The sequence below is a fragment of the Tsukamurella soli genome (genome assembly GCF_039541155.1).
Classification (GTDB): Bacteria; Actinomycetota; Actinomycetes; order Mycobacteriales; family Mycobacteriaceae; genus Tsukamurella; species Tsukamurella soli.
The window spans coordinates 1-42,069 of record NZ_BAABFR010000040.1; the positions used below are offsets into that span (position 1 = coordinate 1).

The following is a 42,069-nucleotide window of genomic DNA, read 5'->3' on the forward strand; positions in this document are numbered from 1 at the left end:
GCTCATCGAGACGGCAGAAAGTGGTCAAGTCCGGGCGAGCGAAGGTAGCGTCAGGCACGTCGAGGTCCTTCGGGGAAGAGCGTGTAGGAACCTCAATCCTGCGAGGACCTCGACCCTCACCCCGGCAGCGACGCGCCCACAGCCGCTACGGCATCTACACCCTCATCTGTGAAGAGCCCGTTCGCGAGCTCTACAGCTTGGTCGACGTTCGAGTAGGGCGTGACGATCACGGCGGGCCCGAAGATCTCCTCCCGCCAGATACGCATCTGCGGGGTGACATCGGTGATGACAGTCGACTCGTAGTAGGGCGGCTGCGCCCGTCCGCCGCAGTGCACCTTCGCGCCAGCGGCTTCAGACTCTTCGATGAGAGCAACGATCCGCTCGAGTTGGCGAGTGTTGATAATCGGACCATTGACGCAGTTCGGGTCACTGGGCAGCGTTGGAACGAAGGTCTTCGCGCGTGCGATGATCTTCTGGACGAATTCCTGGTACTGCTCCTGTGACACGAGGATGCGGTCGGCCGAAAGACAGATCTGCCCCTGATGTAAGAAGCCTGCGAACCCGACGATCTCCACGGCGCGGTCGATATCGGCGCCGGGAAGCACTATCACTGGATTCTTGCCGCCGAGTTCGAGTTTGATGCGCTTGAAGTTCTCCGCGCACGCGACTGCGAGTGTTCTTCCGACGGCGGATGATCCCGTGAAGCTCAGCACCGGGACCCGCTTATCGTCGGTGAGAAACTCCCCCACCATCGCGGCATTCTCCCGGGACGCCGTGATGACGTTGAGGATCCCCGGCGGCAGTCCAGCATCCGTGAACAGCTCCGCCAGCGCGAGGCCGCCGATCACGGGCGAGTCCTCGGCCGGCTTCAGGACGATCGCGTTGCCCAACGCCATCGCGTGGACGAAGCCGCGAATCGTGAGGTAGAGCGGGAAATTCCACGGCGTGATCACGCCGATGACCCCCACGGGGGTGCGCAGCGTGCGGTTGACCTTTCCAGGGATGTTGGAAGGCAGGATCTCGCCGAGGTCATGCGTGGTCAGGCCCGCAGCGTCCCGCAGAGCGAGCGGGACCAACGACGCCTCGTATGCGGCCTTACCGTATCCGGACCCGGTCTCCTCACAGAGCAGACCCACCAACTCGTCCTGCCGCTCGGCGAAGATGTCAGCCGCTCGGTAGAACACCTCGGATCGCTCCGCCGGGGTCAGCGCGGACCATCCCGGCTGAGCGGCGACGGCGGCCGCGACGGCCTGCTCGACATCCGCCACTCCCACGTCGGCGATCTGTGCAAGCTTACGCCCGGTAGCGGGCGAATGATCGGTGAAATAGCCGCCCGCGACAGGTTCTTTCCAGACACCGTCGATAAACAGCCTATGGGCTGGGGGTTCAGTTCCTTCTTCGGCGATCCATCGTATCAAGACGATTCTCCTGTTTGCGATTCCGCGAGGTCGGCAACGAACCAGAATGTGCCGGAAGCTCTTGACATCAACAGACTCGGTCGTGCGCACAGAGGAATGCCAGTGACGTTGCCGGATCTGCAACGAGCGGATGATGTTTTGACCTCGCCGTTACGCGACGTAACACAAGCTCGCCCAGGCGCTCTCGGCCATGACCTGATCGGGACTATAGCTCCCTAGTGGTGGTCGCCGACCGACGATCGAGCCCAGCGGCACGGGTGAGAGCCGCTGCCGCCTTGCAGCAGTCCCAGGCGATGTCTACTGTCTCACACCCCCTCTCCCCCTCTCCCGCTGCCGCTCCGTGTCACTAGCCTGGATGTCGTCCGGGGACTCCCACTTCGGGAGCTGCGAGACGACACCGAAAGGAACACCATGACCATCACGGAGGAGCGCGCGCCCTATGGATCCGGAGCGGCCCACCGCCCGGTAGCCACCAAGCGGGTACGCACGCATCACCTACTCGAGATGAAGCGTCGCGGCGAGCGGTTCACCATGCTCACCGCGTACGACATGTACACCGCGGCCGTGTTCGACGAGGCGGGCATCGACGTCCTGCTCGTCGGCGACTCGGCCGCCAACAACGTGTACGGCTACGAGACCTCGATCCCCGTCACCGTCGACGAGCTCATCCCGCTCGCCCGGGCGGTGGCATCGGCGGCGCACCGGTCGCTGGTGATCGCCGACCTGCCGTTCGGCTCCTACCAGGCCTCCCCCGAGCAGGCCTATCTGACAGCGGCGCGGTTCATGAAGGAGGCACGCGTCGCGGGCGTGAAGCTCGAGGGCGGTGCCGAGATGGCGCCGCAGATCGACCGCCTCACCAAGGGCGGCATCCCGGTCTGCGCCCACATCGGCTTCACCCCGCAGTCCGAGCACGCGCTCGGCGGTTACCGGGTCCAGGGCCGCGGCGACGCAGCGCAGCGACTGCTCGCGGACGCGCACGCCGTCGAGGAGGCCGGAGCGTTCGCCGTGGTCATGGAGATGGTGCCGGGGGACGTCGCCACCCGCATCACGGCTGAGCTGCAGATCCCCACCGTCGGCATCGGCGCAGGCAACGGCACCGACGGGCAGGTGCTGGTGTGGCAGGATGCCGTGGGCCTCAACACCGGACACACGCCGCGGTTCGTCAAGCGGTTCGCCGATGCGCACACCGTGTTGCTCGCCGCGGCGCGAGACTACGCGACCGAGGTCAAGGCCGGCACGTTCCCGGGACCCGAGCACACCTTCTGACCGGGCGGCGGGCGCCGTCGGGTCGGGCGCATCGTGCATCGCGCATGTGCCCTTAGGGTTGCAGCATGGCAACCCCCGCGCAGTGGCTCGAAGGCTCCCGCCCCCGCACGCTCCCCAACGCGATCGCCCCGGTGATCGCCGGCACCGGGGCAGCCGAGTTCGCCGGCGGGGCGGTGTGGTGGAAGGCCGTCCTCGCGATGCTGGTGGCCGTGGCACTCATCATCGGGGTGAACTTCGCCAACGACTACTCCGACGGCATCCGAGGCACCGACGACGACCGCGTCGGCCCCCTGCGGCTCGTGGGCTCCGGCGTCGCCTCGCCGAGCGCGGTGAAGCGCGCCGCCCTCACGTGCTTCGGGGTGGCCGGGGTCGCGGGGATCGTGCTGTCGCTGGCGTCGGCGTGGTGGCTGATCGTCGTCGGCATCGTCTGCGTAGCCGGCGCGTGGTTCTACACGGGCGGCAAGAAGCCCTACGGATACCTCGGGTTCGGCGAGATCGCCGTGTTCGTCTTCTTCGGGTTGGTCGCGGTGCTGGGTACGCAGTTCGTGCAGGCCGGGCGGGTCGACGGTGCCGGGTTGCTCGCGGCGTGCGCGGTGGGCTGCTACAGCTCGGGGGTCCTGGTCGCGAACAACCTGCGCGACATCCCGACCGACGCCGAGTCGGGCAAGATCACGCTCGCGGTGCGGCTGGGCGAGCGCCGCACGCGGCTGCTGTTCGCGGCCCTCGTCACCGTCCCGACGGTGCTCGGCCTCATCCTCGCCGTCGTCGCGACGCCGTGGGCGCTGTTGTCGCTGCTGTCGGTTCCCCTCGCATTGCGCGCAGCGCTGCCGGTGGTCCGCGGTGCGCACGGCCCGGGCCTGATCCCCGCCCTCGCGCAGACGGGGCTGGCGATGGTCGTGTGGGCGCTCGCCGCCACGGTCGGGCTGTTCATCCGGTAGAGACCCGCGACCCGGAGGGAGAGTGGGCACCGGGCCGCAGTCGGCACGTCCGCGAACTGATCATGTCGGGACAGGCCGAGCCGGCAGAGTTCCTGCGCACCGATATCCACGGAGGATCTACAGGCCCTGGCGACGATCCTTCTGGAGCATCGGGACGCGGAGCGCAGCGGCGCCACCGGCGAGCAACTGTTCGCGACCGCCCTGATGCACGATCACATGATGACCGACTCCGACGAGCTGATCGCCGCCCTCGAGGCAGCGGGTGTCTGGGACGTCGGCGGCGACTGACCAGGCCCGCACCCGATCGGGTCGCTACGCGCCCGCGACCACCGTGTACGTCACCAGCCCGTCGTGCCGCTCGGCGGCGAGACGGCCCTGCAGCCGCAGGACCTCGAGATGCGCACGGATCTCGCTGACGGCGATCATCTGGTGCTCGACCTCCAGGTCGGCGAGCGCCCTGCGCCGCCGGGTCCACGGCATCGCGGCGGCCACCGAGTAGGCGCTGACGGGCCCCGCCTGCGCCAGCTCGAGCACCTCGGCGAGCCGCTCGTCGTGGTGGGCGATCTGCTCCTTCACGCGGGCGTGGGTGCTCCCCCGCACCGGACCGTGCGCGGGCAGGAGGGCACCGTCGGGTACCGCCAGCATCAGGTCCAACGAGTGCAGGAACGACCGCAGGGGCGCCTCCTCCGGCGTCCACTCGAAGCCGATCGACGGCGTGATGAACGGCAGCACATGGTCACCCGTGAACAGCACCCCCGAGGTCGAGTGGCGGAACACGACATGCCCGCGCGTGTGTCCGGGCGTCGCGATCACCTCGAGCCGGCCGTCCGCGAGCGGCACCCGGTCACCGTCGGCGAGCCACCCGTCGGGCTCACCATGGGCGATCGCCAGCTCGGCGGGATCCGGGACACCCGCCGCGACCCGCGCCGCGAGGTCCGCGGCACCGTCCTCGACGAGTTGCGCCGCGTGCACCGGGAATCGCATCGCGGCATCGGGCGAGTAGCCGCGAATGCTGTGCCGCTCCTCCACACCGATGCGCACGTCCACACCGAGGGACTCCCGCCAGGCGTACGCCTGCGAGTAATGGTCGAGGTGGTTGTGCGTGACGACGCACATCCGGACATCACCCAGCCCGTACCCGAGCACGCGCAGCGCGTCGGTGAGCACGCCGACGCTCTCGTCCGAGCGCCAACCCGGGTCGACGAGGACCAGCCCGTCCGGCCCCGGCAGGGCGTAGCAGTTGACCGCCGTCAGGCCCACTATCGGCAGCGGAAGCGGGATCCGGTGCACCCCCGGCGCGACCTCATGAGGGCCCGGCTCGAGCCATGCGGTCCGTTCGTTCACCATGTCCGCCATCGAATCCCTCGCACTCCCGTCACGCCCGGACACCGTGCGCGTCGGCACTCGGCGCTGTTAGATCTCCGAATAACGACGATACGCCCGAAGCGTCACGCGGCCGGAGGCGGTCGAAACGGTGTCCGGATTGAAGGATCACAAGAACCGCCGCGCGATCCACCCGATCCGGACGGCCGATTACCGTACGAGTACGTGAAGCTCGAATATGCGTACGAGGAATCACTCCCGGCCGGTGTCGCGGCGGATCCGCTACCCGCGGCTACTCCACCCGACCCTGCAGCCGCTTCCGGAAGGCGTCGCGGCGACCCCGGCGTTGCGCGTCGAGCACGGCGACGCTGGCGTTGATCCGGCGGCGCAGCGAACGGGTGGTGACCATCGACACGGGGAGCGCGATGATCAGCGCGAAGAGGAGCGCGATGATCAGCGGCATACCGTGCGCCACCAGCCGTCCCACGACGTCGAGGATCGCCGCGATCACCGCCACCAGCACGACCCGGTAGCCGGTGTACAGGAGCAGGTCACGGGTCAGCGATCGGCGCGCCTCCCGCGCCTCGCCAGGGCTCACCGGAGCGTCTTTACCCAGCCCGTCGTGGGCCGTCGGATCGGCGCCGCGCTCGTTCCCCTCACCCGAGGCCGGGGCCCCATCGATGGGACGCCGGGGCTGCAGGCCGCCACCGGGGCGCTGTTCGTCTGTACTCACGTGACCAGCCTACTTCGCCGTCGAGTCCCACTATCGGCGCCCGAATCCGACATCACGACCGGCCCCATCCGCCCTTCGATCTCCGAATTGCACCCATCCGCCCACCTTTACGAATACTTGACAGACGCATGAGTGTTCGAGTACCCGGGCGTTTAGGGGCATACTGGTCACACAAGCCGTTCTCAGGGGTGACAAATCCGCCCCGCGACGCAGATCGACACCCGCTAGGAGTCCTCATGAACGCACCGCACAATCCTGGACAGCCCCTCGGCTACGCGCGTCCCACCGACCCGCGCACAGGGGCGGCACCTCGTCAGCCCGAGCGCCTCATGACCCCCGGCCAGGTCGCCGCTCTGTTCAACGTCAACCCCAAGACCGTGACCCGGTGGGCCGGCGCGGGCCTGCTCGGCGCCGTCCGCACTCCCGGTGGTCACCGTCGATTCCGCGCGTCCGAGGTCCTCGCGCTGCTCAATCAGAACTCGACCACCGCAACCCGCTGATCGGCGGACCAGCAGCCGCGCCGTCGGGCGCGGCGACCCGATCGTGTGCCCGGCGGCCGAGGCTGCCGGGCACCGTCCGTACTAGGAGCGCCCGGTGAGCCCCGTCCAGCGCCGCGAAGCCGTCGAGGCCACGCCGCGCGACCGGGGCACCGCCGAGGCGCGTCCGTTCGCCGATCTGCTCAACCAACTGTTCGAGACCGTGCTCGATGCGAACGGCCAGCCGTACACCGGCAAGCGGGTCTCCGCCGAGGCCAACGCACGCGGGTACACGCTGTCCGACGCCTACATCTCCCAGCTGCGGGCGGGCCGCGCCAAGTCACCGTCGTACCGCACCGTCGAGGCGCTGGCCTGCGCCTTCGACGTGTCCGTGACGCACTTCCTCGCAAACCCGAACATCGACGGCCCGCGCCGGGGTGCGCGGCGCCCCGGTGACGACGGCGGCGCGCACCTCACGCTCTCCCCCGACACCGCCCGGCGCATCACGGACCTGCACCGCGACCTGTCGGTGGACACCCTCGACGCCCTGATCGATCTCCTCCACGCGCTGCGCGCCGAGCAGTCGGGCTGACGCTCGTCCGGCCCGGCGCGCCTCGAGGCGACCCTGAGGGGGGCTATCCGCCCGCGTAGCTGTGCAGGCCGGAGACGACGTAGTTGATCACGAACAGGTTGAAGATCATCGTCGCGAACCCGGCCATGTTGATCCACGCCGCGCGGGAGTTGCGCCAGCCCGCGGTGGCACGGGCGTGCAGGTACGCCGCGTACACCACCCAGGCGATGAACGACACCGTCTCCTTCGGGTCCCAGCCCCAGAACCGCCCCCAGGCCGATTCGGCCCAGATCGCGCCGCAGATCACGCCGCCGCTGAACAGCGGGAACGCCACGATCACCGTGGTGTACGCCAGCCGGTCCAGCGCCTTGGACGACGGGAGCCGATCGATGATCCGGCCCAGCACACCGCCGGGCAGCTCACGGCCGTCGAACCGGCGCCGCACCAGGAACATCATGCTCGCGACGCCCGACACCAGGAAGATCCCGGAACCGATCGACACGATCGTCACGTGGATGGCCAGCCAGTACGACTTGAGGGCGGGGACCACGGGGCCCGCGTCGGTGTACAGCAGCTTCCCCGCGACGCCCAGCAGTATCAGCACCGGCAGCAGGATGAACACCAGCATCGGTCGCAGCTCGGACTTGCGCAGCGTGATCAGCCCCACCAGGACGGCGCCCGCGGTCGTGATGGTCACGAACTCGTACATGTTGCCCCATGGCAGGCGATGCGTCGCGAAGCCGCGCAGGACGATCGACGCCACCTGCACGAGCCACCCGGCTACCAGCACCGCGTAGCCCATGCGGCCGAGGCGCTCAGACCGGGAGCGCTTGGGCCCCGTCGGGACCACCAGGCCGGGGGTCCCGACGGTGGCGACCCGCACACCGCCTGCGGCTACCAGCTCGCGCTCGGCGTCGCGTGCCTCGAGCTTCTGCACGCGACTCGACCCGAGCTCGAACACCAGCAGGATCATGCACACCGCGTAGATGACGCACGCGCTGGCGAAGCAGTGGTCGCTGTAGTGCGACAACGTCATGTTGATATTCGAATAGATCATGGGGACGTTCATGGGCTAGTCCTTCCCGACGAGTCGGTCCGCGAGCTTGTCGAAGTCCTCGTTCCACCCGGCCTGATCGGTCCGGGCGAGCCCGGCCACCTCGATCAAGGTACGCCCGTCACCGTCAGGTGAGGGAAGCGAGGCACGAGCGGACGGAACCCCTGACGTATCGGCACCGTCAGGTGAGGGAAGCGAGGCACGAGCGGACGGAACCCCTGACGTATCGGCACCGTCCGGAAATGAGACGAGGCGGGCGAACACCCGGCGGCGCTTGATGGTCAGTGACACCAGCAGCCCCACGAGCATCGAGATGGCACACAGCAGCACCCAGTCCTGGGTGGGGTCGTGGCTCACCTGCAGTGCGGCGAACTGCTTCACGCCGTCGAACCGGATCTGGGTGCCGTCCTTCAGCGTGGTCGACTGGCCGACGTCCAGGTTCACACGCGCCTGCTTGACCAGCTGGCCGGTGTCGATCTGGTCGCGGCTGAGCGAGTACAGGTTCTGCGGCCGCCCGCTGTCGAGGCCGGTGTCGCCCTCGTAGATGTCGATGGCCACGGCCGGATCGCGCAGCGCGGGGAACGACGACGAGAGCAGCGTGCCGTCGAGTCGCTTGGTCGGCGCGAGCAGCCCCTCGAGGCCGATCTGATGCTTACGGCGCTCGTCGTCGGTGCGGTACAGCGACGACGGCGGGTCGAACCGCATCGCCCCCGACGAGAGGTAGTCGACGGAGTCCTGGGGCGCGAACTGCACGGTCTGCGTGCGGGTCTGACCGCCCGGGAAGGTGACGGTGAAGGTGGGCGCGTAGCCGTGCCCCAGCATGTAGACGCGCACCCCCTCCATGCGCAGCGGCTTGTTCACCTCGAGGCGATAGTGCTCCCACCGGCCCGTCTGCAGGTCCTGCCTGTTCTGGTACTGGAGCTCGGAGATGTACTCGTCCGGCTCCCCGTTCGGGTGATAGGTGGCCGAGACCGCGGTGGCCTTCAGACAGAACGGCGCGAGGCCGGTGCCGTCGACCAGCGAACCGGCGCGGAAGTTGTCGTAGTTCGAGGTGGTGTTGCAGAAGCCGTCGTCGCCCTCGACCACGATGCGCGAGCCCTCGTAGCCGTACACCTTGCCCAGCGCCAGCGCCACCAGGATGCCCAGCAGCGCGAAGTGGAACACCAGGTTGCCGAGCTCGCGCAGGTAGCCGCGCTCGGCCGAGATCTCGACGGTGACCACACCGTCGACGTCGCGGGTGCGCAGCACCTTGCGCCAGCCGCGCAAGTTGGCCACGATCCGGGCGCCCGCCTCCTCCGGCGTGCCGTCGACGGTGCGGGTGGTGCGTCGCGGCAGCCGGGCCAGGTTGCGCGGGACGGGTACGGGCGGGGTGCGCAGCGCGCGGTAGTGGTCGATGATGCGCGGCGTCAGGCAGCCGACCAGCGAGATGAACAGCAGCGCATAGATCGCGGTGAACCAGACGCTCTTGAACACCTCGAACAGCTGCAGGGTGTTCATCACCCGGCCCAGCCAGCCGTGGGCGGCGATGTACGCCTCGGTCTTCTGCTCGTTGAGCTCGCGCTGCGGCAGCAGCGCACCGGGCACCGCGGCCAGCGCGAGCAGGAACAGCAGCACCAGGGCGGTGCGCATCGCGGTCAGCGAGCGCCACATGTTGCGCACGGTCCCGACGGCCCGGCGGACCGGACTCGGGCGGCGGGGCGGTGAGGCGGGCGCCTCGGGGATCTTGGTGTCGGTCATCAGACCCCCGTTTCGGGCGCGAATGTCGTTGCTCGAGTCATCATCAGATCGGGCTCTCCGAGTTCGAGACGAACTGGTTGCGCAGGATGCCGATGAACTCATCCCAGTAGCCGGTCACCAGCGCGATACCGACCGCGATCAGCAGGATCCCGCCGGCCACCTGGATCCGCCGGGAGTTGCGCCGCAGCCAGCCGACGGCGCGCAGGGCGATCGTCGACCCCAGGGCGAGGATCACGAACGGGACGCCCAGGCCTGCGCAGTAGGCGCAGATCAGGACCACGCCGCGCATCGGGGCGGCGTCGGCACCCACCGAGACGGACAGGATCCCGGCCAGCGTCGGCCCGGTGCACGGGGTCCAGCCGAGCGCGAACACCGCGCCCAGCAGCGGCGCTCCGGCCACCGTCGTCCACTGGCGGGGGTGGAAGCGCGCGTCGCGCTGCAGCCACGGCACGAGGCCGATGAACGCGAGGCCCATGACGATGGTGACCACGCCGCCGATCCGCTCGAGCAGCGCGGTGTTGAGCCGGATCGACGTGGCGACACCGAACACCGTCATCGTCATCAGCAGGAACACGGCGGTGAATCCGGCCACGAACAGGGCCGCCGCACCCACGACTCGCCAGCGACCGGCCCGGGCCGCGGCCCTCACGGCGTGCGCCTCGGCCACCGTCGCCGGCGGGGCCTCTGCGCCGACGAGGCCGGACAGGTACGAGAGATAGCCGGGCACGAGCGGAACGATGCACGGCGACGCGAACGACACGAGCCCCGCGAGCGCGCACGCGCCGAGGGCGAGCAGGAGCGGGCCGGATGCGGCGGCGTGCTGGAATGCCTCGCCCATCAGGCCTGCTTCTCAGCGGCCAGCTCGAGCACCTCGGCCTGGAGCTGGTCGCGGGTCACCGTGGTGAGGAACACGGCAGCCACGCGGTGCTCGCGGTCGAGCACGATGGTGGACGGCACCACGGTGGTCGGGTAGTCGGCACTGATCGCGAGCAGCGTGCGGCCGGGCGGATCGTAGATCGAGGGGTAGGTGATGCCGCGGTCGTGGACGAAGTCCTGCGCGGGCTGATCGCCGCCGGTCTCACGGAAGTCGATGCCCAGGAACGCGACGCCCTTGGCCTGCGTCGCCTGATAGACGGATTCCAGGTCGCCGGCCTCGCCGCGGCACGGCCCACACCATTGGCCCCACACGTTGATCACGACCACCTTGCCGGGGAAGTCCGACACGGCGTCGGTCTTCGACGCGTCCAACAGGTCACGGCCCGACACGGGGCCGATCGTCCCGCGCTTGCTCGGCGGGTCGTAGGTCAGCACGGTCTTGCCGCCGGGCGACACGAACTGGAAGGTGCCGCCCTGGTCGACGGCGTCGTGTCCGGTCGCACATGCGCCGGTGGCCACCGCCACCACCGCCAGCGCCGCGAGGAACGGCCGGATCGTGGGCATCTAGGCTCCGGTCACGGTCGGGTCGGAGGCCCCGGCGGGCTCGGAATACACCAGGTCCACCAGGGCGTCGTCCTCGTAGACGAGGCTGGTGAGCGACGCGAGCGAGCACTGCCGGCGGCGCGGATCGTGCCACAGCCGCTTGCCCTCGAGGTAGCGGCGCAGCGTGACGACGGGCAACTGGTGGCTCACCAGCACCGCCTCGTGGCCCCGGGCCTTCTCGCGGGCGATGTCGACGACCCCGAGCATGCGGTGCGCGATCTGCAGGTACGGCTCGCCCCACGACGGGGTGAACGGGTCGCGCAGCTTGGCCCAGTGCTTGGGCTGCCGCAGCGCCCCGTCGCCCACGGACACCCGCAGCCCCTGGAAGTCGTTGCCAGCCTCGATCAGCTCCTCGTCGGTGATGATCGGCAGGCCGTGCGACGCCGCGACCGGGGTCGCGGTCTCCTGCGCCCGCTGCAGCGGGGAGGCGAACACGGCCGCGATATCGTGGTCGGCCAGGACGTCCGCCACCTGCCGAGCCTGCGCGCGGCCCCGCTCGGACAGCCGGAAGCCGGGCAGGCGCCCGTACAGGATGCCCTCGGGGTTGTACACCTCACCGTGGCGCATGACGTGGACGACGGTCTGGTCGGTCATGCCTGCTCCTCCGCCTGCGCGGCCGCGCGTGCCGCAGCGGGCAGTGCGTCGGCGATCCGAGCGAACGCCGCGTCGTCGAGGGCGGCCGAGACGAACCACGCCTCGAACGCGCTGGGCGGCGGGTAGACGCCGCGCTCGAGCAGCGCATGGAAGAAAGGCGCGAAGCGGTACGTCTGTGCGGCCTTGGCTTCGACGTAGTTCGTCACCGGCGCATCGCTGAACACCACGGAGACGAGGTTGCCCGCGTACTGCACGTGGTGCGCAACGCCGGCGTCGGTGAGGGCACCGTCGAACAGCTCGCCCAGCCGGTGCGCGTTGGCGTCGAGCGCGGCGTACACGTCGTCGGTGGCGTGGCGCAGCGTCGCGAGGCCCGCGGCGACGGCCACGGGGTTCCCGGACAGCGTCCCCGCCTGGTAGACGGGTCCGACGGGGGCGAGTCGCGCCATGACGTCGGCGCGGCCGCCGAACGCGGCGGCGGGCAGGCCGCCCGACATGACCTTGCCGAAGGTGTACAGGTCGCCGGCGACGGGGTCGAGGCCGTACCAGCCCGCGCGGCTGACGCGGAACCCCGTCATCACCTCGTCCATGATCAGCAGCGCGCCGTCGGCGGCGGTGATCTCGCGGAGCGCGGCGTTGAAGCCGGGCAGCGGGGCGACGGCACCCATGTTGCCGGCCGCGGCCTCGGTGATGACGGCGGCGATCTCACCCGGGTGCGCGGCGAACGCGGCACGCACGGCGTCGACGTCGTTGTACGGCAGCACGAGGGTGTCCCCCGCCTGGGCTCCGGTGACGCCGGGGCTGGTGGGCAGGCCCAGCGTCGCCACACCCGAGCCGGCGTCGGCGAGCAGGGCGTCGACATGGCCGTGGTAGCAGCCGGCGAACTTCACGATCTTGGCCCGACCGGTGAAGCCGCGCGCGAGCCGCACGGCGCTCATCGTGGCCTCGGTGCCGGAGTTGACCAGGCGTACCTGCTCGACGGGGGCGACGCGCGCGATGATCTCCTCGGCCAGCGCGATCTCACCTTCGGTGGGTGCGCCGAAGCTGAGGCCGGTCGACGCGGCCCGCTGCACGGCCTCGACGACCGCAGGGTGCGCGTGGCCCAGGATCATGGGTCCCCACGAGCTCACGAGGTCGACGTACTCGTTGCCGTCGGCGTCGGTCAGCGTGTAGCCCGAGGCCGAGCTGATGAACCGCGGCGTCCCGCCGACGGAGTTGAAAGCCCGCACCGGAGAGTTGACGCCCCCCGGGGTCGAGCGCGCCGCCCGCTCGAACAGCGCCGCCGAACGGACCGTTCGTCCGGGCGCCGACGGCGCCGCCGATCCGGCCGGCGACAGGGTGGGGGCGGCCGCTTCGGGGGCCGCGACCGCGGCGTGGGGATCCGTCACGCGCTCCAGTGTCCCAAAACAACCTGGGCGGTCAACGACAGGGTGTAGTGGACGCCGCCTATCACCAGATATCGCCCTCGGGTCCGCCCGAACCACCCGCTCACCCGGCCGTCCGTCCGTCTCTCGATCGTGTGTCCTCCTCGATCACATAGGACTTCCAGGACGCGCCCACGCCGAAATGCCGGAGCAGTCCGTCCCCGGAGTCCACTCCCCCAGAGCGAATGGAGAAGGCCGGTCGTCGCCTGCGCTGTCCGCGGCGGCGTTCAGCGCAGTGCAGCGTTGTGTCCCGCCAGTATCGGAGCCAGCACCGTCCGTCCCTGCGGCGAATCCAGGGCGTAGACCCTCCCGCTCGTGGCCAGGGCGACGATCGCGCCTGCACGAGCACAGAGCATCCACGCCAGTCGGTTGTCGTCGTGGCGCGGCCGGTAGCGGATACCGCGCAACGCGCCGTCCGACTCGAGTATGCGTACCGCCCACGCCCGCGTCTGCACGTAATCGTCCGGCCCGCAATGGGTGAGCCACGAACCCGCATTGATCTGCGCGGACCCACTACCCGTGATGTCGGCCACCACCAGATCGTCCTGTACCACCAGTTCCGACATGACCCGGTTCCGGATCCGCGCGGCCGGGATCAGGCGCGGGGACCGATCGATCGGCAGATCGCGGCATAGCGTCTCCGCTACGGCCCCCTCGGGACTGTCCGCGACATAGAGATAGGCGTAACGACCGTCGCTGCTGTCGAAGCGACCCCCGCTCCCCACGGCCGGCTGCGGCGTCGAGTTCGGGGCGTCCGCCCGCCTGGAGCCGTGGTGGATCCGCCACACCGGGGTACCCCGCTGCAGCGTCACCGTACGCACGGGCGGGAGCACTGCCGGCGGGTAGGGCACGTTCAACGATCAGTCCCCGTCGACCATATCCGCGACCATCGCACGCAGGAGGTCGTCGTGCGCCCCGTCGACGGCCAGCTCCGCCGGTGAGCGGCGATCGCGCACGTGTCCGGTCTCCGACAGCCACCACGACGCCACACCCCAGGGGTCGCCGCGAGCATCCAGCGCATGATTGATCTCGGCTACCAGGGGAAGTACCTCGCGTCGATCGGCATCGAACTGGAAGTCCGGGAACAGGTTCCTGCCGTTCACCGGGAGCGCCACTACCTTGCCGGAGCCGACGAGGCGACTCGCCGAGCTGCGGCTCTTCGCCGACCACCCGAGCACCCGTCCTACTCCGGCCGACGTCAGCATCGGGTGCGCCAGGACGGCGGTCTCGGCGTCACGGATGATCGCAGCACGGGCGGCGGCCGCCTCCGCCGAGGATGCCGCGCGGCGGAGCCGATCGTCAGTCATGTCGAACAGCGTGGGCGCCATGGTCAGCAGCACCGTGAGGTTGTCTTTCACCAGAGAGAACCTCTCCCGGCGTCGGATCTGGTCGGTGACGGCTGCGATCAGCTCCTCGTCGGACAGCTGGCTTACGGTGTCCCCGATACCGTCGTGCACGCTCACAGCACACCTCCTCCGCAACACAGTGTACCGCGTACCGTGCGTTCCATCATTGATGGATACCGCCGGTCACGGATTGCGCCATGAACCGACAGCGGCGGCCGGTACAGCGGTTCACCAGATCATCTGCCGGGCCACCTACCCGAGCCGCTGCGTCCCCACCACCGCGAGCAGGTCGAGCTTCTCCCGGCAGTCGGTGCCGGGGCGCGGGTGTAGCAGCACCAGCGTCGAACCGTCGACGCCGCTCGTCAGGTGTTCGCACAGCAGGTCCAGCAGGCCGACCTCCGGGTGTAGTAGCCGTTTCTCGTCGGAGCGGCGCACCGCCACCTGATGCTCGGCCCACAGCGCCGCGAACTCGTCGCTCGCGGCGAGCAGACCGCGCAGCAGCTCGGCGACCTCCGGGTCGGCGCCGCGGCGCCCGACGGTAGCGCGCAGGTCCGCGACGAACACGCGGGAATGGCTTTCCCGATCCTCCTGCGGCACATTATCTCTGGCGACAGGATCGGTGAACCAGCGCCACACGTGACTGCGCTCGCGGCCTGTCAGCCGCTCGCGATCGCCGGAGACCAGCTTGGACATGCGGTTCTGCAGCACCACCCGGCTCAGATCGTCGATCACGAACGCCGGGGTGTCGTCGAGCCGGTCCAGCAGGTACAGCACGCCGGGGCTGATGTGCGCGCCCACGGAGTGCCGCGGCGGCGGCGACTGGCCCGCGAGGTGGTAGAGGTGGTCGCGCTCGTCCGCCGTCATCCGCAGGGCACGCGCCAGCGCACTCAGCACGGCCGGCGACGGATGCGGCCCCCGCCGCTGCTCGAGGCGTGCGTAGTAGTCGGTGGAGATCGCCGCGAGCCCCGCGACCTCGTCGCGGCGCAGCCCCGGGGTACGCCGACGGTGCCCGGCGGGCAGGCCCACCTCGCCGGGATCGAGGCGTTCACGGCGGCTGCGCAATAGGTCGGCGATTCCGGCACGATCCATGTCTCCACCGTGCCTCACGGCGGCCGGGATATCCAGGGACCACGAGTCCCTCGGAGCGTCCGTGCCTCGCTGTGCCCACCTCGCACGGCAACCATGAAGGCATGACACCTACCACGAAGAAACTCGGCAGCACCGGCCCGCGGGTCGGCGCCATCGGCCTCGGCGCGATGGGGATGTCCGGCGCCTACGGGCGGTCCGACGATGCGGAGGCCGTCCGCACGGTGCACGCGGCGCTGGACGCGGGCGTCACCCTGATCGACACCGGCGACTTCTACGGCTTCGGTCACAATGAGCTGTTGCTCGGCCGCGCACTCCGGGGGCGTGACCGCGACGACTACGTGCTGAGCGTGAAGTTCGGCGGCATGCGCGATCCGGGAGGCGCCCTCGCCGGCGGATTCGACGCCCGCCCGGCCGCCGTCGCCAACTTCCTCGGCTATTCCCTGACCCGGCTCGGCGTCGACCACCTCGACATCTACCGGCCGGGACGGTTGGACCCGGATGTACCGATCGAGGACACCGTCGGTGCCATCGCCGGGTTGGTCGAGCGCGGATACGTCCGCTATATCGGCCTGTCGGAGGTGGGCCCGGAGACCCTCCGACGGGCGGCGGCCGTGCATCCGATCAGCGACCTGCAGATCGAGTACTCGGTGCTGAGCCGCGGCATCGAGGACGGCATCCTCGACACCTGCCGCGAGCTGGGCATCGGGATCACCGCGTACGGGGTGCTCTCCCGCGGCCTCATCGGGTCCACTCGGCGGGAGTTCGAGGCCGACGGTGACCGGCAGCAGGGCTCGCACTCGGCCTGGCCTCGCTTCCAGGGCAGCAACCTCGGCCACAACCTCGACCTCGTCTCCCGCCTGGACCCGATCGCGGCCCGGCACGGGTTGACGGTGGCCCAGCTCGCCATCGCGTGGGTCGCCGCGCAGGGCGACGACATCGCTGCGCTGGTGGGCATGAAGCGGGTGGCCCGGGTCGCGCCGGCGATCGACGCGGCCGCGGCCGCCTTCGGTCGCGCCGACCTGGCCGAGCTCGACGCCGCGGTGCCGGCGGACGCCGTCGCGGGCACGCGGTACCCGGAGGCGCTGATGTCCGCGCTCGACAGCGAGCGGTAGTCAGGCCGGGTGCTCGGCCGCGTGCTCCCTCGGGGCGGCGAGGACCGTCGCCGCCAGCGATACCAGCATCATGACGAACACGAACGCCAGGCCGAGTCCGGCACCCAGGTTCCAGTCGTGTTCCAGCGTCCGCCGAGACGCGTGCGGTCCGGAGCGGGTCCAGAAGCCGGTCGCGATCGCCAGTCCGATGCTCGCCGCCCAGTCGTTCTCGAGATGAGAGGCTTGCACGGTGCGGCTCGACTTTCCCGCCGCCTCCGCGACGATAATCAGTTGTCGGTCGATCGCGTCGCTACGGATCCGGCGTTGGACATCGGTGTCAGCCGGTGGCTCGGCAAGGTAGGTACGGATGCTCCGGGAAGTCTACGAGCAGATCGATGTCGCTGTCGGGGCCCGCAGTCCCGGCCGCGAGCGATCCGAACAGCCGCGCACGCACCGCGCCTCGCTTCGCCAGCAGCGCCTCCACCGCCGTCGCATGCTCGGCCAGGAGCGCGCGGAGGCGCCCCGAATCGGGCGACGGAGCAAGCGCGGTATCCGACACGGCAGCTCCCTTCCGATCTGCTCGTTCGCGTTCAGTCCAGCGAGGATCGACCGATATCCCCGACTCGCTGAACGCACCCGTCGGGCGTCTTGCCACCACCACCCGCCGCCGCCGGGTATGACTGTTGACATGGAACGACTGAGCGGGCTCGATGCGAGCTTCCTCTACCTCGAGTCGCGCACCCAGTTGATGAACGTGTGTGGGATCATCGAGCTCGACCCGTCGACGGTGGCGGGCGGCTACCGGTTCGAGGCCCTGCGCGACGAGCTCGCCCGGCGGGTGACGGCGATGCCCGCGTTCCGCCGGAAGCTCTACGAGACGGTGGTCAACGTGGATCACCCAGTCTGGGTCGAGGACACCGAGTTCGACATCGAGGCGCACGTGCACCGCGTCGCGCTCCCCGCCCCGGGCGGCGAGAAGGAACTCGCCGACCTGTGCGCGCATGTCGCGGGCCTGCCGCTCGACCGCGCGCGGCCGCTGTGGGAGATGTGGGTCATCGAGGGGCTCGCTGTACCGGGCGAGCGGAGCGACGGGGAATCGAGCACGGGCGAGCGGAGCGACGGGGAAACGGGCACGGGCGAGCGGAGCGACGGGGAAACGGGCACAGGCGAGCGGAGCGACGGGGAATCGGAAACGGGCCGGATCGGAGTGATGATCCGCATGCACCACGCCGGCGTCGACGGCGTGACCGGTGCGGGCCTGCTCGCGCAGTTGTGCTCGCTGACGCCCGAGCCGCCGGACCTCGACGAGGCCCTCGTCGAGAAGTCCACCGGCAGCGCACCCGTCCTCGAGCTGGCCGCCGAGGGCGTCGCCAACGTGCTCAAGCGCCCCCTGTCGCTGGTATCGCTGGTCCCCCGCACCGCCGCGGTTCCGCTCAGGTGGATCGCGCGCTCGCGCCGCGGCGAAGCGATGCCCGCGCCGTTCAGCGCCCCGCGTACGCCGTTCAACGGCACCGTCGGCCCGCACCGCGCCATCGCCTTCGACCAGATCCCGCTGGCCGACGTGAAGCGGATCAAGGAGCACTTCGCCGTCAAGGTCAACGACGTGGTCCTCGCCGCGTGCTCGGGCGCGCTGCGCGAGTTCCTCGCGGGCCAGGACGCGCTTCCCGACCAGCCGCTGGTCGCGATGATCCCGGTGTCGGTGCACGGGGCCGAGGTCGACGACAGCCTGGTGCAGGGCACCAACAAGGTGACCGGCATGTTCACGCGGTTGGCCACCGACGTCGCCGATCCGCAGGGCCGGCTCGAGGCCGTGCGCCGCCGGGCCGCGACGGCCAAGGAACACCACGGCGAGATCGACGCCAACATCCTGCGGTCGTGGGCGCAGTTCGCGCCGGCGATGCTGATGAGCGCCGCCGCCAAGGTGTATGGCGAGCGCAACCTCGCCGAGCTGCACCCCGTGCTCTACAACCTGGTGGTCTCCAACGTTCCGGGCCCGGACTTCCCGCTGTATTTCCTTGGTGCGCAGATCAAGTCGATGTACCCGCTGGGTCCGGTGTTCCACGGTACAGGACTCAACATCACGGTGTTCTCCGCCGACGGGCAGCTCAACGTGGGGGTGATCGCGGACAAGAAGCAGGTTCCCGATCCGTGGCCGCTGGTCCGCGCGTTCCGCCGCGAGATCGACGCGCTCCTCACAGCGATCCCGGAGCAGCCGCTCGAGCAGCGGGCCCACGATGAAGTGGAAGCGGACGAAACAGCCGATGGAGACGGCGCCGACGTGGCGGACACCGCGTCGGCACAGCACGCAGGAGGATCCGATGACCACTGAACCAGGACCCATCGTCACCACCGCCGAGGGCCCGGTGCAGGGCATCATCACCGGGAGCACACACAGCTGGCGCGGAATCCCGTTCGCCGCCCCGCCGGTCGGCGCGCTGCGCTGGCGCGCCCCGCAGCCGGTGATCCCCTGGACGCGGGTGCTCGCCGCCGACAGCTTCCGCAACGCCGCGCCGCAGCCGACGTCGTACACCAAGGTGAGCCTGCGCGAGAACCAGCCGATCAGCGAGGACTGTCTCACCCTCAACGTCGTCGCTCCCCGACGGCCGGGCGGCCCGCGGCCGGTGATGGTGTTCATCCACGGCGGCGCGTACATGATCGGCAGCTCGGCGACGCCGCTGTACCACGGGTTCTCGCTCGTCGAACGCGGCGACGTGGTGTTCGTGTCGGTCAACTACCGCCTCGGCGCGCTGGGCTACCTCGACCTGTCCGGGTTCTCCACGCCGGAGCGGGTATTCGACTCCAATCTCGGCCTGCGCGACCAGGTCGCCGCGTTGGAATGGGTGCAGCGCAACATCGCCGCGTTCGGCGGGGACCCGAACTGCGTCACCGTCTTCGGCGAGAGCGCGGGCGGCAACGCCGTCACCACCCTGCTCGCGACACCCGCCGCGGCGGGTCTGTTCCACCGCGCCATCGCGGAGAGCTCGGCCCCGGGTATGACGGTGGCACAGGAGCGTTCGCGCGAATGGGCGCAGCAGTACGTCGACCTGCTGCGCGCCGCCAAGACGGAGACGGATCCGGCGGCCGCGGCGCTGCCGCTCATCGACCTGCTCGACGGCGCCACACCGGCCGAGCTGGGCCGCACGGCCAATCGCCTCGTCACCGACGCGGAACGGGAGGACGCCAGCGCGGTCCCGTTCGGGCCCACCGTCGACGGTGACTTCCTGCCGCACGACCCGGCGACTGCGCTGGCCGCCGGCGAGGGCCACGCGGTACCGCTGATCATCGGCACCAACGCCAGCGAGGCGACCCTGTTCACTCGGGTGCCCGGGTCCCACCCGCCGTCGGAGCGCGGCGTGGCGCGGATGCTGTCGGAGGCGGATCCTGCTGTGGCGCAGCGCATCACCGGCGCGTACCGGGACATCCCGGGAGCCAAGGGCCGGGTCCGGATCCTGGGCGACCACCTGTTCTGGGCACCGTCCGTGCACATCGCCGAGGCGCACTCCGACCGGGCCCCGACCTACATGTACCGCTACGACTTCGCACCGGCGCCGTTGCGCCTCACCGGCATGGGCGCGACGCACGCGACCGAACTGCTGGCGGTGTTCGGCGTGTACCGCGGCTGGCTGGGCCAGGCCATCGCGGCGCTGGTCGACCGGAAGCCGGCGCTGGAGATCACCGACCGCATGCAGGCCGACTGGATCGCGTTCGCCCGCACCGGGTCCCCGGTGTCCCAGTGGCCCCGCTACGACACCGCCCGGCGCGCGACGTTGGTCATCGACCGTCGCACCCACGTCGAATACGACCCCGACGCCGCGCACCGTCGGGCGTGGGAGGGCTTCTTCCCCACCCCGGTCCCGGAGCACTGACACCCACCGCGCACCCGCAGCCTCCACCCGCACGTGTCAGCCATCTCCTATGGCGGTGGGTTCACACCTGCGTAGTGGGTTCACACCTGCGTAGTGGGTTCACACCTGCGTAGTGGGTTCACACCTGCGTAGTGGGTTCACACCTGCGTAGTGGGTTCACACCTGCGTAGTGGGTTCACACCTGCGTAGTGGGTTCACCGCGAGGTGGGCTCAGCCAGCACGCCGACGGTGTCGGCGCAGTGGCGGACGGGCCGTACCCGCCACCGTCGCGCAGCGGCGAACGGGGCCGCATCACCACGGCGATGGTCTCGCGGTGCCGATACCGGTCGGCCTCCGCGGCGAAGTGGCCGCCGTCTGCGCACACGAAGTCGACACCGAAGCTGCCGTGCCGCGGCCGGCCCACCCCCCGTGGGCCGGAACGCCCGGGCGCGACTCTACAGATTCAGATCTGACCGTACGGCCGGGGCGCGCGATTCCGTTGTGCTGCATCATCCAGTGCGGCACAACACTGTCGAGTATCCAGACGGCTGGACACTCGGCGTCCTAGACACCCTCGCGGGCGTGCCCACTCAGGGCGCGTCGACGAACAAGTCGTACTCGAGCGGGTCGGCTCCCCCATACGGTGCCAGGTCGGTGACGCCGTCGTCGCGGACCAGGTCCGCATCGATGAAGCAGCGACCGGTCACGGAGACCGGCTGTGCCGCAAGCACCACCGCGGCATCCGCCATGATCTGCGGGTCGCGCGAGTGCGCGGTGGCCTCGTCGCCGCCCAGCAGGTTCTGCACCGCCGCGGTGGCGATCGTGGTCTCCGGCCACAGGCAGTTGCACGCGACGCCGCGGTCGGCGAACTCAGCGGCGAAACCCATAGTCAACAGCGACATCCCGTACTTCGCGAGCATGTACCCGGGGTAGCGGCCCAGCCAGTCCGGCGACAGGTTGAGCGGCGGTGACAGGGTGATGACGCGGGCGTGATCGGATTCGGTCAGATGCGGCAGGCACGCCTTGGTGAGCGCGAAGGTGCCGCGGGTGTTGACGCTCTGCATCAGATCGAAGCGCTTCATCGCCAGATCGGCGGTCGACGTCGGCGCGAGCACGCTGGCGTTGTTGACGCAGATGTCGATGCCACCGAACCGCTCCACGGCGGCGCGCACCAGTCGGGCGACATCGTCGTCGCTGCGCACATCGCCCACCACCCCGACCGCGCGGCCGCCGACGGCCTCGATCTCGGCAACGGCGGTGTGGATGGTCCCCGGCAGGCGCGGGTCGGGGGCGTCCGTCTTGGCCAACAGCACTATGTCCGCGCCGCGCGTGCTGAGGGCGAGCGCGATCGCCAGTCCGATGCCGCGGCTGCCGCCCGACATGACGACGGTGCGGCCTGCGAACGAGCCGGGGCCTTGCGAGGTGATCTGCGATGCGGTCATCGGATTTCCTTTTCTGTCATAGGACTTCCCTGTCCTGATCGGATAGGTGAGATCGAGCGGTAGCGGGAGTCGGTCAGTCTCGGCCTGTCACGGCGGGCCCGAGGAACTCGCACACCGTGAGCGCCAACGCGAGATCGAGGCGATCCTGGCCGGGCGCGGTCTCGGCGAGCGCCTTGGCGACGCGGTACTTGACGGTGTTCGGGTGCAGGTTGAGGCGCTCCGCGGTGTGGACGTTGCTCTCCCGGGTCGTGAGATACACGGCGAGGGTCTCGCGCAGCCGCGCCATCGCCGGGTCGTCGTCGGCGAGCCCACCGAGCACCTCCTGCACCCACGCCCGGGTCGCCGCCACGTCCCGGGCCAGCAACGACGCGATCGCCACACCGCGGTCGCCGAATCCGACCACCGGTCCGGTCGAGCTACCGGGCACCGTCGCCACCGCGTACGCCGCCTGTGCCTGCTCGTGCGAGCGGCGGAAGCCCTGCACGCCCTGGGTCGGGAGCCCGAGCGCCACCCGGACACCCGGGCGGGCGGCCACTGCATCCACCACGCGCGCGGAGTCGATCCCCCGGTCCGGGCCGGCGTCGCGGCGAGTCTCGGCGGCGCGCATCAGGGCGTCGGGCCGCCCCGCCACCGGCACCCACACCCACAGCGTCGTGCGGTCGACGGCGGTCGCGATCGGCGGCCCGATCGCCTGCAGGGCGACGGCTACCTCCCGGGACGTGCGATCCAGGATGTTCAGGTCCACCCCCGAGTCGTCCGCGCACCACACCACGGCCGCTATGTGACTGCGCCGCAGCCGATATCCGGTCTCGCGCTCGAACGTCTCCGACTCGATGTCCGGCGCTGTCAGCATTCGGTGGACGGCCGCCGCGAACACGTTGGCCTCCACGCCGAGCCATCGTCGGCGCTCGTCCTCGTACGCGTCGAAGACGTACAGCGTGATCCAGTCGATGTACCGGTAGAGCACGTCCGAGACGTGCCGCGTCACCGCCATGACGTCGTCACCCGGCTCTGCGAGTTCGCCGATCAGCTGATAGCAGCGGCGCAGGACCACGCTCTGGCCCATGTGATAGGCACGGACGAGCGAGTTCGCGGGCACGTCGCGCTGGGCGAGTCGGCGCGCGTACTCCACCGCCGCGGTGGTGGGCTGCAGGTGGTCGACGGGGATGTCGTTGGCCAACACGTGGATGATCGTCGTGACGTTGCCGTGCACGCTGGCATCCAGCAGCTCGACCAGGACAGGGTCGGCGTCGAGCCGGTCGATCTCCCTGGCCAGGGTGGTGGCCACGTCGTCGACGACCTCGTCCTCATCGGCGCGCAGGCGCCGGGCGATCGCCGCCGCACTGGCGAGTACGGCGGGGTCGGCGGTGGACGGGAAATCGACCAACCGCCGCCGGGCGGCCTCGCCCGCGGAGTCGGATCGCCCGGCCGCTCCTCCGGCCGGCAAGGGTGTCACAGTTCGCTCCTCGGTCCCGTCTGTCTCGATCGCTCGTGTCTCGGGCGTGCCGATGCAGGCACCCTAGAGCGTCACGGCCGCGCGGAGGGCACGCTTGTCGATCTTTCCGACCGCGTTGCGGGGCAGTTGCTCGACGACGTGGATCGCCGCGGGGCGCTTGATCCGCGCGAGCCGCTCGACGAGATGCGTGGCCAGCTCGTCCCCCGTCGGCGCCGTGCCCGGGTAGGCCACGACGTACGCCACAGGCACCTCGCCGTACACCTCGTCCGGCGCCCCGACGACCGCACACTCCAGGACCGCGGTGTGGGTGGCGAGGGCACTCTCGATCTCCTTGGGATACAGGTTCTCTCCCCCGCGGATGATCATGTCCTTGATGCGGTCGACGATCGACAGGTACCCGTCCTCGTCGAGGATCCCGACGTCGCCGGTGTGCAACCACCCGTCGATCACGGTCTCGGCGGTCGCCTCGGGTCGGCGCAGGTAGCCCTGCATCACGTTCGGGCCTGCGATCACCACTTCGCCGCGCTCGCCCTGCGGCACGGGATCGCCTGCGGGATCGACGATCCGGACGACCTCTCCGCGCAGCGCCGGCCCGACAGTGCCCGGCTTTCGGACTCCGTCGAGCGGATTGCACGCGCTCACACACGTTCCCTCGGTGAGCCCGTAGCCCTCGATGATCGGGATGCCGAACGCGGACTCCACGCGGTCGAGCAGCTCCCGCGAGATCGGCGCCGCCCCGCAGATCGCGAACCGGAGCGAGGCGACGGCCGCCGACGACGGGGCCCCGCGGGACACGAGCAGTGCGTAGATGGTGGGCACCGCGGAGAAGTAGGTGGGCGCGAGTTGCTCGACGTCCGCGAAGAAGCGGGACACCGAGAACCTGCCGGTGATGCTGAGCCGGCCGCCGACCACCAGCGGTGCCAGCAGGCTCACGCAGATCGCGTTGACATGGAACAGCGGCAGGATCAGCAGCGCATGGTCCCGCTCGGTCAGCGAGAGATGCTGCGCCAGTGTCGCACTCATGAAGTGCAGGTTGCCGTGCGACAGGCGCACCCCCTTGGGCCGGCCGGTCGATCCCGACGTGTAGATCACGAGCGCATCGTCGCCGGCGGTCGGCGGTTCCGGCGCCCGCCACCCCGCGCTCGGTGCCGCCGCGAGCCGGTCGACCGGCAGGAACACGGGCGGCGCCGTCGGCGCCCGGAGTCTCGCCCACCACCACGGCCGCGCCGGCGTCGCGCAGCTGGTGCCCGGCCTCGTCCGCCGTGAAGTCGGGGTTGACCGGTGTGGCGATCGCCCCCAGCCGCCAGGCCGCCATCAGGGTCACCGCGAGCTCGGCCCGGTTCGCGAGGAAGGTGGCGACCACGTCCCCGCGGCCGACGCCGAGGTCGTGCAACTGCTCAGCGCAGGCCTCGACACGGACCGCGAACTCCGCGTAGCTCCACGTCACCGAGTCGTCCCGGATGCAGGGCGCGTCCCCGCGCCCGGCGTGATCCCACGAGAAGTACGTTGCCTGCTCCATTTTCGAGCCTCCGAGTCGGGTTTGATTCCTTCGAAGGTAGGCCCGATGTGATGCGGCACACCATGTCCGGGCGAGCCGAGGATTCCCGGCCGCATCGTCCGCTCGGGACAACGACACCGCGCGACGGTGGCCGGCCGACCGACACGACGCGGCGGTTCGACAGGTCGTGACCTGCGATCCACGGCCCTTCACCACGCGGCCCGTTGTCCCGAGCGGACGAAGACCGCCGAAACTTTGGCCCCCACAGACGATGTGATGCCGGTCACCGAACCCTAACGTGGACGGCACACCGCTCGACGGGACGCACACCCCGTCCACGGCAGTACGACCGCCGATACCGCGACCCGAGAATCGCGCGATCATCCCCGCCCCACGCGTCGCCCCGCGGCGCATCCGATCGTTCCCCCACTTGTCGCAGAAGGAGATTCAGACATGGGATTCAAAGACCCGGTGTTCCCACCGGTGGACCCGAAAGCGTTCCTCGCCAGGCCGCTCACCGAGCGGCTGCGGGTCCTCGGGGCCCAATGGGCCGAGCAGGGCTTCGGTACCCCCTACATGGTGCACTGCATCTACTTCGTGAAGCTTTTCGTGTTCTACGGATTCCTCGGCGTCGCGATCGCCACCTCCACGTCCGGCATGGCGTTCTGGCACGTCGGCGACTGGTGGAACCAGCCCATCGTCTACGAGAAGCTGATCCTCTGGACAGTTCTCCTCGAGTCGATCGGCGTCGCCGGATCCTGGGGACCACTGGCCGGCAAGGCGAAGCCCATGACCGGCGGAATCCTCTTCTGGGCCAAGCGGAACACCATCCGCCTACGTCCCTGGAAGTGGATCCCCGGCACGAACGGTGACCGCCGCACCGTGTTCGACATCGCCGTGTACCTGCTGATGCTGATCTCGCTCGTGGTGGGTATCGTCCTGCCCGGGCACCAGATCTCGGACTTCGGCGCCGCGATGGCGCGGCTCGGGCTGGACGCCTCACACGGTCTGGTCTCGCCCGCGGCACTGATCGCGCCGATCGTCCTACTCGTCCTGATCGGCCTGCGCGACAAGGTGATCTTCCTCGCCGCCCGCGGCGAGCAGTACCTCCCGCCGCTGCTCGCCTTCGCCATCCTGCCGGCCGCGATGCCCGACCACGGTTTCTCCAACATGATGATCGCGCTGAAGATCGTGATCGGCGTGGTGTGGGTCGGCGCCGGCTTCTCCAAGGTCAACAAGCACTTCACCATGGTCATCCCGCCGATGGTGAGCAACAGCCCGTTCATGCCGCTGCCGGGACTCCGCCGCAGGTTCTACAAGAACTTCCCCGAGGACATGCGGCCGTCCGCCCTCGCGAAGTTCACCGCCCATGGCCCCGGCGTCGTGGTCGAGATCGTCGCGCCGCTGATCCTGGTGTTCTCCACGAACATGACGGTCACCGTGATCGCCGCCCTGTTCATGGTCGCCTACCACTTCTTCATCATCTCCACCTTCCCGCTGGCGGTGCCGCTGGAGTGGAACCTGTTGTTCGCGTACAGCTCGCTGATCCTGTTCGTGGGCTTCCCGGCGGGCAAGGGCTTCGCTGTCACCGACATGACGCCCGGCTGGCTCGCGATCGTCATCGCCGCCGGTCTGCTGTTCTTCCCGGTGCTGGGCAACATCCGCCCGGACAAGGTCTCGTTCCTTCCGTCGATGCGGCAGTACTCGGGCAACTGGGCGACCGGCCTGTGGGCCTTCGCACCGGGCGCCGAGGAGAAGCTCAACCGGGTCACCCGGTCCGCCCCCAACCAGATCGACCAGTTCATCGCCGCCGGCTACCCGCCGGACTGGGCCGAGATCACCCTGCAGATGACCATCGGCTGGCGGTCCATGCACAGCAACGGCCGCGGCCTGTTCTCCATCCTGCTGGCGACCGTGCCGGACATCGACCGACGCAGCGTCCGAGAGGCGGAGTTCCTGTGCAACTCGATCCTGGGCTTCAACTTCGGTGACGGCCACATGCACCGCGAGGACATGATCAAGGCGGTCCAGGACGAGGCGCGGTTCGAGCCCGGCGAGTGCATGGTCGTGTGGGCCGAGTCGCAGCCGGTCGGCAAGAAGACCCAGCAGTACAAGGTGATCGACGCCGCACTCGGCGTGGTCGAGGAGGGCAGCTGGAACGTCCACGAGATGGTCGAGACGCAGCCCTGGCTGCCCGGCGGCCCCGGCCCGCACACCGTCCACTGGTCCAAGCTGCGCGGCTCCCGCTCCCTCGGGTCCGTGGCGTGAGCACCGCCACCGTCGTCGGCGGCGGGCCCAACGGGCTCGCCGCCGCGATCACCCTGGCGCAGAAGGGGATCGAGGTGACGGTTCTCGAGGCCGCCGACACCGTCGGCGGCGGTGTCCGATCGTCGACCGATGTCCTCCCCGGGCTCGTGGTCGACAATTGCGCGGCCATCCACCCGATGGCCGTCGGGTCGCCCTTCGTCCGGGCAGCACGACTCGACCGCTACGGCCTCGAGTGGCGGGCGCCCGAGATCGACTGCGCGCAGCCGCTCGATGGTGGCCGGGCCGGGGTCCTGCACCGCTCGGTCGAGCAGACCGCGACCGGTCTGGGCGCCGACGCTGGCCTGTGGCGCACCCTGTTCGCGGGACCGTCGGCGGGCTTCGACGCCCTCGGCGAGGACATCATGGGCCCACTCGTCCGGATCCCGGCACATCCCCTGCGCCTGGCCCGGTTCGGAGCGCCGACGGTGGCGCCGGCGTCCGCCCTGGCGCGGGCGTTCCGCACCCGTGCGGGGCGCGCACTGTTCGGTGGGGTCGCCGTCCACACGTTCCGCCCGCTCCATCTGCCACTGACGTCGGCGATCGGCCTCGGCATCGTCACCGCCGGGCACCGCTACGGCTGGCCCGTGGTGGCCGGGGGCTCGGGACGCCTGACCGACGCCATGGTCGCGGCACTGACCGACCTCGGCGGACGGATCGAGACCGGCCAGCGGATCGACACCGCCACCGACCTCCCGCCGGCCGACGTGACCCTGTTCGACCTCGCGCCGCCCGCGGTCGCCCGGATCCTAGGCGACCGGCTCCCCAGCCGGGTCTGCAAGTCGCTCAGCGCGTTCCGATTCGGACCGGGGGCGTTCAAGGTCGACTTCGCGGTCGCGGGCGGGGTCCCCTGGACGGATCCGAACGTGCGCCGCGCCGGCACCGTCCACCTCGGCGGCGACTTCGCCGAGATGGCGGCGACCGAGCGGATGATCGCCCGCGGCGAGATGCCCGAGCGGCCGTTCGTGCTGGTCGGCCAGCAGTACCTGGCCGACCCCAGCCGCAGCGACGGGGACATCCACCCGCTGTACGCCTACGCGCACGTCCCGAACGGGTACTCCGGCGACGCGACCGAGGCCATCGCCGCCCAGATCGAGCGGTTCGCGCCCGGGTTCCGGGACCGGATCGTCGGGACCGCCGTCCGCTCGACCACCGAGATGTCCCGGTACAACGCCAATTACGTGGGCGGCGACATCTGCACCGGCGCGAAGGACATCCGCCAGCTCGTCTTCGGGCCGCGGCCCACGGTGCATCCGTACGACCTCGGCCTGCCCGGGATGTACATCTGCTCGGCCGCGACGCCACCCGGGCCCGGCGCCCACGGCATGTGCGGCGCGAACGCCGCGGCGGCCGCGCTCCGCCACCTCACCCACTCGTCCGCCACATTCGAACGGAGTCTGAAATGACCGCCGCTGCACCTGCGCCCGTTACCACTCCCGACTCGCTACGCGGCCGCGTCGCCTTCGTGACCGGCGGCACCCGCGGGATCGGTGCCGCGATCGCGCGGAACCTCGCGGCGTCGGGCGCGTCCGTCGCCGTCGGCCACAGCCGCGACACCGAGTCCGCGCACGCCTTCGTCGACGACCTCGCGGCGCAGTGCGCCGAACTGGGTGCCCGCGCGACCAGCCACCTCGGCAACGTCGGTGCGCCGGACGACTGCCGGCGCACCGTGTCGGAGGTGATCGACCAGCACGGCCGGCTCGACATCCTGGTGAACAACGCCGGGATCACCATCGACAAGACGATCTTCGACCTCACCGACGACGACTGGACCTCCGTCCTGGGGGTCAACCTGTCCGGCGCGTTCTTCCTCTCGCAGGCCGCGCTCGCGCACATGACCGAGCGGGGCAGCGGACGCATCGTCAACGTCTCGTCGGTCGTGGCGGAGACCGGCAACATCGGCCAGGCGAACTACACCGCCTCCAAGTCCGGGCTCTTCGGCCTCACCAAGACGCTCGCGAAGGAGGCCACCTTCGCGCTCGGGCGCAGCGGGAAGCTGACCGAGGGCGGCGTGGGGATCACCGTCAACACCGTGACCCCCGGGCTGATCGCCACGGAGATGGTCGCGGCCATGCCGCAGAAGGTGATCGATCGACTCATCAGGGGGATCCCGGTGGGCCGGGCCGGGCGCCCCGACGAGGTCGCGCGCGTCGTGCGGTTCCTCGCCTCCGACGCCTCGTCCTACATCACCGGGCAGGTGTGGAGCATCAACGGCGGCATCGACATGTGACCCGCCCCGCAGCCCACCCGTACCCGTTCCCGAAGGAGACCCACCACATGACCACCGTGAAGACTCCGGTCGACAGCGAACTCGCCGCTCCCCTCGACCTACTCCTGGTGAACTCCACCAGGTCCTTCGCCAGCCGCATGGCGCCGAACGGCGCGTGGGCCCGCTTCGCAGCGGCCCTGGCACGCAAGCCCACAACGGTCGCCGAGACGCTGGGCGGGCTCGTCGGCGAACTCGGCCGCGTCGTCGCCGGATCATCCCAGTTGGCGCCGGCGCGCGGCGACCGCCGATTCAGCGACCCTGCGTGGCAGGGCAACCCGTTCCTCCACCGGGTCGAGCAGGGCTACCTGGCAGCGGCCGACGCCGCAGAGCAGTTGTTCGAGGCGGCCGACCTGGAGTGGTCGGACGCCGAGAAGATCACGTTCGTGCTCGACAACCTGGTCGAGGGCCTGGCGCCGACCAACAATCCCGTGCTGTCACCCCTCGCGTGGAAGGCCCTCATCGACACCGGCGGCCTGTGCGCGTGGCGGGGTGCGCGGGCCTTCGTCCGCGACATGGCGAGCAAGCCGCGGGTGCCCGCGATGGTGGATCCGGACGCGTTCGCGGTGGGCGAGACGGTGGCCACGACCCGGGGCAGCGTCGTGCTTCGCACCCGGATGTTCGAGCTGATCCAGTACGCGCCCCAGACACCGCAGGTGGCACGGGTGCCGCTCCTGGTGATCCCACCGGTGATCAACAAGTTCTACATCATGGACCTGGCCCCGAACCGCAGCATGATCGAGCACTACGTGCGCGGCGGGCAGCAGGTGTTCGCCATCTCGTGGCGCAACCCTTCCGTGCGACACCGTGATTGGGGGTTCGACGCGTACGGGGCCTCGATCATCGAGGCGCTCGACGCGATCTCGGCGATCACCGGCGAGGAGCAGGCCAACCTGTACGCGACGTGCTCGGGCGGGATGTTGACGGCGATGACGCTGGCACACCTCGCGGCAACGGGTCGCGGCGACCGCGTCGAGTCGCTGACCCTCGGTGTGACGGTGCTGGATCAGAGCCACGCCGGATTCGCCTCGGCGGTGGTGGACGAGCGGTCGGCCCGCGCCGCCATCCGTATGTCGGCCGGGAAAGGGTATCTCGACGGTGCCGCCACGGCGGAGATGTTCGCGTGGCTGCGCCCGACCGACCTGGTGTGGCGGTACTGGGTGAACAACTACATCGAGGGCAGGTCACCCGCGCCGTTCGACGTGCTGTTCTGGAACGCGGACACCACCCGGATGGCGGCCGCGCTGCATCGGGACATGGTGCAGCTCGGGCTGCACAACAAGCTCGTGACGCCCGGTGCGGCCGAGATGCTGGGAAGCCCGGTCGATCTCGGTGTGGTGCAATGCGATGCGTACGTGGTGGGCGGCATCGCCGATCACATCTGCCCCTGGCAGGCCACCTACCGCAGCGCCGCTCTGTTGGGCGGTAAGAACAACCGGTACGTGCTGTCGTCGAGCGGGCACATCGCGTCGCTGGTGAATCCGCCCGGCAACCCGAAGGCGTCGTTCCGGGGCGCGCCCGTCGACGCGGGGCTCGCGCCCGACGACTGGCTCGCCGGCGTGGAGAAGACCGCGGGCTCGTGGTGGCCCGATCACCTGGCCTGGCTCGGCGAGCGGTCCGGCGGCGACGTCGACGCGCCGCGCCGACTGGGTGGTCCCGGGCACGAGCCCGTGGCTCCCGCCCCCGGCACATACGTGCTCGAGAAGTGAGCGGCGCCGCGCCCATGACCGCTCCTGTGATCCCCGACGACACCGGTTCCTGCGACACGCTGCTCGCCGTGTGCGGCCAGCGGATCCGGATCCGCTACCGACATGGGACGGGCGTCCCGCTGGTCCTGTGCAACGGGATCGGGGCCGGACTGGAGGTCTTGGACCCGCTGGTCCGTGCGCTCGACCCCGACCGCCCGGTGATCAGGTTCGACGTGCCCGGCACCGGGGAGTCGGCCGCCTCCCTGCTGCCGTACGGATTCCCCTATCTCGCCTGGGTTCTCGGCCGTATCCTCGATCGGCTCGACGTCGGTGTGGTCGACGTGCTCGGCCTGTCGTGGGGCAGTGCCCTGGCGCAGCAGTTCGCCTTCCAGAACCCCCGACGGTGCCGCCGCCTCATCCTGGCGGCGACGGCCACCGGAGTGACGATGGTGCCGGGGCGCCCGTCCGCGCTGGCCGCGATGGCGACTCCGCGGCGGTTCCGCGATCCCGACTACGCAGCGTCGATCGCCGGCCGGATCTACGGCGGCGCCGTGCGGAGACGTGAACTCGAGGTCGCCGACCTGTTCGACCGCCAGTCACACGCCGGTTCGGCCAGGGGCTATCGGCACCAGCTGATGGCCGGCGCCGTGTGGTCGTCGCTGTTCGCGCTCCCCGCGCTCTGTCAGCGGACCCTGATCATCGCGGGCGACGACGACCCGATCATCCCGATCATCAACGCCCGCATCATGACCGCCTTGATTCGGGGAGCACACCTGCATCGGCACGACGGCGGGCACATCGACCTCGTGGTGGACGCCGCCCGATTCGCGCCGGTGATCGACCACTTCCTCGGACCGGCCTCCCCGGCTCCCGCGCGGAGCGCGGGTTGAGCGCGTGCACCGAGGCACTGGTACGCGATGGGCCTCGGTCCGCGGCAATCGCCGCGGACCGAGGCCTTTTCGCACGCCGACGGCGCCGTCGGGGGGGGACGCGGCGCCGTCGGCGGGTTCAGCGCCGACCCGTGACGAGCCGGACGATCGCGAGCAGGATGCACGCCCCCGCGAGGGCCGTGACGAAGGTGAGGATCCACCCGAAACCTGCTGTGGAGACGTGGAACAGCCGAAGGACGAAGCCGCCGATCAGGCCGCCGATGATCCCGACCAGGATGTTGAGCACAATGCCCTGCTGGGCGTCGGTGCCCATGAACTTGCTGGCGATCCACCCCGCGAGGCCGCCGAGGACGATCCAGGCGATCCAACCGATACCGTCGAAGCCCATCCGGGCCTGCACCAGAGCGTCCGAGAGAAGTATCATGAGAGCCTTTCTCCTAGCAGCGAATTCGCCCTACCTGAGACTTCGGATCAGTCCGTCAACTTATCCTTGATGTTGGATGCGGCGTCCTTGACCTTCTCCACGCCGTCCTTGACGGCGGCGGACGCCTGATCGCCCTTGCCCTCGGCCTCGAGGTCCTTGTCATCGGCCGCCTTGCCGGCGGTCTCCTTGACCTTGCCGCCGAGGTCCTCGGCCTTGTTCGAGATCTTGTCGGAAATCCCCATGGCAGTTCACCTTTCCGGTCGCGTTGGAGACGCGAATCCCGACGACGGACCGTCGAACCGAGAGCCGGATGGTCGACTACGTCGCACACCACGGAACGGGACCGTCGCGAAGATAATCGCGTCGCTCGCACCGTGGTCTCAATGCGGAGTCGAAATCGGATGCCCCTGGCGGACATCCGTCCTAGAAACTACAGCGTCCGCGCCCCGTTGCCAAGTACCGACGTGAACGGACGCGAGTGTCACCGTCGCCGGCGGCTGGCCGAGCCCTTCTCGACCACCATCTCCGCGATCCCGACCAACGGCGTGTTGCGCTCGCTGGACAGCTTGGCGAGGAGTTCGAAGGCCCGCACCGCGTCGACGTCGAAGCGCTCCATGAGCATCCCCTTGGCCTGCCCGATGATGTCCCGGCTGGCGAGCGCCGAGCGGAACTGCAGCTGTCGGTCGTTCGCGATCAGGGCGGTCGCGGCGTGCGTGGCGAGCATGCCGCCCACCGTCTCCGCATCGCCCGCGAAGGCGTCGACGGTGTCGGCGAACAGGTTGAGCGCCGCGACCCGGCGATCGAAGGTGAACAGCCGGAACGACAGCATGCTGAGCACCCCCTCCGTCACCGCAGCCGGGGCGAAGTGGGGCCACCGCGTCTCCGCGCGCATATCGGGGACGCGCGTCGCGGGGTCGGCGGTGGCCGCGTCCCAGCACGGCCCCTCCTGGAACTTCTGCTGCAACTCGTCGAGCCGTTTCGGCAGCTCCGACGTCGGCGCGACGGACCCGTACGTCTCCGGCCCCTCGATACTCAGGATCGAGGCGGCGACGACGCCGGGGATCAGATCGACACAGGCTTGGGTGACGCTTGCCAGCGTCTCCTCGCCGCCCGGTGTGCGCGCGATGTCCCGCGCGATATCCGCCATCGACGCCAGCAGCTGGTCGAGGCCGTCGTCCTCGTCACCCTCGGCGGTGATCACGCCGCCGTCGGTCACGCGGTCACCCCGTCGGCCCGGTCTCCGGCCGCGGCACCGTCGTCGCCCCACAGGCCACGCTCCTCGAGCAGCGCGATCACGTGGTCGGCGCTGGCGGCCAGGTGGGCCTCCATGATCTTGCGCGCCTTGGCCGACTGGTGCTTCTCCAGCGCCGCGAGCAGCTCGGCATGCTGCTCGCGCACAGAGGCGACGTGCGCCTCGATGGAGGCGTAGAAGTGGTTCGGCAGGTGCTTGACCACCGACGCGAGCAACCTCGCCAGCCGGTCGGAGTCCGCCGCACGGTTGATCACGCGATGGAACGCGTGACCCAGTTCGCCGATCTCCGCGACGTCACCGTGGGCGATCGCCTCCTGCGCCTCACGATCGAGCTGCCTCAGTTGCTCCATCTGCTCCCGGGTGATCTTCTTCGAGGCGCGGGCCGCGAGCTCGCCGGCGAGTTGCCCCTGCGCCCAGAACAGGTCCCTGATGTCCTGGCGGGTGAACTCGGCGACCTGGAAACCGCGCCGCGGCACCAGCGTGACGAAGCCCTCGCTCGACAGCATGAGCAGCGCCTCCCGGACCGGGGTGATGCTCACCCCCACCGCCTCGGCGATCGGCTCCATCCGGATGAACTCGCCGGGCCGGACCGCGCCCGACATGATCTGCTCGCGGACGTAGCCGGCCACCTCGTCGGGGAGCTGGGTACGCCGGGCGCGGACCCGCGCGGCGGGTGTGGTGCTGACGGCCATCGGGGCGGCGCCTCCTGTCGAGAATCCGGACGCCCCGCGACGGGACATTACTCTCGTACAGGATATGTGATACCCGAGCCGCCCCGCACGGTGCGCGCAGACCGGCATCTCGTAGTCCTCCCATCTGTGGCGGCAGTCGCACGCTATAAATATATTATGCATGTAAGGTTCTCGTCAGGTCTGATCAGCGACATATATTCCATAGGTCACGGCAGACAGGGAGCGGGATAAGACATGTCCGAGGTCGGTGCAGAGGATTTCCAGCAGATCCGCGAGCAGGTACGCCAGTGGATCCGCACCCGCGTGGTGCCTCGGGAGGCGGAGATCGCCGACACCGACGCGATCCCCGAGGACCTGCGGCAGCAGGCGAAGGACATGGGTTTGTTCGGCTACGCCATCCCGCAGCAGTGGGGCGGCCTCGGCCTGGACCTCACCCAGGACGTGGAGTTGGCGCTGGAGTTCGGCTACACCTCGCTGGCCGTGCGCTCGATGTTCGGCACCAACAACGGCATCGCCGGCCAGGTCCTGGTGAACTTCGGCACCGACGAGCAGAAGTCCACGTGGCTCGAGCGGATCGCGTCCGGCGAGGTGGTAGCGTCGTTCGCCCTCACCGAGCCGGGCGCCGGCTCCAACCCGGCGGGATTGCGCACGAAGGCCGTCCGGGACGGGGACGAGTGGGTGATCGACGGCGAGAAGTGCTTCATCACCAACGCCCAGCTGGCGAACCTGTTCGTCACGTTCGCCCGCACCCGGGCCGCCGATGCCGGCGCCGGGAGCTCAGCGAGCGGCCCGCCGACGAACCCGACGGGCCCGGGGATAGGGGTCTTCCTGGTCCCGGCCGACACCCCCGGCCTGCAGGTCGCGCCGCACGACGAGAAGATGGGCCAGCAGGGTGCCTGGACCTCGAACGTCTCCTTCTCCGGCGTCCGCGTCCCGGCGTCGGCGCTGGTCGGCGGGGACGAGGACACGGGATACCGCGCCGCCATGACCTCCCTCGCCCGGGGCCGCGTGCACATCGGCGCGCTCGCCGTCGGATCCGCGCAGCGTGCCCTCGACGAGTCCCTACGCCACGCTGCAACCGCCACGCAGGGCGGCACGCCGATCGGCGACTTCCAGCTGGTGCAGGCGCATCTCGCCGACATGCAGACCGGGATCATGGCCGGCCGGGCGCTGGTTCGCGACGCCGCCGCCAAGTACGTCTCCGGCGAGGACCGCCGGATCTCCCCTTCGGTGGCGAAACTGTTCTGCACCGAGATGGTCGGCCGCGTCGCCGACCTGGCCGTCCAGATCCACGGCGGCTCCGGCTACATGCGCGAGATGGCCGTCGAGCGCATCTACCGCGACGTCCGACTGCTGCGCCTGTACGAGGGCACCAGCGAGATCCAGCGCCTGATCATCGGCGGCGGCCTGGTCCGCCAGGCCAAGAATGCCGTGAAATGACCTCGGGCGCTGTGGAGGTCGCTCGCGGCCTCGCGTCGAGCACCTACCTGTTCGTTCCCGGCGACCGGCCGGAGCGGTTCGCGAAGGCCGACGGTGCCGGCGCAGACGTGGTGATCCTCGACCTCGAGGACGCCGTCGCGCCCGCGAACAAGGACGGCGCCCGCGAGCACGTCGCGGGTTGGGCGGGCACACACGCCTGCGCCGTGCGGATCAACGCCGTCGGCCGGCGTCCCGCTCGGCGTTGGTGCCGGCCTCCGCGCAGCGCGCCTCCCCGGCCCGGTGGACGGGGAGATGGTCGACAAGCCCGTACTGGACCACGCCCACCGGGCCCTGGGGGCGGCCTGAAAACTTCTCCCCGACAACTATTTACGCACCAGCAGCCCACGATCTCGAAGGAGTCCCCCGCATGACCGGTCCACTTCTGGACGGCCGGACCGCCGTCGTCACCGGCGCCGCACAGGGCATCGGCTACGCCATCGCCGCGCTGTTCGTCGCCGAGGGCGCCAGGGTGGTGATCGGCGACATCAACGCCGTAGCAGCACAGGAGGCCGCCGACCGGCTCGGCTGGCCGGACGCCGCCCGGGGCATCGGCTGCGACGTCACGTCGGCTGAGCAGGTGCAGGCCATGCTCGACCTCGCCGGCGCGGCCTTCGGCCCGGTCCAGGTGATGGTCAACAACGCCGGGATCACCCGCGATGCCACGATGCGCACGATGACCGAGGACATGTTCGACCAGGTCATCGCGGTGCATCTCAAGGGCACCTGGAACGGGACCCGGCTGGCGGGCGCGATCATGCGGGAGAACGGCGGCGGCGCGATCGTCAACATGTCCTCCCTCTCCGGGAAGATCGGGTTGGCCGGGCAGACGAACTACTCCGCGGCGAAGGCCGGGATCGTGGGTCTGTCGAAGGCCGCGGCCAAGGAACTCGCCCACCTGGGCGTGCGGGTCAACGCCATCCAGCCGGGCCTGATCCGCACGGCGATGACCGAGGCCATGCAGCAGAAGGTGTGGGACCAGAAGATGACCGAGATCCCCATGGGCCGCGCCGGTGAGGTCACCGAGATCGCGAAGGTCGCGCTGTTCTACGCGTCGGACCTGTCCTCATACATGACGGGCACCGTCGCCGAGGTGACCGGCGGGCGATTCATGTGAGCGCGCCCACCGACCGCGACACCGACCCCGTGTACCCGGGCTGATCCGCCACCGCTGAAGCCACCGAGGAGTTCATCGACCCGATCCGGGTCGCCGGGCTCGCGGCCCTCTTCGATGACGGCCTGCCCGTCCCGTCCGACTGTGACCCGCTGCCGCCGCTGTGGCACTGGGTGGCGCTCCCCCGGTGGAACCCCTCCGGGCTGCTCGGCACGGACGGCCACCCGCCCCGCGGCGGCTTCCTGCCCCCGACCGAGCTGCCGCGCCGCATGTTCGCCGGCGGCGCGGTCGAGTTCCTGCGCCCGCTCACCGTGGGGACCGCGATCCGCCGGGAGGCCGAGGTCACGGCCATCGCCGACAAGACCGGCCGGTCGGGCCGGCTCGTCGTCGTCGACGTCCAGTACCGGCTGTTCGACACCGGCGGCGACCTCGCCGTCCGGGAGACGCAGAACCTCGTCTATCGGGAGGCTGCTCCAGCGACCGACACCCCGGCTCCGGTCCCGGAGACAATCGACGCCCCCGGGCTACCACTGCGACGCATCTCCGACACCGAGTGGCTGCTTCGCACCGACCCGTCGCTGCTTCCTGGATTCTCCGCGCTCACCGCCAACGCGCATCGCACCCACCACGACTGGCCGGGCACCTCCCCTTGGGGGATCCGCCTGCGCTACGCGGGTCCGATCCGGTTGCGGCCCAGGGTGGTCATGAACGACGGCCCGGTGCGGTGCAACTCGGCCTCGAACTCTGCGCACCACGTGGAATACGGTGCGTAGGCCAGGGTCTCGTTGCGGAACCGGTCGTCCTCGGACACCTCGGTGACGCAGAAGTCGGGGATCAGGAGATCGGTGACGGGGCCGCCGCGTTCGACCTCCGCCACGACGAGCGGCGCGTCGGCGCCGAGGAACTCGTCGATCACCCATCCATCCTCGCCGAGCCACAGGGCGTACCGGCGTTTGGCCACGACATGTTCACTGCGCCGGATGATCTGGCCGGCCACGAGGGGGTCGATCTCGCGCTCGGCCTCGTACCGGGTGCCACCGGCGGCGGGCCCCTTGGCGCCCATCGTCGCCAGCTCGGCCGCGTCGCCGATGGCATCGATCAGCACCGCGGGCTCGAGCTCGGCCGGCGCGAGGGTGCCGACGGCCAACGCGGCTGCGGGCGCCTGGATCCGGACGCGCACCGCGTAACCGTCGCCGGCGAACAGGTACGCCTGCACCAGCAGCGCGGGCGTCGGATCCGCGACGGCGGCGACCGGGACCTGCGCCACGACGAACTTGCGCTCGTACTCGAAGTCCCCGAGCTCGGCGTATTCGTCGGACATGACTGCTCCCCATCTGGTCTTCCGACCAGCGTAACGCGCGTCGGAGGGTCCGCCGGGCATCCGTGCGTACGTGTCCCCGCCTGAGGGCGACGCCGTCGGTACGGTGGGTTTCATGAGCGAGCAGACGACGACGTCCGCACCGTCCAGCACCGACCCGCGCGCACTCGCGGAGTCGCTCCGCACCGTCCTCGACGGTCGCTGGGCCGCTACCCGCGACACCGTCCGCGCGCAGATCCAGGCCCAGGGCCTGACGCCGCAGGCCGGTCTCACGCTGGCCGAGTATCGCGAGCGGGTGCTCGGACAGATGAGGGCGATGGTGCCGCTGGGCTATCCCGCAGCGGGCTTCGGCGCCGACCACGGCGGTACCGGGGACACCGGCGCCGCGGTGACGTCCATCGAGACGCTCGGGTACGGCGACCTGTCGCTGATGGTCAAGGCGGGGGTGCAGTGGGGCCTGTTCGGCGGGGCGGTCGAGAACCTCGGTACCGCACGGCATCACGAGCGGTACGTGCCCGGCATCATCGACCTGGGCGTGCTCGGTTGCTTCGCGATGACCGAGACGGGCCACGGGTCGAACGTGCAGCACCTGGAGACCACCGCAACGTATCTCCCGGAACACGGAGAGTTCGAGATCCACTCCCCCACAACGTCGTCCCGCAAGGACTACATCGGCGGCGCGGGGCAGCACGCCCGCTACGCGGCGGTATTCGCGCAGCTGATCACCGGTGGGCCCGGCGAGGACCGGGTCTCCCGCGGCGTGCACTGTTTCGTGGTCCCGATCCGCGACGCGGAAGGGCGCGACCTGCCCGGGGTCGCCACCTCGGACTGCGGCTACAAGGGCGGGCTGCCCGGGGTCGATAACGGCCGCATCGTTTTCGACCACGTGCGCATCCCCCGCGAGAACCTGCTGAACCGGTACGGCGACGTCGCAGCCGACGGAACCTACTCCAGCCCCATCGAATCCGACGGCCGCCGGTTCTTCACCATGCTCGGCACGCTGATCCGGGGACGGGTCACCGTCGGCGCCGCCGCCGGCGCCACGGGCCGCCTGGCCCTGACCCTCGCCGTCGAATACGCGCTGGTACGCCGCCAGTTCGAGGCGCCCGAGGGCCACGGCGAGCTGCTCCTGCTCGACTATCGCACCCACCAGCGGCGGCTGCTGCCGCTGGTGGCGCGAGCCTACGCCTTCGCGCTCGCCCAGAACGAGGTGACCGCCGAGCTGAGCGAGGTGCAGTCGGGCCCCGACGCCGACCCCGTGCGGGTCCGCGAGCTCGAGGGCAAGGCCGCGGCGATCAAGGCCGGGCACACGCGCCTCGCCTCCGACGCGGTGAGCGAGGCGCGGGAGGCGTGCGGTGGCGCAGGGTATCTCGCCGAGAACCGGCTTCCGTTGCTGCGCGGGGACATCGACGTGTTCACCACGTTCGAGGGCGACAACCTGATCCTCACGCAGCTCGTGGCCAAGGAGCAGCTGACGGCGTACGCCGAGGACGTGCAGGGGCTCACCGCCGTGGGCTGGGTGCGGTTCGTCGCGGCGATGGCGCGGGACGTGGCCCTGGAGCGGACGGCCGCGCGGCAGGTGGTGCAGACCCTGCTCGACGACTCGGACGAGGACACCGAGCAGAGCGACCTGACGCACCCCGGCACCCAGCTGCGGCTGCTGCGGAACCGCGAGAACCACCTGTTGCGCACCGCGGCCGCCCGGATGCGGCGCGCCCGAGACGAGGATGCGCTCGAGGTGTTCACCGACACCCAGGACCACCTGATCAAGGTGGGCGAGGCGCACATCGAGCGGATCGTGCTGGAGTCGTTCGTGGACGCGATCACCGACGTGCACGACCGGCCGACCCGCGACGCTCTCAAGCTGATGCGCAACCTGTACGTCTACTCGCTGCTCGAGCGCGACCTGGGCTGGTACCTGATGCACCGCCACATCTCGGTGGAGCGGGCGAAGGCGGTGCGCCGCGGCGTCAACGAGTTGTGCGGCACGGCACGGCCACTCGCGAAGACCCTGGTCGATGCGTTCGGCGTTCCGGCCGTGGCGCTGGACGTGCCGATGCTGCGGCCCGAGAACAGCGTGGCGGCGCCGGGCGGCGAATGATCTCTGCGGGCCGCCTCACGCGGACTTCGGGGTCCACCCCAGCGCCGGCCCGAGCCCGCCCGCCAGGTCGTCGATGATCTGCTCGTAGTCACGCGGTTCGAAGCTGAACGGCAACGCGAACGCCACCTCGGTAGCCCGCTGGAATCCCGCGTGGGCGTAGAGCTTCTCCGCGAGCTCGTCCGACCGCCCCACGAGATCGGGTGAGAACAGCAGGCCCCGCGGTCCCTGTGGGGTCAGCGTCCGCTCGTACCGGGCCTGCGCGTACGCCTGGTACCGGCGAACCTGATCCGGGGTCGCCGAGTCCGTCGGGATCACCACCAACCCCTGCGACACCCGGGCGGGCGCACCGTCGGGCACGTGCGCGAGATACGCGTCGACGTGCTCCGCCTGGATCGTCGCGAAGTCACGAGATGCACTGTCCCCCACCGTGACCACAGAGGAGGTCAGATAGTTCAGTCCGTTCTGTGCCGCCCATACCGCCGACTCCCTACCTCCGCCGTACCAGACGCGACCGGCCAGCCCCGGAGAATGCGGCTGCACCCGGCGCGAGAAGACCTCGATACCGACGGTGCCCTCGAAGTCGCTGACCGGCTCGCCCCGCAGGCAGTCCAGCAGCCGCGTCACGCGCCGCTTGGAGAAGTCCTCGACGTCGTAGGTGTCCGGGTACAGCGCCGTCTTGAAATCGTCGTAGCGCATCGGCGTTCCCACCGAGACACCGGGATTCAGCCGGCCGCCACTGAGGATGTCGACGGTGGCGAGATCCTCGGCGAGGCGCAGCGGATTCTCCAACCCCAGCGGGATGACGGCGGTCCCCAGCTCGATGCGGCTGGTACGGACCGCAGCGGCGGCCAACACCGCGACCGGAGAGCTGATGCCGAACTGGAGATGGCGGTCGCGCAGCCACACGCTGTCGTACCCGAGCTCCTCGGCGCGTTCGATGATGCGCAGCGTCTCCAGATGCCCGGCACGCGGGTCGTCCTCGCTGAACCGTCCGATCGTGAGGAATCCGAGCTTGTCGAGTGGCTGTCCCTCGCGTGGCATGTGCTCTCCCTGTTCTCGGCGCTGTTCACGGCGCGGCGATGCTCGCCACCAGTCTGCCCGCGCCGCACGGGCGGTCGCTCATGCGGCGGCGAATGCAGCCGCGAGCGGGGATTCGGCGTCCGCGCTGACCGTCACGATCGCCGACCGGGCTGTCACGTCGCGCAGCTCGCGCCTGCGAACGCCCGGCGGCAGCGTTCCGGCGGCGCTCAGGGGCGCGACGGTGACCCCGAGCCCAGCCGCCACCAGGTGCGCGATGGTGGTCCAGTGCGAGACCTCATGCGCGATGCGGGGCACGACACCCGCGTCCCGGAACGGCCGGAGGTTGGCCTCGTACGCGGTGGCGCCCGCGGCCCGCGGGTACAGCACCAGCGGCCGCTGCGCGAGCTCCCGCACGTCGACGGGACCGTCCGGCGCACCGTCGTCGGGGACCAGGGCGACGAAGCGCTCCTCGATGACGGTGCGGTAGCGCAGGCGCGGATCCGGGTCCGGGTCGCGGACGACCCCGACATCCGCGGCGCCGCGACGCACCGCGGCCAGCACGTCGGCGGTGTGTCCCTCGGTCACCGTGACGCGCACGTCCGGGCGCACGGCGATGAGCGCGCGGGTCCGCCGACCTACCTCCGCGGCCGCGGAGGACACCATCCACACGTCGAGGCGCCCCGATTCACCGCGGTGGATACGCCGCGCCTCGTCGACGTCCGCCGCCAGCCGCGCCGGCGCCAGGTT

Annotated in this window: 40 protein-coding genes and 2 pseudogenes; 17 read left to right on the plus strand and 25 right to left on the minus strand. The window is 70.2% G+C overall.

Features of this window, described 5'->3' with window-relative positions; all coding sequences use genetic code 11:
* Nucleotides 1-116: 116 nt before the first annotated feature.
* Nucleotides 117-1,508: an aldehyde dehydrogenase family protein gene (locus ABD908_RS13770; protein WP_344996648.1), complete on the minus strand. Its 1,392-nt coding sequence runs from the start codon at nt 1,506-1,508 to the stop codon at nt 117-119.
* Between the two features lie 321 nt (nt 1,509-1,829).
* Here ABD908_RS13770 and panB point away from each other — a divergent pair, with 321 nt between their 5' ends.
* Nucleotides 1,830-2,684 carry a 3-methyl-2-oxobutanoate hydroxymethyltransferase gene (gene panB / locus ABD908_RS13775; protein WP_344996650.1) on the plus strand — a complete coding sequence of 285 codons (855 nt, stop codon included), beginning with the start codon at nt 1,830-1,832 and terminating at the stop codon, nt 2,682-2,684.
* A gap of 65 nt (nt 2,685-2,749) precedes the next feature.
* Complete coding sequence (locus tag ABD908_RS13780; protein ID WP_344996652.1) at nt 2,750-3,622, plus strand: 1,4-dihydroxy-2-naphthoate polyprenyltransferase; 873 nt, start codon at nt 2,750-2,752, stop codon at nt 3,620-3,622.
* Between the two features lie 312 nt (nt 3,623-3,934).
* On the opposite strand, the gene ABD908_RS13785 is transcribed toward ABD908_RS13780, so the two are convergent.
* Entirely contained in the window at nt 3,935-4,969 is a 1,035-nt protein-coding gene (locus ABD908_RS13785; protein ID WP_344996655.1) for an MBL fold metallo-hydrolase, read from the minus strand.
* Between the two features lie 268 nt (nt 4,970-5,237).
* On the minus strand, nt 5,238-5,678 hold the full coding sequence (locus ABD908_RS13790; protein ID WP_344996658.1) for a DUF4229 domain-containing protein: 441 nt from the start codon (nt 5,676-5,678) through the stop codon (nt 5,238-5,240).
* A 236-nt stretch (nt 5,679-5,914) separates the two neighbouring features.
* Here ABD908_RS13790 and ABD908_RS13795 point away from each other — a divergent pair, with 236 nt between their 5' ends.
* The gene (locus ABD908_RS13795) at nt 5,915-6,178 is read left to right on the plus strand and encodes a BldC family transcriptional regulator (protein ID WP_344996661.1); all 264 of its coding nucleotides are present in this window, start codon (nt 5,915-5,917) and stop codon (nt 6,176-6,178) included.
* A gap of 94 nt (nt 6,179-6,272) precedes the next feature.
* Nucleotides 6,273-6,746 (plus strand): XRE family transcriptional regulator, encoded by a 474-nt coding sequence (locus ABD908_RS13800; RefSeq protein WP_344996664.1) that lies wholly within the window; start codon nt 6,273-6,275, stop codon nt 6,744-6,746.
* Nucleotides 6,747-6,789: 43 nt separating this feature from the next.
* Here the strand turns inward: ABD908_RS13800 and ccsB are convergent, their stop codons facing one another.
* From ccsB to ABD908_RS13845, 9 genes are all read right to left on the minus strand, one after another.
* Complete coding sequence (ccsB, locus tag ABD908_RS13805; RefSeq protein ID WP_344996667.1) at nt 6,790-7,794, minus strand: c-type cytochrome biogenesis protein CcsB; 1,005 nt, start codon at nt 7,792-7,794, stop codon at nt 6,790-6,792.
* Nucleotides 7,795-7,797: 3 nt separating this feature from the next.
* Nucleotides 7,798-9,516, minus strand: a complete 1,719-nt coding sequence (resB, locus tag ABD908_RS13810) for a cytochrome c biogenesis protein ResB (protein ID WP_344996669.1) — start codon at nt 9,514-9,516, stop codon at nt 7,798-7,800.
* Between the two features lie 43 nt (nt 9,517-9,559).
* Nucleotides 9,560-10,354, minus strand: a complete 795-nt coding sequence (locus tag ABD908_RS13815; protein ID WP_344996671.1) for a cytochrome c biogenesis CcdA family protein — start codon at nt 10,352-10,354, stop codon at nt 9,560-9,562.
* A complete protein-coding gene (locus tag ABD908_RS13820; protein ID WP_344996674.1) occupies nt 10,354-10,956 on the minus strand; it encodes a TlpA family protein disulfide reductase in 603 nt (200 codons plus the stop codon). The genes ABD908_RS13815 and ABD908_RS13820 overlap by 1 nt, the downstream gene beginning before the upstream one ends.
* Nucleotides 10,957-11,589 (minus strand): histidine phosphatase family protein, encoded by a 633-nt coding sequence (locus tag ABD908_RS13825; protein WP_344996677.1) that lies wholly within the window; start codon nt 11,587-11,589, stop codon nt 10,957-10,959. It abuts the gene before it with no gap.
* The gene (hemL, locus tag ABD908_RS13830; protein ID WP_344996754.1) at nt 11,586-12,923 is read right to left on the minus strand and encodes a glutamate-1-semialdehyde 2,1-aminomutase; all 1,338 of its coding nucleotides are present in this window, start codon (nt 12,921-12,923) and stop codon (nt 11,586-11,588) included. The genes ABD908_RS13825 and hemL overlap by 4 nt, the downstream gene beginning before the upstream one ends.
* A gap of 314 nt (nt 12,924-13,237) precedes the next feature.
* Nucleotides 13,238-13,843, minus strand: coding sequence for an RES family NAD+ phosphorylase (locus ABD908_RS13835; RefSeq protein ID WP_344996680.1), 606 nt, complete (start codon nt 13,841-13,843; stop codon nt 13,238-13,240).
* A gap of 27 nt (nt 13,844-13,870) precedes the next feature.
* Nucleotides 13,871-14,473 carry a hypothetical protein gene (locus tag ABD908_RS13840; protein ID WP_344996682.1) on the minus strand — a complete coding sequence of 201 codons (603 nt, stop codon included), beginning with the start codon at nt 14,471-14,473 and terminating at the stop codon, nt 13,871-13,873.
* A gap of 135 nt (nt 14,474-14,608) precedes the next feature.
* Nucleotides 14,609-15,445: a helix-turn-helix transcriptional regulator gene (locus ABD908_RS13845; protein WP_344996684.1), complete on the minus strand. Its 837-nt coding sequence runs from the start codon at nt 15,443-15,445 to the stop codon at nt 14,609-14,611.
* A gap of 101 nt (nt 15,446-15,546) precedes the next feature.
* Between ABD908_RS13845 and ABD908_RS13850 the strand changes: the two genes are divergently transcribed.
* Nucleotides 15,547-16,557: an aldo/keto reductase gene (locus ABD908_RS13850; RefSeq protein ID WP_344996686.1), complete on the plus strand. Its 1,011-nt coding sequence runs from the start codon at nt 15,547-15,549 to the stop codon at nt 16,555-16,557.
* On the opposite strand, the gene ABD908_RS13855 is transcribed toward ABD908_RS13850, so the two are convergent.
* The gene (locus ABD908_RS13855; protein ID WP_344996689.1) at nt 16,558-16,785 is read right to left on the minus strand and encodes a hypothetical protein; all 228 of its coding nucleotides are present in this window, start codon (nt 16,783-16,785) and stop codon (nt 16,558-16,560) included.
* Nucleotides 16,786-16,873: 88 nt separating this feature from the next.
* On the minus strand, nt 16,874-17,095 hold the full coding sequence (locus ABD908_RS13860; protein WP_344996692.1) for a nucleotidyltransferase family protein: 222 nt from the start codon (nt 17,093-17,095) through the stop codon (nt 16,874-16,876).
* 129 nt (nt 17,096-17,224) lie between these two features.
* On the opposite strand from ABD908_RS13860, the gene ABD908_RS13865 reads away from it, so the two are divergent.
* Nucleotides 17,225-18,865: a WS/DGAT/MGAT family O-acyltransferase gene (locus ABD908_RS13865; RefSeq protein ID WP_344996695.1), complete on the plus strand. Its 1,641-nt coding sequence runs from the start codon at nt 17,225-17,227 to the stop codon at nt 18,863-18,865.
* Nucleotides 18,855-20,402: a carboxylesterase/lipase family protein gene (locus tag ABD908_RS13870; RefSeq protein WP_344996698.1), complete on the plus strand. Its 1,548-nt coding sequence runs from the start codon at nt 18,855-18,857 to the stop codon at nt 20,400-20,402. The genes ABD908_RS13865 and ABD908_RS13870 overlap by 11 nt, the downstream gene beginning before the upstream one ends.
* Before the next feature lie 175 nt (nt 20,403-20,577).
* On the opposite strand, the gene ABD908_RS13875 is transcribed toward ABD908_RS13870, so the two are convergent.
* From ABD908_RS13875 to ABD908_RS13890, 4 genes and pseudogenes are all read right to left on the minus strand, one after another.
* Entirely contained in the window at nt 20,578-20,766 is a 189-nt protein-coding gene (locus tag ABD908_RS13875; protein WP_344996701.1) for a hypothetical protein, read from the minus strand.
* 205 nt (nt 20,767-20,971) lie between these two features.
* The gene (locus ABD908_RS13880) at nt 20,972-21,823 is read right to left on the minus strand and encodes an SDR family oxidoreductase (protein ID WP_344996704.1); all 852 of its coding nucleotides are present in this window, start codon (nt 21,821-21,823) and stop codon (nt 20,972-20,974) included.
* 73 nt (nt 21,824-21,896) lie between these two features.
* Nucleotides 21,897-23,279, minus strand: a complete 1,383-nt coding sequence (locus ABD908_RS13885; protein WP_425584382.1) for a PucR family transcriptional regulator — start codon at nt 23,277-23,279, stop codon at nt 21,897-21,899.
* A 63-nt stretch (nt 23,280-23,342) separates the two neighbouring features.
* Nucleotides 23,343-24,798, minus strand: a pseudogene (locus tag ABD908_RS13890) (class I adenylate-forming enzyme family protein).
* A 432-nt stretch (nt 24,799-25,230) separates the two neighbouring features.
* On the opposite strand from ABD908_RS13890, the gene ABD908_RS13895 reads away from it, so the two are divergent.
* The 5 genes from ABD908_RS13895 to phaZ are packed head-to-tail and all read left to right on the plus strand — an operon-like array spanning nt 25,231 to nt 31,925.
* On the plus strand, nt 25,231-27,045 hold the full coding sequence (locus ABD908_RS13895; RefSeq protein ID WP_344996706.1) for a DUF3556 domain-containing protein: 1,815 nt from the start codon (nt 25,231-25,233) through the stop codon (nt 27,043-27,045).
* Entirely contained in the window at nt 27,042-28,487 is a 1,446-nt protein-coding gene (locus tag ABD908_RS13900) for a phytoene desaturase family protein (RefSeq protein ID WP_344996709.1), read from the plus strand. Before ABD908_RS13895 ends, ABD908_RS13900 begins: the two co-directional genes overlap by 4 nt.
* Nucleotides 28,484-29,311 carry a 3-oxoacyl-ACP reductase FabG gene (gene fabG / locus ABD908_RS13905; protein ID WP_344996712.1) on the plus strand — a complete coding sequence of 276 codons (828 nt, stop codon included), beginning with the start codon at nt 28,484-28,486 and terminating at the stop codon, nt 29,309-29,311. Before ABD908_RS13900 ends, fabG (ABD908_RS13905) begins: the two co-directional genes overlap by 4 nt.
* A 47-nt stretch (nt 29,312-29,358) precedes the next feature.
* Nucleotides 29,359-31,056, plus strand: coding sequence for a PHA/PHB synthase family protein (locus ABD908_RS13910; protein ID WP_344996715.1), 1,698 nt, complete (start codon nt 29,359-29,361; stop codon nt 31,054-31,056).
* A gap of 14 nt (nt 31,057-31,070) precedes the next feature.
* Entirely contained in the window at nt 31,071-31,925 is an 855-nt protein-coding gene (gene phaZ / locus ABD908_RS13915; RefSeq protein ID WP_344996718.1) for a poly(3-hydroxyalkanoate) depolymerase, read from the plus strand.
* A gap of 118 nt (nt 31,926-32,043) precedes the next feature.
* Here phaZ and ABD908_RS13920 read toward each other — a convergent pair whose 3' ends face one another.
* The 4 genes from ABD908_RS13920 to ABD908_RS13935 form a co-directional block, all read right to left on the minus strand.
* On the minus strand, nt 32,044-32,349 hold the full coding sequence (locus tag ABD908_RS13920; protein ID WP_344996721.1) for a GlsB/YeaQ/YmgE family stress response membrane protein: 306 nt from the start codon (nt 32,347-32,349) through the stop codon (nt 32,044-32,046).
* Nucleotides 32,350-32,396: 47 nt separating this feature from the next.
* The gene (locus ABD908_RS13925) at nt 32,397-32,591 is read right to left on the minus strand and encodes a CsbD family protein (protein ID WP_344996724.1); all 195 of its coding nucleotides are present in this window, start codon (nt 32,589-32,591) and stop codon (nt 32,397-32,399) included.
* A gap of 239 nt (nt 32,592-32,830) precedes the next feature.
* Complete coding sequence (locus tag ABD908_RS13930) at nt 32,831-33,565, minus strand: GAF and ANTAR domain-containing protein (RefSeq protein WP_344996727.1); 735 nt, start codon at nt 33,563-33,565, stop codon at nt 32,831-32,833.
* Complete coding sequence (locus ABD908_RS13935) at nt 33,562-34,293, minus strand: GntR family transcriptional regulator (RefSeq protein WP_344996730.1); 732 nt, start codon at nt 34,291-34,293, stop codon at nt 33,562-33,564. The genes ABD908_RS13930 and ABD908_RS13935 overlap by 4 nt, the downstream gene beginning before the upstream one ends.
* A 234-nt stretch (nt 34,294-34,527) precedes the next feature.
* Here ABD908_RS13935 and ABD908_RS13940 point away from each other — a divergent pair, with 234 nt between their 5' ends.
* From ABD908_RS13940 to ABD908_RS13955, 4 genes and pseudogenes are all read left to right on the plus strand, one after another.
* Nucleotides 34,528-35,733: an acyl-CoA dehydrogenase family protein gene (locus ABD908_RS13940; RefSeq protein ID WP_344996733.1), complete on the plus strand. Its 1,206-nt coding sequence runs from the start codon at nt 34,528-34,530 to the stop codon at nt 35,731-35,733.
* A pseudogene (locus ABD908_RS13945) lies at nt 35,730-35,951 on the plus strand (aldolase/citrate lyase family protein); the annotation flags it as partial. The gene ABD908_RS13940 and the pseudogene ABD908_RS13945, both read left to right, overlap by 4 nt.
* Before the next feature lie 188 nt (nt 35,952-36,139).
* Complete coding sequence (fabG, locus tag ABD908_RS13950; protein WP_344996736.1) at nt 36,140-36,886, plus strand: 3-oxoacyl-ACP reductase FabG; 747 nt, start codon at nt 36,140-36,142, stop codon at nt 36,884-36,886.
* A 170-nt stretch (nt 36,887-37,056) separates the two neighbouring features.
* Complete coding sequence (locus ABD908_RS13955) at nt 37,057-37,656, plus strand: HTD2 family dehydratase (protein ID WP_344996739.1); 600 nt, start codon at nt 37,057-37,059, stop codon at nt 37,654-37,656.
* Here ABD908_RS13955 and ABD908_RS13960 read toward each other — a convergent pair.
* Nucleotides 37,551-38,204, minus strand: a complete 654-nt coding sequence (locus ABD908_RS13960; RefSeq protein WP_344996742.1) for a CYTH domain-containing protein — start codon at nt 38,202-38,204, stop codon at nt 37,551-37,553. The two genes, ABD908_RS13955 and ABD908_RS13960, sit on opposite strands and share 106 nt — an antisense overlap.
* Nucleotides 38,205-38,316: 112 nt before the next feature.
* Here ABD908_RS13960 and ABD908_RS13965 point away from each other — a divergent pair, with 112 nt between their 5' ends.
* Nucleotides 38,317-40,302: an acyl-CoA dehydrogenase family protein gene (locus ABD908_RS13965; RefSeq protein ID WP_344996745.1), complete on the plus strand. Its 1,986-nt coding sequence runs from the start codon at nt 38,317-38,319 to the stop codon at nt 40,300-40,302.
* 15 nt (nt 40,303-40,317) lie between these two features.
* Here ABD908_RS13965 and ABD908_RS13970 read toward each other — a convergent pair whose 3' ends face one another.
* Nucleotides 40,318-41,343 carry an LLM class flavin-dependent oxidoreductase gene (locus ABD908_RS13970; RefSeq protein ID WP_344996748.1) on the minus strand — a complete coding sequence of 342 codons (1,026 nt, stop codon included), beginning with the start codon at nt 41,341-41,343 and terminating at the stop codon, nt 40,318-40,320.
* A gap of 78 nt (nt 41,344-41,421) precedes the next feature.
* A partial coding sequence (locus tag ABD908_RS13975) for a LysR family substrate-binding domain-containing protein (protein WP_344996751.1) occupies nt 41,422-42,069 on the minus strand: 648 nt, incomplete at its 5' end.

What these genes read in the sequence shown, in the direction of transcription:
- panB (WP_344996650.1), top strand. Translation starts at nt 1,830, where the DNA reads ATGACCATCACGGAGGAGCGCGCGCCCTATGGATCCGGAGCGGCCCAC.
- ABD908_RS13780 (WP_344996652.1), top strand. Translation starts at nt 2,750, where the DNA reads ATGGCAACCCCCGCGCAGTGGCTCGAAGGCTCCCGCCCCCGCACGCTC.
- ABD908_RS13785 (WP_344996655.1), bottom strand. Translation starts at nt 4,969, where the DNA reads ATGGTGAACGAACGGACCGCATGGCTCGAGCCGGGCCCTCATGAGGTC.
- ABD908_RS13795 (WP_344996661.1), top strand. Translation starts at nt 5,915, where the DNA reads ATGAACGCACCGCACAATCCTGGACAGCCCCTCGGCTACGCGCGTCCC.
- ccsB (WP_344996667.1), bottom strand. Translation starts at nt 7,794, where the DNA reads ATGAACGTCCCCATGATCTATTCGAATATCAACATGACGTTGTCGCAC.
- resB (WP_344996669.1), bottom strand. Translation starts at nt 9,516, where the DNA reads ATGACCGACACCAAGATCCCCGAGGCGCCCGCCTCACCGCCCCGCCGC.
- ABD908_RS13815 (WP_344996671.1), bottom strand. Translation starts at nt 10,354, where the DNA reads ATGGGCGAGGCATTCCAGCACGCCGCCGCATCCGGCCCGCTCCTGCTC.
- ABD908_RS13820 (WP_344996674.1), bottom strand. Translation starts at nt 10,956, where the DNA reads ATGCCCACGATCCGGCCGTTCCTCGCGGCGCTGGCGGTGGTGGCGGTG.
- ABD908_RS13825 (WP_344996677.1), bottom strand. Translation starts at nt 11,589, where the DNA reads ATGACCGACCAGACCGTCGTCCACGTCATGCGCCACGGTGAGGTGTAC.
- ABD908_RS13845 (WP_344996684.1), bottom strand. Translation starts at nt 15,445, where the DNA reads ATGGATCGTGCCGGAATCGCCGACCTATTGCGCAGCCGCCGTGAACGC.
- ABD908_RS13850 (WP_344996686.1), top strand. Translation starts at nt 15,547, where the DNA reads ATGACACCTACCACGAAGAAACTCGGCAGCACCGGCCCGCGGGTCGGC.
- ABD908_RS13865 (WP_344996695.1), top strand. Translation starts at nt 17,225, where the DNA reads ATGGAACGACTGAGCGGGCTCGATGCGAGCTTCCTCTACCTCGAGTCG.
- ABD908_RS13870 (WP_344996698.1), top strand. Translation starts at nt 18,855, where the DNA reads ATGACCACTGAACCAGGACCCATCGTCACCACCGCCGAGGGCCCGGTG.
- ABD908_RS13880 (WP_344996704.1), bottom strand. Translation starts at nt 21,823, where the DNA reads ATGACCGCATCGCAGATCACCTCGCAAGGCCCCGGCTCGTTCGCAGGC.
- ABD908_RS13895 (WP_344996706.1), top strand. Translation starts at nt 25,231, where the DNA reads ATGGGATTCAAAGACCCGGTGTTCCCACCGGTGGACCCGAAAGCGTTC.
- fabG (WP_344996712.1), top strand. Translation starts at nt 28,484, where the DNA reads ATGACCGCCGCTGCACCTGCGCCCGTTACCACTCCCGACTCGCTACGC.
- ABD908_RS13910 (WP_344996715.1), top strand. Translation starts at nt 29,359, where the DNA reads ATGACCACCGTGAAGACTCCGGTCGACAGCGAACTCGCCGCTCCCCTC.
- phaZ (WP_344996718.1), top strand. Translation starts at nt 31,071, where the DNA reads ATGACCGCTCCTGTGATCCCCGACGACACCGGTTCCTGCGACACGCTG.
- ABD908_RS13920 (WP_344996721.1), bottom strand. Translation starts at nt 32,349, where the DNA reads ATGATACTTCTCTCGGACGCTCTGGTGCAGGCCCGGATGGGCTTCGAC.
- ABD908_RS13925 (WP_344996724.1), bottom strand. Translation starts at nt 32,591, where the DNA reads ATGGGGATTTCCGACAAGATCTCGAACAAGGCCGAGGACCTCGGCGGC.
- ABD908_RS13935 (WP_344996730.1), bottom strand. Translation starts at nt 34,293, where the DNA reads ATGGCCGTCAGCACCACACCCGCCGCGCGGGTCCGCGCCCGGCGTACC.
- ABD908_RS13940 (WP_344996733.1), top strand. Translation starts at nt 34,528, where the DNA reads ATGTCCGAGGTCGGTGCAGAGGATTTCCAGCAGATCCGCGAGCAGGTA.
- fabG (WP_344996736.1), top strand. Translation starts at nt 36,140, where the DNA reads ATGACCGGTCCACTTCTGGACGGCCGGACCGCCGTCGTCACCGGCGCC.
- ABD908_RS13960 (WP_344996742.1), bottom strand. Translation starts at nt 38,204, where the DNA reads ATGTCCGACGAATACGCCGAGCTCGGGGACTTCGAGTACGAGCGCAAG.
- ABD908_RS13965 (WP_344996745.1), top strand. Translation starts at nt 38,317, where the DNA reads ATGAGCGAGCAGACGACGACGTCCGCACCGTCCAGCACCGACCCGCGC.
- ABD908_RS13970 (WP_344996748.1), bottom strand. Translation starts at nt 41,343, where the DNA reads ATGCCACGCGAGGGACAGCCACTCGACAAGCTCGGATTCCTCACGATC.